Origin of the sequence: Xanthomonas sp. LMG 12462, from assembly GCF_009192885.1 — a bacterium.
In the GTDB taxonomy this organism is placed as follows: Bacteria; Pseudomonadota; Gammaproteobacteria; order Xanthomonadales; family Xanthomonadaceae; genus Xanthomonas_A; species Xanthomonas_A sontii.
In genome coordinates, this window is the sequence record NZ_NMPP01000032.1 from 1 (window position 1) to 54,818 (window position 54,818).

Here is a 54,818-nt window from a genome sequence, read left to right on the forward strand (position 1 = left end):
CTGGGCCAGCTGGCCGAACTGGCGCTCCCAGATCGCCGGCATGTTGGCCGGGAAGCTGCTGTCGCCGAAGTAGGGCTGCCAGTTCACGTCCGGGCCGTACACGTGCGGCGACAGCAGCAGGCGATTGGCCGGCACGTTGAGCTTGGTGCAGGTCAGCGGTTCCAGATTGCCGCCCCACCAGTAGCCGTAGCTGCTGGAGCAGGTGGGGTTGTCGGTGATGCCCTCGACCACGATCAGCCACTTCGGCGCCACCTTCAGCACCGCCGCCGAGGCGCGCTCGACCGCCTTGTTCCAGTCGGTCTTGAGGTTGCCGGTGCCCCAGGTGTTGCGGCCGTTCGGCTCGTTCTTCAGGTCGATGCCGATCACGCCCGGCACCGACGCGTAGCGCTTGGCCACGAACGTCAGATCGCTGAGCCACTGCTGCTCGCTGTAGGAGTCGGTGTACCAGAGCTCGGAGATGCCCTGGCAATCGGGCGAGTGGTGGTCCAGCAGCACGTACATGCCACGGCTGCTCAACTCGTTGACCACCTTGTCCAGCACCTGCAGCGAATTCAGGCCCTGCAGGTCCGGGTTGCGGCCGTAGTCGATGCTGGTCGGCGCGACGCCGCGCAGGGTCTGCGGGCAGAACGGCAGGCGCACGGCGTTGAAGCCCAGGCCCTGCATCTGCGTGATCATGTCCTTCCAGTTGCGCGCCCACAGGCCATGCACGGTGTGCGCGCTGCCTTCAAAGCCGAACCAGTTGACGCCACGCAGCTGCACCGCGTTGCCGCGGTCGTCCACCACCGTGCCTTTGCTGACGGCGTAACTCCAGGCCGAACCGCTGGCGGCCAGCAGCGCGGCGGCCAGCACGCAACGGGTGATGCGGGTGAGAGGGGACATCGACATCTCTGCAGGTCTCCGGAAGCGGGCCGGCCCCGCGGTCGGAGCGGCCCAGATGAGGGTAGGGGCAATGGGCGCCGCCCGGCTCGGGTGGAAGCCGGGAGGGGCACGCGGATCGGCGTGGCCACCGGATCGGCGCGGCCCCGTGATGCGCGAGCGCGGCATTAGAGCATGTTCAGGTTCGTATTTGAGCGGTTTATCACAATAAATTTTTGCGACAGCGCACGTCTGGCGGGTGCCCGGCCCTCGCCGGTCCTGCGGCCGCCTCGCTACACTCGGCCGCTCATGCCTGCCGAGAGGGATCTTCGTGCAACGTCCAAACCTGTCCTTCGCGGTGCAGTGGCCCCATTGGCGCCCCGATTCCGCCTTCCGCGCGCGCCGCGTCGCCGGCGCAGCGCGGCGCGCGTGAGTCGGGATCCGCTACCGCCGTCGGCAGCGCCGGCGCCTGCCCCGGCGGTTGCCGCCGCGGCCGCTGCGCGCGCGCAGCCCGATGGCGTGCCCCCGGGCAATGGGGCGCCGCGCTGGCTGGTCCGCAGCGGCGTGGTGCTGGCGTTCGCGATCGTCGGGCCGCTCCTGGGCACGCTGGTCGTCGGTCTGCCGTTGGCGTTTTCCTGGACGTGGGGGCAGCCCGGCGGCTTCGGCGATGCGCTGCCGCTTCTCCTGCTCATGGCGTTGGTGTCCTGCATCTTCGGCGCGTTGCCGGGGCTGTTGACCGGCCTGTTCGCCGCCTATGCCTGGCCCCGCCTGCGTGGCTGGCGCGCGCATCTGCTGGTGGGGGTGATCGGTGCCGCCATGTCGGCCGTCTGCGTCGGTGCGCTCATCGCCTGGATCAACAGCCATCGCGACGCGTTCCGCGAGCCCGGCAGCTGGCTGGGATCTTGCGTGCTTGCCGGGGGCGTCGGCGCCATGCTGCTCTCGCTGGCGCTGGATCGGCTGCGCGGACGCTGAGCGCTGCCGCGGCCCGGCCGGTGCTGGCCTGCGGCCACAGGGCGCCAGCCGGCCCGCGGGCTCCAGCCACGGAAGTCCCGGGCGAGCGTCCATTTCCTCGCGCGTCCCTGCCGCACCCGCAGCCGCACGCGGCGTGCGCGCGGATGATGGCGCGCCCCACGACATCAGCGCTCGAACGACCGCGCGCGCCCAAACCGCCCCGGCCCCTGCCGATCGCCTGGCCGCGCCGCTACACTCGAGGTTCTTTGTGTCTGCCGAGGGAACTCCGTGAAACGACCGATCGTGAGCCTGCTGGCGCTTGCGCTGTCCGGCGCCAGCCTGGCGGCACCGCCGCCCGCACCGACCTTCGACACCAAGCGCTTGTCCGCCGACGTCAAGACACTGGCCTCCGACGCCTACGAGGGCCGCGCCCCGGGCTCGGCGGGCGAGGAGAAGACCGTGGCCTATCTGAGCGCGCAGTTCCAGGCGGCCGGCCTGCAGCCCGGCGGCGACCTGCGCGACGGCAAGCGCCTGTGGACCCAGGCGGTGCCGCTGCGCCGCGCCGACATCGTCGGTACCCCGCAGCTGGCCATCGCCAGCGGCGACCAGCGCCAGGCCCTGACCCAGGGCCAGCAGATCGCCGTGCGCGCCGCGCTCGACGGCAGCAGCCAGGTGACCCTGGACGGCGCGCCGCTGGTGTTCGTCGGCTACGGCGTCAAGGCGCCCGAGCGCGGCTGGGACGACTTCAAGGGCGTGGACCTGAAGGGCAAGATCGCGGTGGTGCTGATCAACGACCCCGATTTCGAGACCGGCAAGGGCGCGTTCGACGGCAAGGGCATGACCTACTACGGCCGCTGGACCTACAAGTTCGAGGAAGGCGCACGGCAGGGCGCGGCCGGCGTGCTGATCGTGCACGAGACCGCACCGGCGTCCTACGGCTGGGCCACCGTCGCCAACTCCAACACCAACAGCATGTTCGACGTGGTCCGCGACGATCCCAAGTCGGTGCACCCGGAGCTGGAGGGCTGGATCCAGCGCGATCTGGCGGTGGACCTGTTCAAGCGCGCCGGGCTGGATTTCGATGCGCTGAAGAAGCAGGCGCAATCGCGCGACTTCAAGCCGGTGGAGCTGAAGGGCGAGCGCCTGTACGCCGACTACGCGGTGAAGTCGGAGGTGATCACCTCGCACAACGTGGTCGCGCGCCTGCCCGGCAAGACCCGGCCGGACGACACCCTCATCTACACCGCGCACTGGGATCACCTGGGCGTGGGCGCACCCGACGCCAAGGGCGACCGCATCTTCAACGGCGCGCTGGACAACGCCAGCGGCGTCGCCGCGCTGCTGGAACTGGCCCGCGCCTTCGCCAAGGGCCCGGCGCCGCAGCGCTCGGTGGTGTTCATGGCGGTCACGGCCGAGGAAAAGGGCCTGCTCGGCTCGGAGTACTACGCCTCCAAGCCGCTGTATCCGCTGGCGCGCACGGTGGCGGTGATCAACATGGACGGCATGAGCCCGTTCGGGCCCTCGCGCGATTTCGGCATCTACGGCACCGCCAAGCTGGAACTGCTCGACGACCTCAAGCGCGTGGCCAAGGGCTGGGACCTGCGCTACACGCCTGATCCGAAGCCGGAAGCCGGCTACTTCTTCCGCTCGGATCATTTCTCCTTCGCCAAGCGCGGCGTGCCGGCGCTGTCCTTCGCCGCCGGCCAGGACTGGGTGGACGGCGGCGTGGCGGCCGGCAAGGCCGCCTCGGACGACTACACCGCCAAGCGCTACCACCAGCCCGGCGACGAATGGCAGCCGAACTGGACCTTCGCCGGCGCCGCGCGCGATATGCAGGTGCTGTACACGCTGGGCGAGGAACTGGCCAATTCGACGCAGTGGCCGAACTGGAGCCGCGACTCCGAGTTCCGCGCCACCCGCGACGCCAGCGCCGCACAGCGCCAAGCCGCGCCCGCCAAGTGAGTCACGCCCCAGTGCCGCCTGCGCCGCAGGCGGCTGCGGATCCGCCGCCGGGTGCGGGCGCGGAAGGCGCCGATCCGATGGGCGCCGACGCGGGGAGCGATCCGCTGCCGCGCTGGCTGGTCTACCTCGGCGTGGCCGTGGCGTTCCCATTGGTAGGGCCGCCGCTGGGGACTGCGGCGGTCTTGCTGCCGGTGATGGCGGTCGCGTGGCTCTGGGGCGGCGCTCACCTCGGTGACATCGGCGGCGGGCTGCTGATGCTGCTGGGGATCGCGCTGTATTCCTACCTGTTCGGCGTCTTGCCGGCCTTGCTGACCGGCCTGGTCGCAGTACGCGCCTGGCCGCATCTGCGCGGCTGGCGCGCGCATCTGCGCATCGGTCTGGTCGGCGCCGGGTTCTCGGCAGCGTGCATCGGCTCGGCGATCGCGCTGTTCGGCGATCACGCCGAGATCGGTGCGCTGGCCGCCGCGGCAGGATTGTGCGCGCTGGCCGGCTTCAGCGGCGCCACGTTGCTGTCGCGCGCGCTGCAAACTTTGCGCGGCGGCTGAGCGCCGCCGCGGCTCAGCCGCCGCTGGCCTGTTGCAGCGAGGGGGTGCGCCAGCCGGCGCGCACGCCCCAGAAGTAAAAGCCCAGCGCGACCACGCCGACCACCACCAGGTCCGGCCCGTAGGACAGGTAGCCGTGGCCGCCGAAGGTGGTGCTGCCGGCCCACGACAGCAGGGCGATGGTCGGCAGATAGGCGATCAGCCAGCTGGCGCCGCGCAGGTGCCGACGGAAATCCTTCCAGCCGTCGCGCTGCTGGTAGTAGGCGTACACCGGCAGGGCCACCAGCATCAGCAGGATGATCTCGCCGGTCAGCGGCCAGCGCGCCCAGTACAGCAGTTCGGTGGCCAGCACGAAGGCGGCGGCGGCCAGCACCGGCAGGCCGGCGATGCGCAGCGGTCGGTGCATCTCCGGCGCGTGCTTGCGCAGCGCCATGGCGCTGATCGGGCCTGTCAGGTAGGAAATGATCGTCGCCACCGAGATCACCGCCGCCAGCGTGCCCCAGCCGCGGAAGAAGAACAGGAACAGGTAGGACACCAGCAGGTTGAAGAACATCGCCGGGCGCGGCACGCCCCAGGTCGGATGGATCCGGCCCAGTACCTTGGGCATGGTGCCGTTGCGCTCCATGCCGTAGATCATCCGCGCGGTGGTGGCGGTGTAGGTGATGCCGGTGCCGCTGGGGCTGACGAAGGCGTCCACGTACAGCAGCATCGCCAGCCAGTGCAGGTTGACGATGATCGCCAGCTGCGCGAACGGCGAGCGGAAGTCGATGCCGTGCCAGCCGGCCTTGGCCAGCAGGTCCGGCGGCACGGCGCCCAGATAGGCGACCTGCAGCAGCACGTAGACCACCGTGGCCAGCGCGATCGAGCCGAGCACGGCGAACGGGATGCTGCGCCCGGGATTGCGCGCCTCGCCGGCCAGGTTCACCGGACTCTGGAAGCCGTTGAAGCTGAACACGATGCCGGCGGTGGCCACCGCGGTGAGCACCGCGGCGAAGTCGATGGTGTGGCTGCCGCCGTGCAGGCCGACGCTGAAGTTCTCGCTGTGGAAGCCGCTGGCGATCAACGCCACACCGGTCAGCGCCGGCACCACCAGCTTGAACACGGTGATCAGGCTGTTGGAGCGCGCGAACAGCTTGACGCTCCAGAAGTTCAGCAGGAAATACACCAGCACCAGCACCGCGGCGATGCACAGGCCGGGCACCGACAGCTCGCCAGCGCCGCCGGGCTGCTGCACGTACAGATCCTGCGCCCACTGCCAGGGCCAGGAGGCCATGTACTGCACCGAGGCCTCGGCCTCCACCGGGATCACCGACACGATCGCGATCCAGTTGGCCCAGCCGGCGATGAAGCCGACCAGCGAACCGTGCGAATAGTGGCTGTAGCGGACCATGCCGCCGGACTCGGGGAACATCGCGCCCAGCTCGGCATAGGCCAGGGCGATGGTGGTGACGATCGCCGCGCCCAGCACCCAGGCCCAGATCGCACCGGGGCCGGCCAGCCCGGCGGCGCGCCAGGCGCCGAACAGCCAACCGGAACCGATGATCGAACCGAGGCCGGTCAGCATCAGGGCGAACGGGCCGACATCGCGGCGCAGGGCGGTTTGGGTCATGGCGGGTCCGGCGGCGGCGGGAAGCGGGGGATGATCGCATAAAGCCGGGAATGGGGATTGGGGAATGGGGAATCGGAAAAGCGGCGTGTCGTTGGCTGAACGTTCCCGGCTTGCGCTCAACGATTCTCCATTCTCCATTCCCGATTCCCGGCTTACGCAAGCTTTACGCCCCACGCCCTCCATCGGCATGGAACGCTTACGCGGCGCGCGCGCAGACTGCGCCACGTCCTTTCCGTTGGATGTGTTCCATGTCGATTCTGCTGATCCAGGGCCCGCATCGCGATGCGTCGGCCATCGCCGCGGCGCAGTGTCTGGCCGCTTCCCATGCCGCGCAGGTGGTGCCGGTGGCCTGTGCCGATGCCGCGCAGATCGTGGCGCGGCTGCAGCAAGGCGCGTGCGACGACACCGAGCTGGTGCTGCTGGATTCCGGTGAGTTGCCGGCGTCGGAGCTGGCCGACCATGGCGCGCAGCTGTGCGCGGCGCTGGATGCGCTGGGCCATCCGTACATCGAGGTGCACGATGCCAGCGCGCAGGCGCTGGAACCGCTGCTGCATCCGCGGCACATGCCGTTGCTGACGGTGATCGCCAACGGTGCGCTCGCCGACAGCTACGCGATCGCCCTGGGCGTGGCGCAGCGCCGGCTCGGCGCGCGCGCGGCGCTGGCCAACTGAGGGCGCCGCCATGTCGATCCTGTTGCTCCGTGGCCCGGACTGCGTGGCCGGCCATCGCGGCCGCCCGGCCCGCATCGCCCCACCGGTGATGCGGCAATTGCTCGCCCATGCCGGCCGCGCCGGCAAGACCCTGGCCGTGCGCGGCTGCGCCAGCGAGCGCGAACTGCTGCAGGCACTGGCCCAGGCCGACCAGGCCGGGGTGGAGATGCTGCTGCTGGATCCGGGCGCGTGCTCGGACAGCGCCATCACCGCCGACGCGGTCGCGCACCTGCGCCGGCCCTACGTGGAAGTGCACGACGATGCCAGCGATCGCCGCGAAGCCTGCCTGTGCGCGGCGTCGGGGCAGCGGCTGGGCCAGGTTGGCGGCTACTGCGCGCAGGGCTACGCGCTGGCGCTGTCGATCGCGCTCGAACACCTGGGCTGCAACGGCTACGAAGGCGATGTCCACGTCGGCACCTGAGCGCGCGCGCCACTACCTGGCCGACTACGAGGCCTACAGTTTCGGCCAGCGCGTGGCCTGGGGCACCCTGGCGCACACCTGGGCCGAGCCGGCGCCGCTGGATCCGGAGCGGCTGCTGTGTCACATGCGGGCGCAGGCGGCGCAACGCCACGGCGTGGACAGCAGCGAGATCCGCATCCGCAGCGTGAGCCGGCTGTAGGGCGCGCTGTCGCCTGGAATGGCGCCGCCGCCTCGGCGTGCGGCTGGGCTGCGGTTTCGTCCTGCCAAGGCCAGGTCCCATCCTCGCCAGCGGCGGTTTCGTCGCACGCCGCTGGCGCCGTGCGACGCCGCGGCTATCCTCGCCGGAACTTCCCAGTCCCCGGCCGCCATGCTCGCCAGCCTGTTCTTCCTCGTTCGCCTGTTGTGCGCCTGGGCAGTGGCGGTGGTTGTCGCCGCCTTCGTCTGGGCCGGGTTGTTCTACGGTATGAATTCCGGACCGGGCTGGCTGTTCGGCCTGTTGGCGATGCTGTTGATGCTGTCGGCGCTGATCGCCGGCATCACCCACCTGCGCAAGGTCTGGCTGATCGCCGGGCGCCTTGACTGGGGCACCCTGGCCAGCCGCCAGCGGCGCCAGATCGAGATCCCGCTGGACACCCATGAGGCGTTCGCACTGCTGGATGCGGCGGTGCGCGAGCTGCCACGGGTGGAAGAGGTGGAAAGCACGCTGGACAGCCTGCAGGTGCGCGCCAAGGTGCGTCGCATCGATCCCTACAACGGCCGCCCGCCGTCGCGCTGGAACCTGGCCGCGCGCTTCGCGGTCAAGCGCAACCAGGTGGTGGCGACGGTGACCCCGGGCACCGGCACCAGCAGCCTGACCCTGCTGCTGGAGCCGGATGCCAGCGCCTGGATCGACCTGTTCGCGGTCGACGAGGGCAGCAACTACGAGAACGCCGAAGCCCTGGGGCGTGCGCTGGCGCGGCGCGTGGCCGAGCTGCGCCGCGACGAGCAGGCCGCCGCGGCGCAGGCCGCCACCGAGCAGGAGCTGACCGTGGCGCGGCTGAACCTGTTGCACGCGCAGGTCGAGCCGCATTTTCTCTACAACACGCTGGCCAGCGCACAGGTGCTGGCGCGGACCGATCCGCCGCGCGCCGACCTGATGCTGGGCTATCTGATCCAGTACCTGCGGCGTTCGCTGCCCAGCACCGAGGACGCGATGAGCTCGCTCGGCGACGAACTCGAGCGGACCCAGGCCTACCTGGAGATCCTGCGCATCCGCATGGGCGCACGCCTGCAACTGCAGGTGCAGGTGCCGGAGACGATGAAGACGCTGCCGCTGCCGTCGATGATGCTGCAGACGCTGGTGGAGAACGCGATCAAGCACGGTCTGGAACCCAAGCCCGGCGGCGGCACCATCTGGATCCTGGCGCGCGCGGTCGACGACCACGTCACCTTGACCGTGGCCGACGACGGCCTGGGCTTCAACACCCAGTCCAGCGGCACGGGCATCGGCCTGAAGAATCTGCGCGAGCGCTTGCGCCTCACCTATGCCGGCGCGGCGAGCTTCGCCATCGTCTCCAACTTCCCCAGCGGTGTGGCCGCCACCCTCACCCTGCCGTGGCCGGCGGGGACGACGCCGCCACCGCCGCCGGCGCCGGTGGCGACGCACACGGGAGCGCACCATGACTGACGCGATCGTCGCCGAGGACGAAACCCTGTTGCGCGATGCGCTGGTCGCGCTGCTGGGCGAGGTGTGGCCGGAGTTGCGCATCGTCGCCGAGTGCGAGGACGGCGCCAGCGCGCTGGAACGGCTGGCCGAGTTGCGCCCGCAGGTGGCGTTCCTGGACATCCGCATGCCCGGGCTGAGCGGCATCGAGGTGGCGCGTGCGCTGGGCGAACTGAGCCCGCACACGCAGGTGGTGTTCGTCACTGCCTACGACCAGTACGCCATCGACGCGTTCGAGCACGGCGCGGTGGACTACCTGCTCAAGCCGATCGTGCGCGAGCGCCTGCAGGCCACGGTGCAGCGGCTGCAGGCACGGGCGGCGCAGGGGCCGGATCCGGCGGTGCTCGACGCGCTGCTGCAGCGTCTGCAGCAGCGCCCGGTCGCCCCGTCGGCGCCGCCGCCGCTGGCCTGGGTCACCGCCAGCAGCGGCCGCGAGACGCGGCTGATCCTGCTCGACGACGTGCTGTATTTCCAGGCCGACAGCAAGTACACCACGGTGCTCACCCGCGACGGCGAGGCAGTGCTGCGCACCTCCTTGCGGGAGCTGCTGGACGTGCTCGATCCGGCGGCGTTCCGGCAGATCCACCGCTCCACCATCGTCAACCTCAAGGCGGTGGCCTCGGTGGTGCGCGACGACACCGGCAAGGGCCGGCTGAAGCTGCGCCACCGCGACGAGGTCCTGACCGTCAGCCAGCCGTACATGAGCCTGTTCCGCGGCATGTAGCCGCGCATTCCCTCGCTTCGCACTGGAACAAGGAATCTCCGCCATGCGTCTGCTCTCCGTGCTGTGGTCGTGCCTGCTCGGCCTGTTCGGCTGCCAGGGACATGCCGATCTCGACCTGTCCATGGGCGCCCGCCGCGAGACCGTGGTGCAGGCCAGCGAACGCGGCGTGCCGCTGCTCTTCAGCCGCACCACGTATCGCGGTGGCCTGGCCACGTTCCGTTGCATCGACAGCCGCAGCGGGCGCTGCCACTACCAGGTCTACGCCGCCTGCACGGCATCGCCGCAGGCCAGCGGCGGCGATGGCGCTGCCTGCAATCCGCGCGTGCTGCAGGCCTTCGATCTGGCGGTCGGTCAGCGCCGCGAGATCGCCGGGCTGCCACGCGACTTCCGCCAGTGCGTGGTGTCTGATGCACCGGCCTCGGCCTGCGGGCGCGAGTGAGAGGCGATAGCGAACGCTGGTCGATACGATCTTCCGACACAACCAGCGATGCACGATGGTCGCGGTTGTTGTGGGAGGGACTGCAGTCCCGACGCGTCTGCAATGGAACTGCCGGATGGCGTCTTGCGTCGCGACCGAAGTCGCCCCCACGCGGGCATTGCCGCGGAGCTGTCGGACGTCGCGCGTCGCGGCTGAAGCCGTTGAGAGGCATTGCCGCAGAGCCGTCGGACGACGTCATGCGTCGCGGCTGACGCCGCTCCTGCGCGATGCCTCGTTGCGGTCCGAAGATCGGCACCGTCGGAGCGGCTTCAGCCGCGACCCGGATGCGAGGTCGACCGACGCATCGCGTCGCCGTATCCGCCTTGCATCCGACTGTCGCAATCGGATCGCTGCCTTTGTGGGAGGGACTTCAGTCCCGACGCATCGGCAACGGAACTGCCGGATGACGTCTCGCGTCGCGACTGAAGTCGCTCCCACAGGTGTTCCCCGCGATCCGGCATCCGCGCTTTCAGCTACGGCGTCCGTCGTGGCAGCGACGCGCACCCACTCAGTAATCCACGCCCACCGAGAACAGCAGCGTGCGTGGATCGCCCAGGGCCACGGCGCGCTGCAGGCCGCCGGTGAAGTAGTCGCGGTCGAAGGCGTTCTTCAGGTTCAGCGCGTAGCGCCAATGGCCCTGGCGGTAGCCCAGGCCGGCATCGAACACCAGGTAGCCGGGAATGCGATGGCCGTAAGCGGTCTTCTCGCCTTCGGCGCGGGCGCCGCCGCTGACGCTCCAGCCGTCGGCCGCGCCGTGGGCGGTGTACTGCAGCCACACAGAACCGCTATGCCGCGGCACGTTGTTCAGGCGGCTGCCGACGCTGCTGACACGCTGGCCACCGTCGTCGGTGACCACCGCATCGGTGTAGGCGTAGCCGCCGAACAGGCTCAACCCGTTGCCCAGGTCGGCGGCGGCGTTGAGCTCCAGGCCGCGGCTGCGCTGTTCGCCCACGGCGATGCTGTAGCCGTCGTTGAACGGATCGCTCTGCAGCACGTTGCGCCGGCGCAGGTCGTACAGCGCCATGCTCAGGCTGGTACCGCTGCCGACTTCCATCTTGACGCCCAGTTCCACCTGGCGCCCGCGCTCGGGATCGAACTGCGCGCCCTGCGCATCGACGCCGACATTGGGATAGAACGAGGTGGCGACGCTGACATACGGGCGCAGCCCGCCACCGGCGTCGAACATCAGCGCCGCCGAACCCGTCGTGGCACTGTTGTCGGTGCGCGTGTCGCTGCCGGCCAGCCGGTCCTCGCTGCGGTTGCGGCTGCGGTCGTGGCGCAGGCCCAGCAGCAGTTGCCAGTCCGTTGCGAACTGGATGCGGTCGCGCAGGTACAGGCCGCCCGAGGTCACCACGCTGAGGTTGTCGCGGGTGGGGCGGGCCGGGCAGGTCACGGCGCTGCCGTAGACCGGCGCGTACACGTCGAGATTGCCGACGCGGCAGGTCGACTGCACGTTCCATTCCCAGGTCTTGAACGCGTCCAGGCCGGCGGTGACGGTGTGCTGCCAGGTGCCGGTGGCGAAGCCGCCCTGCAGGTAGGTGTCCTGTACCCAGGTGCGTCCGTCGAACTGTTGCTGGGTGGCGGTACGGCGCAGCGTGCGCAGGTTGGCGGCCAGGCCGTTGTTGGCGATCAGGAAACCGTCCAGACCGAAGCTCTGCCAGCGCGCGGCATGGTGCAGGCTCCAGCCGTTGTGGAAGCGGTGATCGAGCACGTAGCCGATCCGGCTCTGATGGCTGTGGTACGGCCGCTGCCCGGGTTCGCCGGTGAACAGCGCGCGGTCGATCCTGCCGTTGCGGTTGGGTTCGGCGCTGCCTTCCCAGGGCAGGCCCTGCTGGCGGATGTAGTCGCGTTCCTGGTAGCTGGTCAGCAGCACGAAATCGGTGCGCGGGCCCAGGTCCAGCGACAGCGAGGGGGCGATCCAGCGGCTGCGGAAGTACACGTGGTCGGTCGGGTCGTCGCTGTTCATCGCCAGCGCATTGAGGCGCAGTGCGACCTTGCCATCGGCCGACAGCGGCTGGTTGAGATCGACGCTGCCCTGGCGCAGGCCGTCGCTGCCCACGCCCAGGTCGACCCGCCGCATCGGCTCGGCGCCGGGACGCTTGCTGATCAGGTTGACCAGGCCGCCCGGCAGCACCTGTCCGTACAGCAGCGAGGCCGGGCCCTTCAGCACCTCCACCTGCTGCACGCCGAACAGTTGCTCGGCCACGCGGTTGCTGTCGGCGGTGCGCAGGCCGTCGACGAACAGCGCGTCGGAGGCGGTCTGGCCGCGGATGATCAGGTCGTCCCAGCCGCGCCGGCCGTAGGTGTTGGCGACGACCCCGGAGACGTTGTGCAGGGCATCGGACAGGGTGCGCGCCTGCTGGCTGTCCAGCAGCGCGCGCGGCACCACGGTGATCGAGAACGGCGTCTGCGCCAGCGGCGCATCCGACTTGTCGGCCTGCACCGGTCCGGTGGCGCGGAAGCCGCTCTGCGCATCGGCGCGCACCTGCACCGTGGGCAGGGCGGTCGCCTGTGCGGCATCGGCGCCGCTGTCGGCGTCCGAGATGGTGGCGGCGTGCGCAGGCAGGGACAGCGCCATGCCCAGCAGGCAGGCGCACGAAAGGGGATGCAGTGTCATCGAGACCGTGGGGCGAAAGTTCTAATCGAGAATGATTATATTTCGCGAAACGGGCGTTGGGAATGCCCTGTGTCACCGCGGTCGGCCGACGCCGGTTGCGTCGGGTGGGTGCGGTTTGACTGGGGGCTGGCATCGCCGTGGCGTTGCGCCCTTGCGGCGATCGCGGGGACTTGAGCGAACACGCTATCGGGCGCTCGGATCGCGACCGACTGCGCGCGTGTTGCGCCCGAGTCGCGCCCGCGCGTGATGTCGGATCGGCGGGCGCGCCGTCTATCGCAGACGGCGCGCGTGAGAAGCGTGTGGCGGACTCAGCCGGCGACGCGGAACACGCCGGGCTGGCCGCCGGGCGGCGTGCCTTCGAACTGGATCAGCGAGGCGACCAGTTCGGCATGCAGGCGGATGCGGCCCATCTCGCGCATGATCCGGATGTCCTCGTGGCGCAGTTCGCGGTTGGCCACCACCTCGCGCTTGTAGGCGAGGATCTCCGGATACTTGCGCGCCATGTTCAGCGCGTCGGCCACGCACTCCACGGTGTCGGCATCGGCCGACAGCGGTTCGCGGCTGTTGAACGCGGTGAGCCAGCGCTCGAAGCCGGCGGTGCGGTCGAACATGTTGGCGATGAACCAGATCACGAACAGGATCGCTACCCACGAGGTGACCACGATGACGATGCGCGAGAACGTCAGGTGGTAGTCGTGCTGCCACAACTGCGCGGTGATCACGCCGAGCAGGATCAGCGAGATCGCCTGCCAGCCGATGATCGACGCCACCAGCCACTGCTGCTTGGCCTTGGCCAGCAACGCGACCTCTTCGCGGATCTGCGCCTCGCTCTTGTGCTGCCAGTGCGCGACCTGTTCGGGAAACGAGCGCTGGTGCAGCGCGTTGTCCTCGAGCAGCAATCCCAAGCCTTTGAACAGAGCGAGCATGACGGGCTCCTTGCAGATGCGGTGACGGACGCGAAACGTCGGTTGGCGATCTTGAGGCAGCTTCTTTCTAGCACAGCGGCCGCAAAGTGCATGCTGCGGTCGCACATGCAGCTCGGCCGCGGCGCGCCATACGCCATCGCACGGCGCTCGCGCCGCTTTCGCTACCATCGGCGCATGCCCCCGCTGCTACGCACCCTCTCCGCTCCGGCCACCGCGCAGATCCGCCGCTGGGTGCTGGGCGCCTTCCCGCGCGAGCGCGACGCCATCGACTACGACCAGCCGCTCGGCGATGTGGGCCTGTTCGGTCCGGACAGCGTCACCTGGCGCATCCATGCCGAGTTTCCCGGGATGCTGGCCGGCGGGCTGTGTGCGCTGCTGCTGCAGACCCTGCATCCGCTGGCGCTGGCCGGGGTCTACGACCATTCCAACTTTCGCGAGGATCTGGTCGGGCGCCTGCGCCGCACCACCCAGTTCGTCGCCGCCACCAGCTACGCGCCCACCGACGCGGCGCAGCGCCAGATCGCCCGTGTGCGTGCGATCCACACGCGGGTGCGCGGCCACACGCCCGACGGGCGTGCCTACGCCGCCGACGATCCGGCGCTGCTGACCTGGGTCCACGTGACCGAGGCCTACGGCTTCCTGCAGGGCTACCGCCGCTACTGCCGCGCGGTGCCGGCGGCGATCGCCGACCGCTATTACGACGAAGGCCGTCGCGTCGCCGAAGCGCTGGGCGCGCGCGACGTCCCGGCCAGCGAGGCGGCGGTGCTGGACTATTTCGCGCGGCAGCGGCCGCTGCTGCGGGTGGATGCGCGCTCGCGCGAGGTGCTGGCGGTGCTGTCCGGCCTGCGCCTGCCGGTGCCGGCGCCGGGGCTGTCGCGCGAACTGTTCCTGGGCGCCGGCGCAGCGCTGTTGCCGCCGTGGGCCAGCGCCCTGCTGCGGCAGGCACGGCTGCAGCGCACCGGCCCGACGGTGCCGGCCTGGTTGCTGCAGCAGGTGGCGCCGCTGTTCCGGGTGGCACTGCACGATGGCATCGCCGCGCGGGCGTGCCGACGGGTGGGGCTGACGACACAGGCACTGGCGCAGTGGCCACAGCGGACTTAATGATTTATCCGCATCGCTGAACGCAGCATCGCGTCACGGACGGTCAAGATCGCCGGTCCCAGGCCGCTGTATCCAGCATCTACGCCGCACTCCCGACCCTCGATGCCGCCGAACCCGCTCGCCGACAGGAAGCGTGACCGTCGCTTTCGGCACAGCCTGCGTCGCGTCACGCGCGCGCCGTTGCGGGCGATCGCGACCTGGGGCGTGGCGCTGGCGGTGCTGCTGGCCGCCGGCCTGGTGCTGGTGCTGGCGCAGGACCGCCACAACCGCCTGGCCGCAGCGCAGCGGCAGAGCCTGGCCCTGGCCACCGGCAGCGACCGCCTGCTGCAGTTGCAACTGGACAATCTCGGCCAGGCGCTGCATGGCGAGGGCCTGAGCGCGCAGGCGCTGCTGGCGGAGACGCCGGTGCGGGCGCCCGAACTGATCGCCGCTTCGCTGCACGGCCTGCAGGCGCGGCACCCGGAACTGCGCGACGTGGCCCTGCTGGATGTGCAGGGCCAACGCCGCTTCGGCGGCACGGGCGATCCGCAACTGCGCGCATGGATGCCGCGCGCGCGCTGCGGCGACCGGGTCTGCGTGAGTCCGACAGTGCGCCTGGCCGATGGCGAGGCGGTGGTGCGCGTGGCGGTCCCGTGGGGCACCGATGGCTGGGTCGAGGCGCAATGGCGGGTGGCCGCGTTGCAACGCATCGTGCAGGGCACCGACAGCGGGCGCGACGGCATCGTCGCGCTGACCGACGCGCAGGGCGTGCTGCTGGCCGCCAGCCGTCCGCTCGCGGCCGGCCAGCCACGTCTGCCGATCGCGCTGGCGCAGCCGATGCCGCACGGCGGCGCCCTGGGGGTACGCCGCGATGTCTTCGACGGGACACCGCGGATCCTGGCGCTGAGCGGCGGCGGTGCGTATCCGTTGCTGGCGGTGGCTGGCGTGGGGCTGCGCGAGACGCTGTCCGGCTGGTGGTGGTTCGCCGCGGCGGCGGCGCTGGTGTACGTGCTGTACCTGCTCGGCCTGGCCTATCTGCTGGTCAGCCTGCGCCGTGCCGAGCGTCGCCAGCGCCACCTGCTGCAGCGCCTGCGCCGCGGCGACGAGGATCTGCGCCTGGCGCACGGCATGGGCGGCATCGGCACCTGGCGCGTCGACATCGCGCAGCGTGTGCTGCGCCTGTCCGAACCGACCGGCGCGATGTTCGGCCTGCAGCGCATGCAACTGCCCATCGAGGCGTTCCTGGCGCGGATCCACGACGAGGATCGCGCACGGGTGACGCAGCTGTACGAGGACGCTGCGCAAGGGCGCGCGGACTACAACACCGTCTATCGCATGCACCTGCCCGATGGACGCCTGCGCTGGCTGGCCGCGCGCGGCGCGCTGGTGCGCACGCGCGAGGGCGTGTGCATGACCGGCGCGGTGCAGGATGTCAGCGACCGGGTGGCCGCGCACGCGCGCCTGCTCGATGCCGAGCGCCAGTTCCGCCTGGTGTTCGATCGCAATCCGTTGCCGTACTGGGTGTTCGCCGTGGACAGCCTGCGCTTCCTGGAAGTGAACCAGGCCGCGGTGCGCCAGTACGGCTACAGCCGCGAGGAATTCCTGGCGATGGACCTGCGCGATCTGCGCCCGTCGGAGGATGCCGAGCGCTTGCTGCAGGACGTGCGCAAACCGCGCGAGGGCTTCGACGCGCCGAGCGTGTGGACGCATCGGCGCAAGGACGGCAGCCTGCTGTCGGTGTGCATCCACAGCGCCGACCTGGAGTTCGGCGGCGTGCCGGCGCGGCTGATCCTGGCCGAGGACGTCACCGAGCGCCTGGCCCACGAACGCGAACTGGCCTATCTCGCACGCCACGAATTCAGCACCGGCCTGCTCAAGCCGCGGGCGCTGGCCGAAGCCCTGCGCGCGCAGCGTGGCGGCTACGCCATCGCCTACGTGCAGGTGCGTGGCCTGGCCCTGATCGGCGACACCCTCGGCCGCGCCGTCGGCGATGCAGTGCGTTGCGCAGTGGCCGAGCGCATCCGCGCGCTCGGCGAGCGCTTCGGGCTGAGCGCGCACCAGCCGGCGCAGGACTTCGTGCTGGCGATCCTGGACCCGCAGGCCCTGCCGCTAGCTTTGCAGGCGCTGCAGGAGGCGCTGTACGCACCGGTGCAGGGCGGCGAATTCGCTCAGCAGCTGCAGGCGCACATCGGCGTGGCGCTGTGTCCGGACGATGCCGCCGATGCCGACGAGGCGATCGGCAGCGCCGCGCAGGCCGCGCATGCGGCGCAGGCAGAGGGCCGCAGCCTGGTGCGCTTCGACCGCGCCATGGCCGCGCGCACCGGCGAACGCCTGCGCCTGGCCGGGCGCATCCAGCAGGCGATCGAGCGCCAGGAGTTCGAGCTGTATTTCCAGCCGATCATGGATGCCGTCAGCGGCGCGCCGCGCGAACTGGAAGCCCTGATCCGCTGGCCGCAGGCCGATGGCAGTTTCATCGCGCCGGATGCGTTCATCCAGTTGTGCGAGGACACCGGGCTGATCCTGCCGCTGGGGCGCTGGGTGATGCGCGCGGCGGCGCGGGCGCGTCGCGCCCTGGTCGACCACGGATGGCCGGACCTGCCGGTGGCGGTGAACGTGTCGGCGCTGCAGTTCTTCGACGGCGATCTGGTCGCCGACCTGGTGCAGGCCTGCGCCGAGGCCGGGCTGGCCGCCAACGGCCTGCAGTTGGAGCTGACCGAGAGCAGCCTGATGCGGCAGCCGCAGCAAGCCGGCGACGTGCTGCGGCAACTGCGCGCGCTGGGCGTGCGCGTGGCCCTGGACGACGTCGGCACCGGCTTCTCCAGCATGGCGTATCTGCGCGACCTGCCGCTGGACACGCTGAAGATCGATCGCAGCTTCGTCGCCGAGGTGGACCGCGATCCCCGCAACGCCTCGATCTGCCAGGCGCTGCTGACCCTGGGGCATTGCCTGGGGCTGGACGTGGTCGCCGAGGGCGTGGAAACCGAGGCGCAGCTGCGCTGGTTGCGCGCGCACGGCTGCGGCGGCGTGCAGGGCTACCTGCTCGGGCGTCCGGCTCCGCTGGCGGACGTGCTGCAGCGGCTCGGCGCGGTCACAGCATGAGTTCCACGTCGTGGCCGCTGCCCGGTGCCGGCAGCGGCTCGCCGTCCCAGTAACGCTGCAGCGGTTCGCGCACCAGGTCCAGCGCGGTGGAGGCACCGCGCGCGCCCGGATAGCGCTGCAGGTTGCGCGACTGCAGCGCGAGCATGCGTCGGTCCTGTTCGCCGACCCGGCGCAGCAGCGGCCACACCAGCAGCCGCACCGCCCACGCCGGCGCCCAGCGCCCCTCCACGTGCAGGCTGGCGAAGACGTCGGTGCTGCGCGCGTCGAGCGGGGTGAAGTGCAGGCTGATCCGCACGCGGCCGCCGCGCGCGTAGCGGTACTCGATCTGCGCGCTGCCGGGGCCGGCGAAATGCGCGCGTTCCAGGATGCGCGGCGACTCGAACAACCGGTACAGCCAGCCGCTCTGCGCCGCGGCGCCGCGGTAGTCGACGTGGAAGCCTTCGTCGGTGTGGCGCAGCTCGGCGCGCATGGCGGTGCGCGCGCCGCCGCGCCGCACCAGCCCCGGATGCAGCAGATGGGTGTGCAGCGGGTCCAGGAAGTTCTCCAGCGCATCGACCACGTGCGCATCCCAGCGCGTGCGCCACAGGAAGCGCCGCGCCGACGGCTGCAGCGCCTGCACCAGTTGCGAGGGCGCGTCCGCGCCTTCCGGATCGGGACGCAGCCAGATCAGGCCGTCGTGCTCGCGCGCGGCGAAGGCGCGGACCCGCACCGCCGGCGGCGCCTGCCCCGGCGGCAGGCCGGGGATCTCGCGCAGGGCGCCGGCGCGGTCGAAGCGCCAGCCGTGATAGGGGCAGGACAGGCCGTCGCCGGTGGCGCAGCCGGCCGACAGCGGCGCGTGCCGGTGCGGGCAGCGGTCTTCCAGCGCCAGCAGGCCGCCATCGGCGCAACGCGCGATCGCCGCATGCCGGTCCATCACCGACACCGCCAGCGGCTGGCGCCGCAACGCCGTGGCGGGGGCGACGGCGAACCACTGCCGGTACAGGGACGGATGCCAGGCGCTCATGCCGCCGGCGCCACGCGCGTGGTGTGCCGCGCGCTGCGCGCGTTCATGTGATGGTGGTGCCGGCGACCCGGTTGCGGCCGGCGCGCTTGGCCGCGTACAGCGCCTGGTCGGCGGCCAGCACCAGGGTCTGCCAGGACGCCTGCGCCCCGGGCGACAGGCAGTAGCCGATGCTCACCGTGCACACCAGCGGCGCCTCCGGCGCGGCATCGATCTGTTGCTGCTCGATGCGCCGCCGCAGGCGTTCGGCGAGATCGCGCACCGACGCCTCGTCGCCCTGCGGAATCAGCACCATGAACTCCTCGCCGCCGATGCGCGCCAGCAGGTCCGGTATGCGGATGTGCTGCGTCAGGGTCTGCGCGATGGCGACCAGCACCTGGTCGCCGACCGCATGGCCGAAGCGGTCGTTGATCGCCTTGAAATGGTCCACGTCGATCATCAGCACCGCGATCGACGCCCGCTTGCGTGCGGCATCGAGGGTCGCCGCCTCGCCGCGCTCCCACATCACCCGGCGGTTGGTGACCCCGGTGAGCGGATCCTGCGAGGCGTGCCGCCGCAGTTCCGCGTTCATTTCGCGGGTCAGCATCCACAGGAAGCCGGGGGTGATGCTGGCGGTCAGCACGATGCGCGAGAGCAGGCCGAAGTTGGTGGTCGGGTCGTAGCTGGTATCGACGTCGGGATGGACGGCCCACCAGACCACCCGCAGCCCGACCATGCCGGCCCACAGGAAATGGAAGACGGCCGTGAAGCGTGCCGGCGTGCGCACGGTGCTGTCGGCATGGCGCCACAGCGCCACCGCGGTGGCCAGGGTCAGCATGCCGCGCACCAGGCCGCCGAAGATCACCATGATGCGGTGATCGAGGCCTGTGTAGTGCAGGCTGTAGAGTTCCAGCACGCAGAGCAGCGTGATCGGGACCAGCAATGTCCACTGCAGCAGCGGGCGTCGCAGGTAGGCGTTTACCGCCACCAGCGTCAGTGCGGTGGCCACGTCGAGGGTGACGTTGCCGGCGGGCGCGACCCAGACGTCCATGTAGTGCCAGGCCGGCGCCAGCAGGGTGCCGAAGCCCAGGGTGAACACGGCGTAGCTCAGCGTCAGCAGCAACAGACTGCGGGCGTGCCGTTCCTTGCGGCCGGTGACGTACAGCGCCAGGAACATCGCCGAGGACACCGCCGCGAGCAATGCGTTGACGATCAGCAAGGTGCCGGCATGGGCCAGATGCGCAATCCATTCCACAGATGTTCCGGGCCGCAGCGGCGATGAGGTGTTGCAGATGCAGCAAAGTATATGCCAGTGCCAGTGTCGGGCAGCCGACGCGGCATGCGCGATCGACGCTGAAAACGATTACGGCCCGCCTTCGGGCGTGGCGCTGCCTGGCCTCACAGCCGGTACTGGCGCATCAGCGGGACACCGATGCGCCGGGTCAGGGCGCCGAGCGCGGCGATCGGCTGGCGTCGCCGCAGCGGCAGGTGGCGCGCATCGACCGCGCTGTACTCGATGACCGGCATGCCGCCGCGCTGGCGCTTGAAACTGGCCGCGCCGGCGCTCTGGTTGAGGCGCTGGCCATACCGTCGCGCATGGTCGATGCCGCAGGCGGTGAGGGTGCGGTACAGCGCCAGCCGCTGCGGCAGGTGCAGGTCGTAGCCGACGATCGGTGCGGTGACGGTGCCGCCGACGCCGAACAGGCCGGTGATGCAGACCAGTTGCCCGTCGCCATCGCGGAAGCCGTCGAAGCGCAGCAGCCCGGCGCGGTGCCAGGCGCGCAGGAAGCCGGCGTGGTAGGCCGGATTGCAGTGCGAATATTTCTCCAGATACAGCTGCGCATACAGCGCGGCGATGCGCAGATAGTCGGCCTCGCCGATGGCGTCGTTGCCGCAGCGCTGCAGGTCGCGGCGGTCGACCAGCTTGAGGTCGCGGGCCAGGTCGCGATGGCGCAACAGTTGCGGCCAGTCCTCGTACAGGTAGACCTGGCGGCTGCCGATCAGGGTGAAGCCTTCGGCCTGCAGCGCGTGCAGCCACTGCGGCGTATCCACCGCGTTGAGCGAGCGGAACCACAGCGCGTGGTCGGGCCAGCGCGCGCGTGCGACATCCAGCAACGCGCGCAAGCCGCTCGGCGGCAGCGGCGGGTACAGGTTGGTGGACAGCAGCCAGTTGTTGAGGGTGACCGCGCGGTCGATCCGTGCCCAGTCCAGCCAGGCACCGATGCCGCCGCACAGGCCGCGTACGGGCGCGGCCAGCGTGCCCGGCAGCAGCCGTGCGGCTTCCTCGGCGGCGTAGTCGGTGTAGGTGGTGCGCGGCGAGCACACCCAGGCGTTGCCGGGGTGGCGTTCGCCGACCGTCACCGGCAGCGCCAGGTCGCCCGCCTGCAATACCTCGATGCGCGCATGTGCGTTGTCGGCCAGCTGCTGCGCGTCGCCGCCGGCGTGCAGCGCGGCGAAGCGTTGCAGCTGCGCGGCGTAGTCGGCGGCTGCGGCGGCGGCGTCGCCATGGCTCATGGCGGCGGCAGTGCCTCGCCGTCCCACTCGGTATCGCGGGTGGCGGCTTCGCGCACGCTGCAGCGTTGTGCCAGCGCCAGGCGCGCGTGGCTGCCCAGGTCGCACAGCGTGCCGGCCAACGGCCAGCGGTCGCCGCGCGGCGCCAGTACGTCCTCGGCGCGCGCGTAGTCGTGGCGCCACTGTCGCAGCCGGCCCTGGCCCAGCGCCGCCGGCAACGCTACGCCCAGCATCAGCATGCCCAGCATCGCCGCGCGGTCGTCGGCCGGGCGCAGCGGCGCCTGCGCTTCGCCCGCGTCGCCGCTCAGCAAGGCCACCAGCGGATCGGTCGCGGCGAACAGGTGCAGGCCGCTGGTCGCGCGCGGATTGCATTCGATCACGCTGCAGCGCCCTTGCGCGGAGACCATCCAGTCGAAGGAAATCTGCCCAGTGAAGCGCAGCGCCTGCACCAGTTGCGCGGTGAAGCGCTCGATCTGCGGGTTCGGTGCGGCATCGAAGTAGTAGCTGGAACTGCGCCGCAAGCGGTAGCGCGGACGGTACACCGCATGCGCCAGCAGCACGCCGTCGCGCGCCAGCGCATACGAGCAGCGCTCCTCGCCGGCGCAGTAGCGCTGTGCGACCCAGTCGCCCTGCGCGGGCAGCGGCGTGGCATCGGCGGTCACACCGTCCGGATAGAGCCGGACATGCACGCCGAATCGCGAGAATTCTGGTTTCAACACCAGCGGCGCGTCGCCGGCCCATTCGCGCGCCTGCGCCAGGCTGCGCACGCGCACGCTGGCGGGTACGTCGATGGCGCTGTCCAGGCTGCGCGCCAGTTCCATGAAGGCGTACTTGCTGTGCAGCGTGCGCAGCGTGTCGAAGTCCTGCAGTGGCAGGTGCATCTGCGCCGGCAGTGCGCGGCGGTAGCGGGCCAGGTAGAACACTTCCTCGCAGGTCGGCACCAGCACGTCGATGCGCTGGCGGGCGAGCACGCCATTGAGATCGGCCAGCCAGGCGCGCGGCGCATCGCGTGCCGGGGCGACGCGGTGATGCGCGGTCACCGCGCGCGACCAGCCGGAGATGCGGCTGGCGACGCTGTCGGCCAGGTGCACCCGCCAGCCCTGCGCGGCGAAGCGGCGCGCCAGGTCCAGCGCGACCGGCGCGCGTGCGCCGGTGATCAGCACGCCGGGGGCCTCAGCCATGCGGGTGCTCCGCCGGTGCCGGCCGCCATTGCCGACAATGCGAGGGCACCAGGCGCAAGCCCGGCTCGGCCTGGCGCAGCGCATGCAGCCGCGCCAGGGTGTCGCGATACACGCGGTGCTCGCCGAGCAGACGGGTGACCAGGGCCGGCGGCGGCGTGCCGTCGGCGAGCGCGGCGCTGGACCAGGCCGCATCGGCGATCAGGAACACCGGGCCGTGCGGGTCCTCGAACCACAGGCCGTAGTGGCCGGGCGCATGCCCGGGCAGCGGCACCAGCAGCACGCTGCCGTCGCCGAACAGGTCGCGTGGCGTGCCGAAGTCGCGCAGTGCGGCGGGCGGCAGCGTCGCGGGCAGCGCCTCGATCCAGTGCATGCGCGGACGCGCGCCGCGCAGCAGCGCGGGCAGGAAGCCTTCGCGCAGCGCGGCCAGCCGGCCGCGGCGCTGCAGATCGTCCCAGGCCTGTTGCGCGCAGGCCAGGCGCGCCTGCGGGAAATCGGCGACGCCGCCGACGTGGTCGCCATGGAAATGCGACAGCACGATCCAGCCGATGCGGTCCGCATCCACGCCGTCGCGGGCGAGTTGTTCGCGCAGCGATTGCCCGGGTGCCAATTGCACGGGCGTCAGCCAGCGGTACAGGCGTTCGGGAAAGCGCGCGGTGGCATCGAAGAAATGACGGGCGTAGCCGGTGTCGAACAACAGGTCGCCCTGCTGTGGATGCTGCAGCAGGGCCGCCAGCGCCGGGAACGGGCACGGCGCCAGCGGCGCGCCGCGGCGCGTGGCGCGTTCGGGGTGCGTGCAGTGGCCGGCCTCGTACAGCCGCCAGCGCAGCCGGGGCGCGCTCATGGCCGCCCCAGCGCGGCCAGCCCGGCCTCGGTCGACAGCACCGGCGCATAGCCGAGTTCGCGGCGGGCGCGGCCGATGTCCAGCGTCTGCGAATAGCCGAGCACGCCGATACCGTAGCGGCTGAGCCGCGGCTCCGGCTGCCCGCGACGGCGCAGCGCGATCTGCTCGCCGAGCGTGGCCAGCGCCAACGCCGGTCCGCGCGGCACCGTCAGCAGCCGCACGCGCAGGCGCAGCACCGCGAACAGCTCGGTCAGCAGGTCGCGCACCGCGATCGGCACACCGTTGCTGATGTTGTAGGCGCGGCCATCGCCGATGTGCTCGGCGCGCAGCGCAGCCAGCGCCGCGGCCACCGCGTTCTCCACGCAGCACACATCGATCATCGCGCGGCCGCCGTTGATCAGCGGGAACCAGCCGCGCTGCGCCACCGCGAGCAAGCGCGGCACGATCGCGTTGTCGCCCTGGCCGAACACCGCGCGCGGACGCAGCACCACTGCCGGCAGCCCGGCCGCCGCCGCCGCGCGCACCTTCTCCTCGGCTTCCCACTTGGTCTGCGGGTAGCCGCCGATCCAGCGTGCCGGCGGGGTGAACGCCTCACGCACCTGGTATTGGTCGGCGAAACGAAAGTAGATGCTCGGCGAACTGAAATGCACGAAGCGGCGCACACGCGTGGCCAGCGCGGCGGCGAGCAAACGCTCGGTGGCGACCACGTTGGCCAGGCGGAAGGTCTCGGCGCTGGCCCACGGCGCCGACAGCGCCGCGCAGTGGATCACCGCATCGCAGCCGTGCAGCAACGGCGCCAGGTCGTCCCGGCACAGGTCAGCGCGCTGCACCTCGATGCGCGGATCGCCGGCGAAGGCCGCCAGCTTGGTGGTGTCGCGGCCGCTGGCACGCACCGGTACGCCGGCCGCGGCCAGGGCGCGCACGATGTAGGCGCCGATGAAGCCGGACGCGCCGGTGACCAGGACGCGGGCCATGTCAGTAGCGCAACACCGCGCCGCCGAACGCCAGCCCGGCGCCGGAGCCGACCAGGCCGATCAGGTCGCCGCGCACGATCTGGCCGCTGTGGATCGCCTGGTGCAGCGCACTGGGAATCGACGCGGCCATCTGGTTGCCGCGGTGGCCGATCACCTCGATCAGCGCATCCGGCGCCAGCCCCAGCGCCACGCGCAGATGGCGCAGCGCCTTGGCGCTGGCCTGGTGCGGCACGATCCGCCGCAACTGCGCCAGCTCGACCCCGGCCTGCGCCAGCAGCCGCTGCAGGAAACCGGGCAGCTTCGCCGCGGCCAACCGGTAGGTGGCGCGCCCGTTCATTTCGAACTGCGAGCCGGCGCGCAGCGCGTCGACGCCGTGATCGAGGCGCAGGCGAGTGCCGCCGGCGCGCACGCGGCAGTGGTCGATGCCTTCGGAATAGGTTTCCAGGCGCGCGGTCAGCAATTGCGAGCCGCTGTCGCCGGTGTCGGCGCCGAGCACCACCGCCGCGGCGCCATCGCCGAACAGCGGCGCGGTATCCGCATCGTCCGGATTGAGGCCGACGCTGGCGATCTCGCTGGCGACGATCAGCACGCGGCGATGGCGGCCGGCGGCGATCGCGCAGGCGGCCAGGTCGAGCGCGGCGATGAAGCTCAGGCAGGTGGCGTTGATGTCGAAGGCCGGGATGCCGCTGCCCTGCAGGCCCAGCCGCGCGTGCAGCAGCGCTGCGCTGCACGGGATCGCCTGTTCCATCAGGCTGCAGGCGCTGATCACGCAATCGATCTCGTGCGCCTGCAGCTGCGCCGCGTCCAGCGCCGCGCGCGCGGCGCGTTCGCCCATGAAGGTGGCCGGCTCGTCGGCGCCCGCATAGTGGCGCGTGGCGACCCCGGTATGCCGCAGGGTCCAGCCGGCGGGCTTGCCCCAGCGCCGGTCGAAGGCCTCCGCCGGCACCTGCTGCGCGGGCAGATACTCGCCCGTGCCGAGGATGCGCAGCGCGATGGGCCTGCTGGTGTGGACGCTCATCCGTAAAGCTCGCACAAGGGGCGCGCAGCGTACTGCCAGCGGCTCGGCGCCGGCAACCGCCCTTATGAAGATCGCGCCGCTGTCTGCGGCTGGCGACCTCAGACAATCCTCAATCGCGCAGCGACTTGGCGAAATACTTGGGCGCTTCCACAAAGCCTTCCCGCCGATAGAAGGCGTGCGCCCGTTCCCGCCGGCTGTGGCAGTGCACCTCCAGGCGGTCGCAGCCGCGCTGCCGCGCCAGCGCCTCGCCCTCTGCCAGCAAACGCTGTCCCACCCCGGCGCCGCGCGCACGATCGTCGACGCAGAAATAGCTGATGCGGCAGATGTCGCCGGCCAATGCCAACTGCGGCAGAAAGTGCAGCGACAACACCCCCAGGACGTCGTCCCCTGCGGCGGCCACCAGCAAGGCCGCGTCCGGATGTGCCAGGAGCTGCGCCAGGCGGGCCTCGATGAAGTCCTCGGTTCCGGCGTAGTCCAGTGCCGCCATCAGCGTCACGATCGCCTGCCGGTCCGCCATTGCCGCGTTCCTGATGTCCAGGGTGCCGTTCTCGCGCATGTGCAGAGCGTAGGAAGTCGCCCGCGTCGGGCGCAACCGCTTTGTCGATCCGACGCAATCTGTTGTGCGGAAATGGGCGGCGCGCTAGCGCCCGCGGCGCTGCCCGTACCAGAAGCCGAGGCCGTCGCGCGAGCGCAGCAGGCTGCGGCCGCGGCGCAGCAGGCGCAACAGCAGCCCCAGGTGCTCGCGCTTGCTGAAGCTGCGCAGCTTGCGGTCGGAGGTGTGCACCGGCTCGCGCAGGATCACGAAGCGGCCCTGCCGCGCCAGTGCGCGGCTCAGCGCCACGTCCTCGCCGGCGTAGTAGCGCTCGTCGAAGCCGCCGGCGGCGACGAAGGCGCTGCGCGTGCAGAACAGGAAGCAGCCGGGGGCGATGCCGGTGCAGCGGAACAGCCAGCCGAACAGCGTCTGCGCCAGGCGCTCGTGCCAGGCGATGTCGCCGAGCAGGCGCACCTGCGCGCCGCCGCCGACCGCGCCGGTGCCCAGCGCGCGCAGCGCCGCGGCCAGCAGCGGGGTGTTGACCCGGGTGTCGGCATCGACGAACAGCAGATGGCGGCCGCGGCTGGCGGCGGCGCCGGCATTGCGCACGGCGGCGATGTGCCGCAGTTCCACCTCCAGCACCTGCGCGCCGTGCCGGCGCGCGATCTCGGCGGTGGCGTCGCGGCAGGCATCGGCCACCACCAGCGTCTCGCAGTCCAGCCGCAGCGCCTGGGCGGCGACATGCAGCGAGGCCAGCGTGTCGCCGATCAGGGCGGCTTCGTCGTGCGCGGGGACGATGAAGGAGATCACCCCCGCATCATGCGGGGCCGGCGCGGCGCGGGCAATCGACCCGCGCCGCGGCCGGGGGCGCGGTTCAGCCCTGCAGCGCGCCGCGCGAGGCGGCCGGGTAGCGATGGCCGGCGGCGGCGTCGGCCGGGAAGATCGCCTCGATCTGCGCCAGTTCCTCGGTGCTCAGCTTCACCTGCAGCGCGCCCAGGTTCTCTTCCAGGTAGGCCAGGCGCTTGGTGCCCGGGATCGGCACCAGGTCCTCGCCCTGCGCCAGCACCCAGGCCAGCGCCAGTTGCCCCGGGGTCACGCCCTTGGCCTGCGCCAGCTCACGTACCCGCTCCACCAGCTGCAGGTTGCGGTCGAAGTTCTCGCCCTGGAAGCGCGGCGAATGGCGCCGATAGTCGTCGGCCTCGAAGTCCTCCGGCGAACGGATCGCCCCGGTCAGGAAGCCGCGGCCCAGCGGCGAGTACGGCACGAAGCCGATGCCCAGCTCGCGCACCGTCTCCAGCACGCCGTCGTGTTCCGGATCGCGCGACCACAGCGAGTACTCGCTCTGCAGCGCGGTGATCGGATGCACCGCGTGCGCGCGGCGGATGGTGGCCGCGGCGGCTTCGGACAGGCCGAGGAAGCGCACCTTGCCCTGTTCCACCAGCCGCGCCATCGCCCCGACCGTGTCCTCGATCGGCACGTTCGGATCCACCCGATGCTGGTAGTACAGGTCGATATGGTCCACGCCGAGCCGGCGCAGGCTGTCCTCGCAGGCCGACTGTACGTATTCCGGACGGCCGTCGATGCCGCGTGCGGCCGGGTCGTTGGGGTCGAGCTTGATGCCGAACTTGGTCGCCAGCACGACCTGGTCGCGGCGCCCGGCCAGCGCCTTGCCCACCAGCACTTCGTTGGTGTGCGGGCCATACATGTCGGCGGTGTCGATGAGGCTGACGCCGTGCTCGATCGCGGCATGGATGACCGCGATCGAGGCGGCGTCGTCGCTGCGGCCGCCGTAGAACGCGCTCATGCCCATGCAGCCGAGGCCGAGGGCGGAGACGCGGGGGCCGTTGCGGCCGAGGATGCGGGTTTGCATGGAGGATGCTCCTGAGGGGGAGGGGAGGGAAAGCGTGGCCGCCGGGCGGTTCGCGCAGGGTGAGGACGGGCCCAGCGCGTCGCGGGCGACGGCCAGGGCATTGAGCGCGGTGGGGAAGCCGACGTAGGCGTACAACTGGTCGAGCACGGCGAAGATCTCCGCACGGCTGGCGCCTGCCGCCTGCGCGGCGCGCAGATGCAGGCGCAACTGCGGTGCGGCGTGGCCGAGGCTGGCCAGCACCGCCACCGTGACCAGTTCGCGGGTCTTCAGGTCCAGCGCGCTGTCGGCGCGGTAGATCTCGGCGAAGGCGATGGCGGCGCCGCGGCCGCTCAGCGCGGTGTCCGCGTCGTCGGCCAGGGCGCGGATCGCCGCGCCCTGCTGCGGGCCCATCAGCGCGGCGATCTGCGCGATGCCGGCCGCTTCGGCCTCGGCCAGGGTCATGTTGCTCGGCAACGCGTTCGCGATGGATGCCATGGAATGGTGCTCGTGTACGAAGGGGCAGGACGCCGCGCTCAGCGCGGCTGGATGCGGGTGCCGCCGCTCAGCAGCGCCTGCGGGTTGGGCGAGGCCAGGAAGTCGTGCGGGAAGCCCAGTTCGATCGCGCTGGTGGCATCCAGCCGCTGCAGCGCCTCGGCATCCAGGTGCAGGCTGAGTGCGCCCAGGTTGTCCTGCAGTTGCGCCACGCTGCGCGCGCCGACGATCGGCATCGCCCCGCGCGCCAGCAGCCAGGCCAGCGCCACCTGCGCCGGCGAGCGCTGCAGCTCGGTGGCCAGCGCCACCACAGCCTCGGCGACCGCCAGCGCGTGTTCGTTGAAGGTGCGTTGCGAATGCGCGACCTCGGCGCGGCCCACGCCACCGACCTGCGCGCCGCCGGAGGCGGCCGCGCGCACCCGCGCCAGATCGGCGGCGCCGTACTTGCCGGTCAGCACGCCCATCGCCAGCGGCGACCAGGCCAGCACCGACATGCCCAGCGCCTCGGCCATCGGCACCAGTTCGCGCTCGACGGTGCGCTGCGCCAGCGAGTACTCGATCTGCAGGGCGACGAACGGCGTCCAGCCGCGCAGGTCGGCCAGGGTCTGCATGCGCGCGACCTGCCAGGCGGGGGTGTCGGAGATGCCGGCGTAGAGGATCTTGCCGGCGCGCACCAAGTCGTCGAAGCCGCGCATCACCTCGTCGATGCCGGTGGTGCCGTCCCAGGCGTGCAGGTACAGCAGGTCCAGGTAATCGGTGCCCAGCCGCGCCAGGCTGGCGTCGACCGAGCGCAGCAGCGCCTTGCGGTGGTTGCCGCCGCCGTTGGGGTCGCCGGGGAAGGGATTGAGCGCGAACTTGCTGGCGATCACCAGGCGGTCGCGGCGGCCGGCAGCGAAGCGGCCGAGCAGGGTCTCGGCGCTGCCGTTGGTGTAGATGTTGGCGGTATCGAGGAAGTTGCCGCCGGCATCGACGTACAGGTCGAACAGGCGGCGCGCCTCGGCTTCGTCCGCGCCCCAGCCCCAGTCGGCGCCGAAGGTCATGGTGCCCAGGCACAGCGGGCTGACGCGCAGGCCGGAACGGCCGAGCAGGCGGTAGTGATCGAGGGCCATCGCGGCGGTCTCCGGAGTGAGGGTGCGGGCACTGTAGGCGCCATGTCGCAACGGATAAATCCAGGTAATCCACATGTGCTTTGAAGGTGTGCTAAACAATGGCTGGTTCGCCCGCCGCGTTCGTCCTTCCATTGCCGCCCGTTCGCCATGCACCGTCCACCGCCGCTGTCCGCCGTCGTCGCCTTCGTCCGCGTCGCCCACCATGGCAGCTTCACCCGCGCTGCCGCCGAGCTGGGCGTCTCGCCCTCGGCGCTGTCGCAGACGCTACGCGCGCTGGAGGCGCAGCTGGGCGCACGCCTGCTCAACCGCACCACCCGCCGGGTCGGCCTGAGCGAGCATGGCGAGCGCTTCCTGCAGCGGGTGGCGCCGGGCCTGGCGCAGATCGACGCGGCCTTCGCCGACCTGGATTTCCTGCGCGACCGCCCGGCCGGCACGCTGCGCATCAACCTGCCGCTGGTGGCCGCCGAGCAACTGGTGTGCCCGCAGCTGCCGGCGTTCCTGGCCCGCTATCCGGAGGTCAGCGTGGAGCTGTATTCGGACCGGACCCTGGCCGACATCGTCGCCGGCGGCTTCGACGCCGGCATCCGCCTGGGCGAGAGCCTGGCGCGCGACATGATCGCGGTGCCGCTGGGACCGCCGCAGCGGCAGACGGTGGTGGCCGCGCCGGCGTATTTCGCTGCGCATGGAGTGCCGCGCACGCCGGCCGAACTGGCCGCGCACGACTGCATCCGCTGGCGCCGCACCGATGGCCGCCTGCAGGCCTGGGAGTTCACCCGCGACGGCCATGATTTCCTGGTCGAAGTCAGCGGACGGCTGGTGGTCAACGACACCGCGGTCGGCCTGGACGCCGCGCGCCGTGGGCTGGGCCTGGGCCAGGCGTTCGAATGGCAGGTGGCCGCCGACGTCGCCGCCGGCCGCTTGCAGCGGGTGCTGGACGACTGGCACGCGCCGTTCGCCGGCTGGCACATCTACTACCCGGCGCGCGAACACCTGCCGCCGAAGCTGCGCGTGTTCATCGACCATCTGCGCGCGGCGCATGCGGCGGGTGGCCCGGCGTAGCGCGACCGCGCTGGTCGACGCCGGCGCGTTGCCAAGTGGGGAGGGAGCGAACACGCGTCGTTGTCGCAGCCACGATCGCGCTGTGGTTCGAGGAAGCGCCCGACCCGCAAGGCCGGGCGCCGAAGGGGCATCGCCTCGCCCGGAGACCGCTGCGATCGCGATGCAGGGTGCCGCCCTTTGCGGGCGGCACCGCCAGACTCAGCCCTTGAGCTTGGCCGCGAACTCGGCCACACGCTTGCCGAGCAGGCGCGCGGTCTCCAGGTCGCCGCTGCGCGGCGCCTCGTCCGGCGAGGCGTCGGACGGCGAGATCGCCAGCGCGCCGCCGGAGCCGGCGGTCCAGTTCACGTCGTTCGGGCCGTGCGCCTTGGTGTTGGACGGCAGCAGGCCGGTGCCGACCCAGATCTGGCCGTGCTGCTGGGCCAGGGTCCAGAAGTATTCGATGGTGGCGAACTTGTCGCCGTTGACCGAGGCCGAGTTGGTGAAGCCGGCGGCGATCTTGTCCTTCCAGGCCTGCGCGAACCACGGCTTGGAGCTGGCGTCGGCGAATTTCTTGAACTGCCAGGCCGGGCCGCCCATGTAGGTCGGGCTGCCGTAGACGATGGCGTCGGCCTGGCCGATGGCCTCCCAGGCGCCGTCGGGCAGGTTGCCGTCCTGGTCGATGCGGTACAGCGTGGCTTCGCCGACGCTGGCGGCGCCGGCGTGCACGGCCTCGGCCTGCTTGACGGTGTGGCCGTAGCCGCTGAAGTAGACGATCGCGATCTTGCTCATGCGCGGACTCCTGAAGGTGAGGGGAAAAGCGCGGGCATTGTGCGCATGCGCGGCCGCCGCGATCAGCGCCATCGGCGGGATGTTGTGTCCGGTCCGCGCGCCGCGGTTCAGCTCTCGGCCGGGGAGCGCATCGTGCGATCGATGCCCACTTCGACCAGGTAGTCGATGAAGCTGCGCACCTTCGGCGCCAGGTGGCTGCGGCTGGCGTAGACCGCGTAGACGCCGATCGGCCCGATCTCATGGTCGGGCAGCACCCGCACCAGGCGGCCGTCCTCCAGCGCCGCTTCGGCCATGAAGTCCGGTTGCACGGTGACGCCCATGCCGGCGATGGCCGCCTCGCGCAGCACGTCGCCGCAGTTGGCGCGCAGGGTGCCGGCCACCCGCACCTGGGTCGCGCCGTCGGGGCCGTGCAGGGTCAGGTCGTCCTGCACGTAGCTGTAACTGAGGAAGGCGTGGCCGGCGAGGTCGGCGGCCAGCTGCGGGGTGCCGGCACGCGCTAGGTAGTCCGGCGACGCGCACAGGAACGCCTGCACTTCGCCGAGCTTGCGCGCGATCAAGGTGGGCGCCACCTGGCGGGTGATGCGGATCGCCAGGTCGTAGCCTTCCTCGACGATGTCCACCAGGCGGTCGGACAGCGACAGATCGAGGGCGACCTGCGGATAGCGCGCGCTGTAGCCGGCCAGGCGCGGGCCCAGCCGGGCGACGCTGAAACTGAACGGTGCGTTGATCCGCAGCGTGCCGGAGGGCGTCAGCGCCTGCTCGCCGACCGCCGCCTCCATGTCGTCGAACTCGGCCAGCAGCAACTGGCAGCGCTGGTAATACGCCGCGCCGACACTGCTCGGGCTGACCCGGCGGGTGGTGCGGTTGAGCAGGCGCGAGCCCAGGCGCTGTTCCAGCCACGCCACCTGGCGGGTGACGCTGGCGGTGGAAATGCCCAGCGCGTCGGCGGCGGCGTTGAAGCCGTTGCGGTCGACCACGGCGACAAAGACCCGCATCGCCTCCAGCGTGTCCATTGTTTCGGTTCCTGAAATGGATCGTCGGCGGCAGGGTAATTTATTCCCGCAGATGGCGGAAATACCCTGGTCGCCTGCACGAACGCCCGGCGCTGGCCGCGCGCGCCACCGTGCCGCCCCCCACTGTGGAGACCTGCCATGGCGCGTTTGCCTTCCCTGTACATCTCGCACGGTTCGCCGATGACCGCGCTGCAGCCCGGCCTGGTCGGCACGCGGCTGGCCGAACTGGCGGCGACGCTGCCGCGACCGCGCGCCATCGTGCTGGCCTCGGCGCACTGGCTGGGCCGGCGGCCGCTGGTCGGCGCCGCGGCGCAGCCGCAGACCATCCACGACTTCGGCGGCTTCCCGCAGGCGCTGTACGCGATGCAGTACCCGGCGCCGGGTGCGCCGGCCGTGGCCCAGCAGGTCGCCGAGCTGCTGGCGCAGGCCGGGCTGGCGCCGGTGCTGGACGAGCGTCGCGGGCTGGACCACGGTGTGTGGGTGCCGCTGTCGCTGCTGTACCCGCAGGCCGACATCCCGGTGGTGCCGCTGTCGATCCAGCCGGAACTCGGGCCGGAGCACCACCTGGCGCTGGGCCGCGCACTGGCGCCGCTGCGCGAGGACGGCGTGCTGGTGATCGGCTCGGGCAGCATCACCCACAACCTGCACGACTTCGGCCGCTACGCCGAGGGCAAGGAAGTGCCCTACGTGCGTCCGTTCATCGAATGGACCGAGCAGGCGTTGCGCCGCGACGACGTGCCGGCGATGCTCGACTACCGACGGCAGGCGCCGTTCGCCGAGCGCGCGCATCCCACCGACGAGCACTGGCTGCCGATCTATGTGGCGATGGGTGCGGCCGGCGCGGGCGGGCTGGGCGCGCAGCGCATCGATGCGGGGATCGACGCCGGCCTGCTGGCGATGGACATCTACCGCTTCGACGGCGCCGCGGTGCGCGTGGCGGCCTGAACGCCAGGAGATCGACCTGAGCGATTCATCGCCGTGAAGGCCGCAGCGCATCCGCGTCTCACCGTTTGAGACGCGGACCCGGCATCGTCGGCCGGTGAATACCCTCGAGAAACTCGCCGTGCTCGCCGACGCGGCCAAGTACGACGCGTCCTGCGCCTCCAGCGGCGCCGACAAGCGCCATTCGCTGCGCAGCGGCGGCATCGGCAGCACCGAGGGCATGGGCATCTGCCATTCGTACACGCCCGACGGGCGCTGCGTGTCGCTGCTGAAGATCCTGCTGACCAACTTCTGCGTCTTCGACTGCGCGTACTGCGTCAACCGCGTGTCCAGCAACGTGCGCCGCGCGCGCTTCACCCCGGCCGAAGTGGTCAAGCTGACCCTGGATTTCTACAAGCGCAACTACATCGAAGGCCTGTTCCTCTCCAGCGGCATCATCCGCAACAGCGACTACACCATGGAGCAACTGGTGGAAGTGGCGCGGCAACTGCGCGAGGAGCACCGCTTCGCCGGCTACATCCATCTCAAGACCATTCCCGACGCGGCGCCGGAGCTGCTCGCCGCCGCCGGCCGTTACGCCGACCGGCTCAGCATCAACGTGGAACTGCCAACCGAGCGCGGCCTGGCGCAACTGGCGCCGGAGAAGAACGTCGGCGGCATCCGTGCGGCGATGGGCGAGCTGCGCTGGCGCATCGAGGAGAGCAAGGAGGCGCGCAAGGCCGAGGCGCGGGTGCGCGCCAAGCCGCCGCGTTTCGCCCCGGCCGGACAGAGCACGCAGATGATCGTCGGCGCCGACGGCGCGGACGATCGCGCGATCCTGCACACCAGCCACAATCTCTACGGCAACTATCGCCTGCGCCGGGTCTACTACTCCGCGTTCAGCCCGATTCCCGACGCCTCCAGCAAGCTGCCGCTGCAGGCGCCGCCGTTGCAGCGCGAGCACCGCCTGTACCAGGCCGACTGGCTGCTGCGGTTCTACGACTTCTCGGTGGAGGAGATTGCCCCGCCCACCACCAGCGGCATGCTCGATCTGGACGTGGACCCCAAGCTGGCGTGGGCGCTGCGCAACCCGGAGCGATTCCCGGTGGATCTCAATACCGCCGCGCGCGAACTGTTGTTGCGCGTGCCGGGGCTGGGCACCCGCAACGTCGAGCGCTTGCTGCTGGCGCGGCGGCATGCGCGGCTGCGGGTCGAGGATCTGGCGCGGCTGCGGGTGCCGCTGAAGAAGTTGCTGCCGTTCGTCAGTGTGCTCGATCACCATCCGCGGCAGCGGCTGGACGATCCGCAGCGGCTGCGTGCGCAACTGGCGCCGGCACCGCGGCAGGGGGGCTTGTTTGATTGACGCGGTGGGGTGGGGTGTTGCCATGCTTGCGGCAACGGCAACGGCAACGGCAACGGCAACGGCAACTGCAAATGCAACATCAAAGGCTTTCGCGCCTACGGGCGCGAGTGACTTTTGTCTTGGCAAAAGTCACCAAAACCGCTCCCGCCTGACACGAGCCGGTGCGATACGGCCGCACCGGTCCCCTGCGCTCCTCGCGGCGAGCGGCACGGCGCCCAAACTCGCTTCGCTCAAACAAGGGCGCCTCTTCGGCCGCTCGCCACTCCGGTGCTCGGCTCGCTTTAAGGCGGGAAGTTTTAAAAGCAACATCACGAGCAACAGCAACAGCAACAGCAACAGCAACAGCAACAGAAACAGCAACAGAAACAGCAACATCTGCACGCGCGGCGATGGTTGCGGATGCTGTGTTGGCGGTTGTGTTGCTGTGTTCTGCATTCGTTTCGGTGAGCTGATGCGTGGAGCGGGGCATGTTCCAGGCTGAGGTGGCGCCGCCGTGGAGCCTGGAGGCGTGGCGGGCGGTGGCGCGGGCGGCGTGGTGCGCGCAGGTGGCGCCGGAGACGCTGGCCTGGGACGGCGATGCGCAGGGCGGGCTGCTCGCCGGGACCGACGTCGCCACGCTGCCGGCGCAGGTGCCACCGCCGCGGGTGTCGGCCGAGTTCCTGGCGCTGGCCGGTGCGGTGCTGTGCCATCGCGATCCGCAGCGGCACGCGCTGCTGTACCGCCTCCTGTGGCGCATCGCCGGCGGCGAGCGCGCGCTGCTGCAGCGGGTCACCGATGCCGACGTGCACCGCGCCCAGCAATGGGCGCAGGCGGTGCGCCGCGACAGCCACAAGATGAAGGCGTTCGTGCGCTTCCGCGAGGTGCCGGGCGAGCAGGAGGCCTACATCGCCTGGTTCGAGCCGGAACATCACATCGTCGATCGGGTGGCGCCGTTCTTCGCGCGGCGCTTCGCCGGCATGCGCTGGGCGATCCTCACCCCGTACCGCAGCGTGCGCTGGGACGGCGAGACGCTGCAGTTCGGCGCCGGTGCGCAGCGTGCCGATGCGCCGGCCGACGACGCGCAGGACACGCTGTGGCGCACCTACTACGCCAACATCTTCAACCCGGCGCGGCTCAATCCGACGATGATGCGCCAGGAGATGCCGCAGAAATACTGGAAGCATCTGCCGGAAGCGCAACTGCTGCCCACGCTGATCCGCGACGCCGGGCAGCGCGTGCGCGAGATGGCCGAGCGCGCGCCCGAGCCGGTGCGGCGGCGCATTCCCGCGCCGGCACCGGCGCCGGTGGTGGCCGCCGACGACAGCCTCGACGCGCTGCGCGCGGCGGCGCGCGACTGCCGCCGCTGTCCGCTGTGGCAGCCGGCCACCCAGACCGTGTTCGGCGAAGGGCCGCAGGATGCCGCGGTGATGGTGGTGGGCGAGCAGCCCGGCGACGAGGAGGACCTGAGCGGGCGTCCCTTCGTCGGTCCGGCCGGGCGCCTGTTCGATCGCGCGCTGCAGGAACTGGGGGTCGAGCGTGCAGGTATGTACGTCACCAACGCGGTCAAGCATTTTCGCTTCGAGCAGCGCGGCAAGGCGCGGCTGCACCGCAATCCCGAGCGCGCGCATGTCGAGGCCTGCCGGATGTGGCTGGCCGGCGAACTGGCGCGGGTGCGCCCGCGCATCGTGCTGTGCCTGGGCGCGACCGCGGCGCACGCGGTGCTGGGCAGCGGCTTCAAGCTGATGGCCCAGCGCGGGCAATGGCAGATGCTGGACGACGGCACCCGCGCGCTGGCCACCGTGCATCCGTCGTGGGTGCTGCGCCAGCGCGGCGGCGAGGCAGGCGAGGCCGCCTATCACGGCTTCGTGCGCGACTTGCGCGTGTTGGCGGAGCAGGTGCCGATGCCGCACGCGGGGAATTCCGGCAACTGACCGTTGGTGCGCGTGCTGCCGTTGCCGCCATCGGGGCGCGGCGGCGCGGTTGCAGGCGTGGACGTGCAAAACGGGGACGGCCGCAGCCGTCCCCGCGATGCCAATGCACCCCCGATGTGCTTACGGCATCAAAACCTTGTCCACCACATGGATCACGCCGTTGCTCTGCATCACGTCGGCGGTGGTGACATGCGCGGTGTTTCCCTTGCTGTCGGTGAGGGTGACCTTGCCGCCGCGGGTCTTGGCGATCAGCGTTTCGCCCTGCACGGTGGTCAGCTTGGCGCTGCCGCCGCCGGCCTTGATCTGCGCCAGCAGCGCCGCCGCATCGAGCTTGCCGGGGACCACGTGGTAGGTCAGCACCTGGGTCAGCTTTTCCTTGTTCTCCGGCTTGAGCAACGTGTCCACCGTGCCGGCCGGCAGCGCGGCGAAGGCGGCATTGGTCGGTGCGAACACGGTGAACGGACCGGCGCCCTTCAACGTGTCCACCAGGCCGGCGGCCTTGACCGCGGCGACCAGGGTGGTGTGATCCTTGGAGTTGACCGCGTTGTCGATGATGTCCTTGGTGGCGTACATCGGCGCGCCGCCGACCATCGGATTCGGCTTGGCTTCGCTCATCGCGGCGTGGTCGTGCATCGCGGCCTGGCTGGGGGCGGCCATGGCGGGCAGGGAGACGAGGCCGGCGAGGGCCAGGGACAGCAAGTGGATCTTCATGGGCTTGCTCCTTGAAAGGGATGCGCGGCCAGTTGGCCGTGCACCTGTCTTTACGCGGCCTGCGCCGACGCGGTTGCATCACGCCATCCAGATAATGATGAACAGGGTGAGTTGGTGGGTACCGTCGCTCGCATCCAGGGCGGTTCAGGCGAGCGCACTGTCGCGCGGTGGTGCAGACGCAAGGCCGGGCAGCGCTCCGGCGAACGGTCTATACGAATGCAGGCAGGCCTCATCTTCGGCCTGCGCCGACGAGATCACCGACACTGAGAAGGGATGTCCATATCCTCGAATTGGGCTGCCAGTGGCAGAACGCCAGCCTCAAACCTGGCGCCACGCAAGTCGCATTTCCTGAATTTCGCATCGGCAAAGATGCAGTTGATGAATGTCGATGCTCTGAATTCGACTCTGTCAAAGACAGCACCGGTAAAATCGCAGTCCATGAATTTTACCCGGCGGCCGCCGTACTCCACTCCGCAAGATCCACCGGAAAACCTGGCTTTGACGAAATCGGTTTTTTCGCAGATCGCATCATCCATGTTGATCACAAGCTTGCTTTTTGAAAAGTTGCAGTTTTTTATTTCCGATCTGCACAAAAGGGCTCCGTTCAAGCTGGCACTTTCGAAGCTGACATTCATGAAGGAACTATCGTTCGCACTTCCCGATATTTTCGAGTAAGACAGGTCGGTGTTGCTGATCCTCGATTCGAAGAGATTTGCGGCTTTTAACTGCTCCAGGATGGCGGATGGGCCGATGCTGATGCCGGAAAGATCAGCGTCGCGAATGATCGGCCGTCCAGCCGCGATCGAATCGATGCTGTCGATGATGCTCGCCAGATAGTCATGGTTTCGCCATTTGGCGGTTGTGTTTTTCATGGGCAGGCCGCCTCGGGGATGAATTGGCGGCATGCTATCTGCCATGCCGTTATGGTTGAGCGCGGCTGCAGCTTCGGACGCGCCGCGACGTTCGCACCCTGAGTGGCTGTCGGGCTCAGGGTCCAGGATCGATGATCGATGTGTCGGAAATGCTTGTCCTGTTGCTTGGGCGGGATCATCCCGGCGATGCCGTTCTCGGAACGCCGCTTTGCGCTGCCGGCACGCGCTGGAGGACCAAGGCGCGTCGGCTCATCGGCGCTGCAGCACGTAGCTGTTCTCGAAGCCGTGGGCGCAGCCGAGCACATGGAAGTCGCCGAAGTAGCCGGCGGCGCGCAGCAGGTCCACCGCGGGACCGACCTCCGGCGAGGATTCCCAGTCGCCGTAGTCGTCGAACACCACGAACCCCCCCGAGACGACGCTGGGCGCGTACAGCAGGAAATCCAGCAGCACGTTGCGCCCGGTGTGGCCACCGTCGATGTGCAACAGCGCCACCTTCGGCTCCATGGCGTAGAAATGTTCGGCGCAGAATTCGGAATAGCCGCGGATGAAGCGCGCATTGGGCAGCAACTGCTGCCGATAGTGGTTGAACTCCTCGAACTGGTTCGGCAGCGCGAACGGATCCATGCCGATCACCCGGCGCTGGCGGCCAGACACCTCGTTCATCAGCACCAGCGACTTGCCCTTCCACACTCCGATCTCCACCAGATCGCCCGGCACGCCCTCCAGCAGCAGGCACAGATAGCCCAGCAGCCGCACGTGATCGTGGAAGGACAGCTCGCGCCGCTCCATCGCGTGTTCGGCCGGCAGGACGGCCTGGGCCTGCACGAAGTGCTCGCCGATCAGCTCCCAGATCCGCGGAATGCTGCCTTCGGCCGCGTGTTCGTCGATGAAGCGGTTGAGTTCCTGGATGGTGAGCATGCGGTCTCCGGCCGAATGCGCCGGTCCGTCACCGGCGCTGCAGTCGGATAGTAGCTCCAGCGCTGCCCCGGACGCCGCCATTTTGCATACGTCATGCCGGCGAGTGCGCCAAGTGCTGCCGGAGCATCCTGTAGGCGACGCACCCTCATGCCCGGCAGGGCCGTCGCGAGCCGTCGCCGTTCACACTGACTGGCAGCGCGCTCCCCTACGCCGGAAGGGATCAATAGGGTGGGTATTGGCCACAAATCAGGTTTTGCCCGGCATCCCTTGCCTTGGCCACGGCCGATTCTGTGGGTGCATGGCCTTCGCCAACCGCGATCCGGTCCTAGTCGATCAACTGGAAGCCGCTGGTTTCGCCAGTGCAACGCGATCGGCATCTGCCGTCGACCGGGATGCAAGGACATGCCACATCAACCGCACGATCACATGTAAAGAGAGGATGGCATGAAGTACTACCACTACGGCCCGGTGTCGATTCTGAGCAAGGTGAAGCGACTGGGCGGCAGCAAGGGATGGGAGTTCATCGAAAGCGCGCAGGATCAGTCGGAAGGAAAGCCGAAAGCGTGCTATGTCACACGCCTTTCGCCGGCGCAACTTGCCGACAACAGTAACCCGGTGGCGCGGGTGCTGGGCCTGAAGGCGACGCCGGGCGATCGCTGGCTGTGCTTTGAGATGGACTTGCCCGATGCCTGGGAAGAAAAAGGGGCTGCCGTGCTGGTCACGCCCATCAAGGGGGACAGAGGCAAGCAGGGAATCGCCCTGTTTCTTACCAAGCAAAACGGCTACGACGCGAGTATCGATGAAGGCGTGGACCCACGTAGCGACTACATCTATATCAATCGTGCGTACTGCACGCAAATATGGACCATCAGTACTGGCACGGGGAAAGGCAAGGCATTCGAACCCTACAAGCCGTAGTCGATCCGGTTCTGCGCCTGCTCGCTGCGCACGTTTTCGGCACGATGCGTGCGTGCGCGCATTTTGCGGACGCAGGGAGCGATGTGCCGTCGTTCCGCACCAGTGTTGCGTCAGGGAGCATGGACGGATCGTGCGCCGCTGGGCGCGATGCAGCCAGCGAGACAATGCGGCCGTGCGGCCACCATCGGTCGGTGACACACCGGGGGCGTCCATATCCGGACGGGATGGACGCTGCTTGGTCTGGGGCGAGCGCTGCTTACCTGGCGCGCCAGGTGGCGGCCACCCGTCCGGGCTGCAACATTGCGACATCAGCGTCCGGCTGCGCCGCCCCACTGGACATCGCCGCCGCGGTGCGCTTTGCTTGCAGGCTCCCCCATTCATGGGCGGCGCCGCCGGCGTGGCGCCGCCGTTCGGACGAGCATGCATTCGATCGAAGTGGTCTTGGCGATGTTGCTGGCCGTGGTGGCCAGCGGCTACCTGGTGCGCGTACTGCCGTTTTCGCTGCCGTTGCCGCTGGTGCAGATCGGCCTGGGCGCGATCATCGCCGGCGTGTTCAAGAAGGGTTATGCGCTGGAGCCGGAGTTGTTCTTCCTGCTGTTCCTGCCGCCGCTGCTGTTCCTGGATGGCTGGCGCATCCCCAAGCAGGGCCTGTTCCGCGACAAGGGCGTGATCCTGGAGCTGGCGCTGGGCCTGGTGGTTTTCACCGTCATCGGCGCCGGCTTCCTGATCCACTGGATGATCCCGACCATGCCGCTGGCGGTGGCGTTCGCGCTGGCCGCGGTGGTGTCGCCGACCGATCCGATCGCGGTGTCCTCGATCGCCGCGCGCGCGCCGATCCCCAAGCGGCTGATGCACATCCTGGAAGGCGAGTCGCTGCTCAACGACGCCTCCGGCCTGGTCTGCTTCCAGTTCGCGGTGGCCGCGGCGATCACCGGCACGTTCTCGCTGGCCGATGCCTCGCTGACCTTCCTGTGGGTGGCGCTGGTCGGCGTGGCCGCCGGCATCGCGGTGGTGGTCGGCACCAGCCTGGCGCAGCGCTGGGTGTGGCGCCAGGTCGGCGAGGAGCCGGGCGCGGCGATCCTGGTCAACCTGCTGCTGCCGTTCGCCGCCTACCTGCTGGCCGAGGCGATCAACGCCTCGGGCATCCTCGCCGCGGTCGCCGCCGGCATCGCCATGAGCTACGTGGAACTGAGCGGCCGCGCCCCGGGCAGCATGCGCGTGCAGCGCTCGGCGGTGTGGGACATGGTGCAGTTCACCCTCAACGGCATCATGTTCGTGCTGCTCGGCGAGCAGTTGCCGGGCATCGTGCAGGGCGCCATGCACAACATGGACGAAGCCGGCCACCTGGACCCGTGGTGGCTGCCCGCCTATGCGCTGGCGATCTACGTCGGCCTGCTGTTGCTGCGCTTCCTGTGGGTGTGGCTGTCGCTGCGCTGGACCCTGCTCAAGGCGCGCCGTCGCGGCGAGGACCGGCAGAGCCCGCCGTGGCGGATCGTGGTGGCGACCTCGCTGGCCGGCGTGCGCGGCGCGATCACCCTGGCCGGCGTGCTGACCCTGCCGCTGGCCCTGCCCGGCGGCGCCGCGTTCCCGGCGCGCGACCTGGCGATCTTCCTGGCCAGCGCGGTGATCGTCACCTCGCTGCTGGTCGCCAGCATCGGCCTGCCGCGGTTGCTGCGCGGCCTGGAGCTACCGGAAGAGCCGACCGACCGCCTGGAGGAAGACCTGGCCCGCCGCGAGTCTTCGCGCGCGGCGCTGGCGGCGGTGGAGAAGCTGCGCCAGCGGCTGGTGCAGGACAGCGAGCACGCCGATCTCTACAACGAGGCCGCCAACCGGGTCAGCGCGCTGTACCAGCGCCATCTCGACCATGGCGAGGCGATGGAGAGCGATCCGGAGGAGGCGCGGCGCCTGGACGCGGTGCTGCGCCAGCTGCGGCACGCCGGCCTGCAGGCCGAACGCCAGGAACTGTTCAAGCTGACCCGCCAGCGCAAGATCTCCGATGAGATCGCGCGCCGGCTGATCCGCAATCTGGATCTGCTTGAGGCGCGGCGCAAGAGTTGATCGACGGCCGGGAATGGGGAGTCGGGAATGGGGATTCGTGAAAGCGGCTTCCTGGCGTCGTTTTGGGCTCGCCGCGATGCCACTTTCGGCGCGCCGGTTCACTGCTCGTCGCTTTCTACCCGCCAGGGGCGCACGCCGGCCTGCGCCCCTGGCGCTGTGTGGTCTGTTGCAAGCCGCGCGACTAGCGCATTGCGCTAGGCGTCCTCGGCCAGCGGCGGCAGCCGTCGCGGCACCGGGGTCGACTTCACGATGGCGGAGTTGGTTTCGGCGCGATCGGTGACTTTTGCCAGGATGTTGTCCAGGTGCGCGATGTTGCGCAGGTACAGCCGGCAGATGAAGCAGTCCTCGCCGGTCACCTTGTCGCACTCGACGAATTCCGGGATGCGCTGCAGCAGTTCCTCCACCAGGTGCAACTGCCCCGGCAGCGGCTTGACCCGCACGATCGCCTGCAAGGTGTAGCCCAGCGCGCGCGGATCGAGCTCGACCGTGAATCCGGCGATCACGCCCTGGTGCTGCAGCCGGCGCACGCGGTCGGCGGTCGCCGGGGCCGACAGGCCGATCTGCCGGGCCAGTTCGCTGGTCGCCATGCGCGCGTCTTGCGCCAATGCAGCCAGGATGGCGCGGTCGATCGCGTCGAGTGGGGCGATGGCGGGAGGGGAAAGGCGGGTTTGCATGGTGACCTTCCTTTTTTAGGTAAATTCCGTAGTTGGCCTAAATTTAAGCATATTTTCGCGGAATTGCGGTTTCTACAATGACGGCTGTTCGCAGCATTGAAAGGAACCGGGATGGCCTCGAACGAGATTCGCCGTGGTGCGGCCGAGATGGTCGTGGCCATGCTCATGTCCGGCACGATCGGCTGGCTGGTGGTGTCGTCGGGGCAGTCGCCGTTCAACGTGGTGTTCTTCCGCTGCCTGTTCGGCGCGGCCACGCTGCTCATCGTCTGCGCGGCGCTGGGCCTGTTGCGGCGCAAGGCGTTCTCGCCGCGGATGCTGGCGCTGGTGCTGCTCGGCGGGATCGCGATCGTGGGCAACTGGCTGCTGCTGTTCGCCGCCTACGGCCGCGCGTCGATTTCGATGGCCACCGCCGTCTACAACACGCAGCCGTTCATGCTGGTCGGGCTCGGCGCGCTCGTGTTCCGCGAGCGCATCAGTGCCTCGACCGTGGGGTGGCTGGCTGTGGCGTTCGTCGGCCTGGTGGGCGTGGTGCGCATCGCGCCTGCGGTGCTTGCGGTGCCGGGCGAGTACCTGCAGGGCGTCGCCCTGGCGCTCGGTGCCGCGTTTCTGTACGCGGTATCGTCGATCGTCACCAAGCACCTGAAAGGCACGCCGCCGCATCTGCTCGCGCTGCTGCAACTGGGCATCGGCATCGTGTTGCTGGCGCCGTTCGTGCATTTCGATGCCTTGCCTGCCCGTCCCGGCCAATGGCTGGATCTGGTCGTGCTCGGCGTGGTCAACACCGGGGTGATGTACGTGCTGCTGTACGGCGCCATCCAGAAACTGCCCACAGCAATGATCGGCGCGCTGTCATTCATCTATCCGGTGGTGGCGATCGCGGTCGATCGCATCGCCTTCGGGCAATCGCTTGCATGGACGCAGGTGCTCGGGGCGTTGCTGATCCTGCTGGCGGCGGCCGGGGTCAACTTCGGCTGGCGCGTGTGGCCGTGGCCGCGCGCAGCGCGACCGGCCGTCGTCGACGTCGACACCGGACAAAGCTAACCAGGCGTCGCCACGGCCAAGACGGTCACGTTGCCCTGCGTGTGCAGGCACTGGCCGACGCACTGTCCCGCATCCGGGAGAGTGCTTCCGCCGGATCGGGATTTATCCATCACGAGCCGGCTTCTACCCTGGGGGCCGTTTCCGCAGCCGCCGCGCGCCCAGGGAGTTCCCGTGTCGCCGATCATTTCCGTACAACACCTGACCAAGACCTACGCCGGGGGTTTCCAGGCACTGAAGGGCATCGACCTGGAGATCCATCGCGGCGAGATCTTCGCCCTGCTCGGCCCCAACGGTGCCGGCAAGACCACGCTGATCAGCATCATCTGCGGGCTGGTCAATCCCAGCAGCGGCCGGGTGCTGGCCGATGGCCACGACATCGTGCGCGACTACCGCGCCGCGCGCGGCAAGATCGGCCTGGTGCCGCAGGAACTGGCCACCGATGCGTTCGAGACGGTGTGGGCGACGGTGCGCTTCAGCCGCGGCCTGTTCGGCAAGCCGCGCGACGACGCCCATCTGGAGCGGGTGCTGCGCGAGCTGTCGCTGTGGGACAAGCGCGGCAGCCGCATCTCCACCCTGTCCGGCGGCATGAAGCGGCGCGTGCTGATCGCCAAGGCGCTGGCGCACGAGCCGTCCATCCTGTTCCTGGACGAACCCACCGCCGGGGTCGACGTGGAGCTGCGCCACGACATGTGGCAGATGGTGCGGCGCCTGCGCGAGCAGGGCACCACCATCATCCTGACCACGCACTACATCGAGGAAGCCGAGGACATGGCCGACCGCGTGGGCGTGGTCAATCGCGGCGAACTGGTGCTGGTGGAGGACAAGCGCACGCTGATGCGCAAGCTCGGCAAGAAGCAACTGGCGCTGACCCTGCAGGCACCGCTGCACGTGTTGCCGCCGGCGCTGGCGGCGCAGCCATTGGAGCTGTCCGCCGACGGCACGACACTGACCTACACCTACGACGCGCAGGCCGCGCAGACCGGCATCGGCCCGCTGCTGCGGCAACTGGAGGCGCAGGGCGTGGAGATCAAGGATCTGCAGTCCAGCGAGAGTTCGCTGGAGGAGATCTTCGTCAACCTGGTGCGGCCGGCGTCGGCCGCGGCGGAGGTGCGCGCATGAACCTGCACGCGATCGCCGCGATCTACCGCTTCGAGATGGCGCGCACCTTCCGCACGCTGACCCAGTCCATCGCCTCGCCGGTGCTGTCGACCTCGCTGTACTTCGTGGTGTTCGGCGCGGCGATCGGTTCGCGCATGGGCGCCATCGACGGCATCAGCTACGGCGCCTACATCATCCCCGGGCTGGTGATGCTGTCGCTGCTCAGCGAAAGCATCTCCAACGCCTCCTTCGGCATCTACATGCCGCGTTGGGCCGGCACCATCTACGAGGTGCTGTCGGCGCCGGTGGCGTGGTGGGAGGTGGTGATCGGCTACGTCGGCGCGGCGGCCAGCAAGTCGGTGCTGCTGGGCCTGCTGATCCTGCTCACCGCACGCGCCTTCGTGCCGTACGAGATCGCGCATCCGCTGTGGATGTTCGGCTTCCTGGTGCTGACCGCGCTGACCTTCAGCCTGTTCGGCTTCATCATCGGCGTGTGGGCCGACGGCTTCGAGAAGCTGCAGGTGATCCCGCTGATGGTGATCACGCCGCTGACCTTCCTCGGCGGCAGTTTCTACTCGATCAACATGCTGCCGCCGCTGTGGCAGAAGATCAGCCTGTTCAACCCGGTGGTGTACCTGGTCAGCGGCTTCCGCTGGGCGTTCTACGGCAAGGCCGACGTGCACATCGCGGTCAGCCTGGGCATGACCCTGGCGTTCCTGGCGCTGTGCCTGGGCGTGGTGTGGGCGATCTTCCGCAGCGGCTATCGGCTCAAGCCCTGAGGTGCGGCGCCGGGGCTGCAGCATGCCGGCAGGCGCGGCGCCTGCCGGCGGTCGCGCTTACTTGGCGTCGAGCCAGAAGGCTTCGACCGTGCCCTTGACCTTCATGGTCATCGGATTGCCGCGGCGGTCGCGCGCCTTGCCGACCTGGACGCGGATCCAGCCTTCGCTGATCGAGTACTCCTCGACGTTGTCGCGCTCCACGCCGTTGAAGCGGATGCCGACGCCGCGCGACAGCGTCTCGGCATCGTGGAAGGGGCTCTGCGGGCTGACCGCCAGGCGGTCGGGGGGCGTGTCGGACATCGTGGTGGCTTCGCGTGGCGGCGGACAGCGCCGTCTTCCGGGCTGCGAAGGATAAACGCCTGCGGCGCCGTTGCCGAGTTCCGTGCGCTTCCGTCGCCGCGGCGGGCACGGCACACTTGCACCTTCCCTTCCATCCGCCGGCTCACGCCATGCCCGACAACAGCACCGATTACGACGATCCCGACGATCTGCACGACGAGCTCGACGACGATCCGGACACCCAGCAAGGGCTGATCTGGAACCTGCTACTGTTGATCAATCCCGGCGACGAGGAAAGTGCGCTGCGTCAGTTCAACGCGTTCCGCGAAGCGCGCGCCGAGCACGAGGGCGAAGAGGACGACGGCTGGTTGTGGACGCTGAAGGATGCCATCGACTGGAGTGCCGGCTTCTACGTGGACTGGAAGGACACCGAGTCGCTGATCGGCGCGATCGACGAACTGGCGACGCGCTGGAACCTGCGCATCGATTGGGGCGGCGACGTGGACGACGAGGACTTCCTCGACAGCCATGACGTGCCGGCGCTGCTGAACGTGGCCTACGACCGCCTGCGCGAACACGGCTACACCCTCTGGTGCTGGGACACCGAGGGCGATGCGTACGCCGGGTGGATGGCGCTCAGTCGCGACGACGAGGACATGCGGCGCCTGGCGGCGCTGCTGGACATCGAACTGCGCCCGGGCAGCGATCCGTTCTAGGCGGACGTGGCGCCGCCGTTCACCGCGCCTCGCCGCGCGCCTGCGCACGTGCATTGCGGATCAATGCTTTCAGCAGCTCGCGGTCGCTGTGCCGCGAGACCGGCACCGCACCCAGGCGGATCGCGTCGTCGCGCAGGGCGGCGGGCACGTCGTAGTGCGCGCCGCTGAGCTTGTTCTGGAAGGCGCGGCGGGGAATGCCCAGCCGCGCCGCCATGGCGTGCAGTTCGTCCAGCGTGTCGGCGAGCAGGTGGCCCCAGCGCTGGCCGCGCCAGGGATGCACCGCATCGTCGATGTAGACCGCCACGCGCCAGGTCAGGCCGGCTTGTGCGTGCCGTCGGCGTCCGCCGCGGCGTCGGTCGCCGCGCTGCCGTCGGCCTCCACCGGGTCGGTATCGCTAGTCTCCGCCGCGGCGTCAGCATCCGCACCCGCGTCGGTCTCGTCCTCGGCGCCATCCTCCGCCGCGCCGTCGCCCGCGGCGAACTCGGCAACCAGCGCGTCCAGGTACTCGGTCGGGGTCTGGCCGGCCTCGACCGCCAGCGCGTCGATCATCTGCTGCAACTGCGCGGAGTAGTCCAGGGTGATGGTGTTGCCTTCCTGCTCCTGCAGGTTGGCCAGGTGCTTGAGCATCGCCAGCATCGGCACCGGATTGTCGGCATTGCCCATGGTCTGGCCACCGACCGACAGCAACCACTGGCGACCCTGCAGGCCGATCGCGGCCAGCACGCGGCCGCTCTCGTTCTGCAGCACGGCGTGGTTGGCGATGGGCTGCTCGCGGCCCAGGCGGGCGAAGGGGCGCGGCGACTGCTGCTTCTTGCGCTTGTCGCGCTTGGCTTTGGATTGCTTGGACACGGCGGTCTCGTTGGCGAAGTGGCGGCCATTGTAAGCGCCGCGCCGTGTGCGGTCCCGCCGGGACGGTGCGGCGCGGTCGTCGCCCGCGCCTGCGCGGCCGCTGGCGGCGCGCGCCGTGGCGTCGCGGTCAGCGCGTGTTGGTCGCTGCCGGGGTCCCGCCCGGGGCGGCGGTGCTCGCCACCGGTGCGCTGCCGTTGATGCTGCGCAAGGCATCGCGCGCGGCCGCGGCCGCGGCCTCCGGCGAGGTCGTGCGCGGCTCGGCGATCTGCACCGAGGCCTTGCCCGGCGTCGCGGCCGGCGCCGTCGGGGCAGCGCCGTTGCTGGCGGCAGGCGCCGCCGCGGGCGCGCCCTTGCCGGCGGCCGGCGCGGCGGCCGCGTCCGTCGCCGCGGCGCTCAGGTCCGGCACCTTGGTGTCGGCGTCGGGCTGCACCGTGCCCAGAGCGACGCTGTGGTCGCCGTCGGCGGTGGCGGCGTCCTCGGCATCCTTGGTCATCACCACGATGCTGATGCGGCGGTTGATCGGATTGTTCGGCACCTGCTTGTCGAACAGCACCGAGGAGGACAGCCCGACCACGCGCGAGACCTTGTCCTCGCCCATGCCGCCGGCGACCAGCTCGCGGCGCGCGGCGTTGGCGCGGTCCGCGCTCAGCTCCCAGTTGCTGTAGCCGTTCTTGCCGCTGTACTGGGTGACGTCGGTGTGGCCGGTGATGCTGATGTGGTTGGGCACCTGGTTGATGAAGCCGGACAGCTCGTGGAGGATGCCGCGGGTATAGGGCTTGAGCACCGCGCTGCCGAGGTCGAACATCGGCCGGTTTTCCTTGTCCACGATCTGGATGCGCAGGCCGTCCGGGGTCAGGTCCAGCAGCAGCTGGTCCTTGAACGGTTCCAGCGCCTGGCTCTTGTCGATGGCTTCCTTCAGCTCCTGCATCAGCGTTTCCAGGCGCTGCTTCTCCTTCTCGCGCTGCGTGGTCTTGCTGTCGTCGCCCTTCAGGCTCTTGCTGCCGAACGGATCCTTGTTGTTGCCGCGCTGCATCTCGCCGGCGCCGCCGAGCTTGATCATCGAGGTGCTGGCGCCGCCGGGGCCGGCCATGCCGGGGCTCGGCGCCGGGCTCTTGCCGGCCAGCGGGCTGGGATTGCGGAAGTATTCGGCGATCGCCGCGCGCTGTTCCTTGGTGGTGGCCGCCACCAGCCACAGCACCAGGAAGAACGCCATCATCGCGGTCACGAAGTCGGCATAGGCCACCTTCCACGCGCCGCCGTGGTGGCCGCCGCCCTGGACCTTCTTGACCCGGCGGATGACGACGGTGGATTTGGTCTCGGCCATGACCGCGTTACTTGATCGTCTTCAGATGCGATTCGAAGTCGGCGAAGCTCGGCCGCACGTCGGTCGGCAGGGTCTTGCGCGCGAATTCGAGGGCGATCTTCGGGTTGTAGCCGCGCAGGCAGGCCAGCAGCGCGGTCTTCACCGATTCGAAGATGCGGCTGTCCTGCTCGGCGCGCGCTTCCATCGCCGCCGACAGCGGCGCGACGAAGCCGTAGGCCAGCAGGATGCCGAGGAAGGTGCCGACCAGCGCCGCGCCGACGTGGTGACCGATCTCCTCGATCGGGCCGCCGATCGAGCCCATGGTGATGACGATGCCCAGCACCGCGGCGACGATGCCGAAGCCGGGCAGGCCGTCGGACACCTTGCTCAGCGCATGCGCCGGCGCCATCGCCTCGTGGTGGTGCTTCTCCAGCTCCAGCTCCAGCAGCGGTTCCAGTTCGTGCGGCTCGATGTTGCTGCCGATCATCAGGCGCAGGCAGTCGGTGATGAAGTCGAGCAGGTGGTGGTCGGCCAGCACCTTCGGGTAGTTGCCGAAGATCGCGCTGTCGGCCGGACGCTCGACGTGGTCTTCCAGGGCCATGAAGCCGTCGCGGCGCGCCTTGTTCAGCAGTTCGTAGATCAGGGTCAGGGTGCTGCGGTAGTCGTCGGCCTTGTACTGCGGGCCCTTGAACACGCCCAGCACGCCGGAGAGCGTCGCCTTGACGATCTTGCCCGGGGTGCTGACCAGGAACGCGCCCAGCGCCGCGCCACCGATGATCATCAGCTCGTAGGGCTGCCACAGCGCGCCGAGTTTGCCGTGCGACAGCACGTAGCCGCCGACCACGCTGATGATGACGACGATGAAGCCAACGATGATGAGCATGGCGGGGCAGCCTGCGGGCCGGAGCGGGGACGCTCTAGATGTCGGCCCCGCCGCGCCATTCTGAAGGTGTGAACTGTGCCGGGTTTTTGGCGGCGGCCGCGCCAGCGCCGGTCTTCAGCCGGTCATGCCGCTGTCGTGGCGGACGCATTTGAGGGTCTCGCCCAGGCCGGCCAGGGTCAGCGTGGCCTGGTCCGGCTGCGACTGCCAGAAGGTATTGCCCAGGGCGTCGGTGTAGCGCGCGCCGGTGGCGCCGCCGGCATCGGTGCGCTGCATGTCCAGGCGGGTGCCGCGCACCTGCAGGGCCAGGCGCTCGCGCGCCGGATCGGCGGCCGCCTGCACCAGTTCCTCGCCGCAGCGCCACTGCATGGGCAGGGCATCGGCCTGCAGGCCGGGCGCGGCGGCCGGTGAGACCGCCGCCGCGGGGGCGGTCTGCGCGGGCGGGGTGGGGCTACGCTGGCAGGCGGCCAGGGCCAGTGGCAGGAGCAAAAGGGGAAGCAACGGAGTTCGACGCATACCGGTGGTCTCCCTGTGGCGGCGCGGCTGCGCCGGAATCAGGCCGGTTCGGTCTCGCCGCCGCCGCGGTGCAGCGGGTTGGGCAGCGCCTGGCCCTGTTCGGTGAACTGCAGCGACACCGAATTCAGGCAGTGGCGCTCGCCGCTCGGCGGCGGGCCGTCCGGAAACACATGGCCGAGATGGCTGTCGCAGCGGGCGCAGACGATCTCGGTGCGGATCATGCCGTGGCTGGTGTCGCGTAGTTCGCGCACGTGGTCGGGGTGGTAGGGCGCGAAGAAGCTCGGCCAGCCGGTGCCGGAATCGAACTTGGCGCTGGAGCGGAACAGCGGCAGCCCGCACATCCGGCAGGTGTAGACGCCCTCCAGCTTGTTGTCCAGGAATACGCCGCAGAACGGCGCTTCGGTGCCGTGCTGCAGCAGCACCCGGCGTTCCTCCGCGTTCAGTCCGCCGATCAACTGCTCGCGCTCGGCAGCGGTAGGAGGCGTGAGGTCGAATCGGCTCATGGCGGGGCCCGTGGCTGGAGGAGGGGAAAACAACATGAGGGCTGTACGGGGTGGATCAAGCGCGCCGCGCCGCGTCGACGCGGCGTTGGCGATGCGCTAGCGTGGAATGCTCCGCCCCGGCCCGTCGATGGAGCCACCGTGAAGCGCCTGCTGCCCTGCGTTGCAATCGCCCTGCTCCTGCCGGCACTCGCCGCCGCGCAGAGTCTCCAGCCGGTCCCCGGCGCACCGGCCGGCAATCGCGACGCCAACACCCTGCAGTCCGCGCCGCCGCCGGCGCCCTCGGTGGCCAGCCGCCTCGACGAGCGTCCGCCGGCCTCAACGTCCGCCCCCAAGGCCGCGCCTTTGCCTTCCAGCCTGGACGACCGGCCGCAAGGAAAGGCCCGGCACACGCGTCCGGCCAGTCCGGCGGTACCGGCCGCCGCGCTCGCCGACCCGTCCGCACGCCGCCCGGTCCGCCTCTACGACCGCCGCGGCCAGCTGGTGCCGGGGGCGATGCAGGTGGGGCCGAACCGCGCGCTGGATACCCGCACCGGCCGTTACTACGACACCGTGCCCAGCGGCGACGGGGTCCGCATCCAGGACTGAGCGCCTGCGCCCCGGCGGCGAACGCGCGGCGAACGCCGCGTGGCCGCCATCCTCACAAATCGGTTCCTAGACTGGCGAACCGGCCGCGACTGCCGCGGCGCCATGTTTTCGCAGGAGAACCGATGAGCAAGCTTCCCGACAACACCCTGATCGTCGTCGCCGACCGCACCGCTGCGCGCCTGTTCCGGGTCAACCTGGCCGGCGAGACCGCGCTGCTGGAGCAGACCGAAGTGCTGAACCCGACGCCGATCGAGGGCGTGGAGGACGGCGACCGGCCGATGACCATGGATGAAGCCGGGTTCGTGCGTCAGATCGCCGAGCGCCTGTACCAGGACGCGTTGCGCGGCGATGTCGAGCATCTGATGCTGGTCGCCGACCCGCACACGCTGGGGCAGTTGCGGCCGCTGCTGCACAAGGAGGTCCAGAAGCGGGTGGTGGCCGAACTGGCCAAGAACCACGCCAATTCCTCGCGCGACGACCTCGAGAAGCTGCTGGTCTCCTGACCCGCCCCTCGCGCGGAACGCTCAGTCGGCGATCGGCAGGCTGAGCGTTTCCTTCACTTCCTCCATCACGATGTAGCTCTTGGACTCGCGCACGTGCGGCAGGGTCAGCAGGGTGCTGCCCAGCAGCTTGCGGTAGGACGCCATCTCGCTGATGCGGGCCTTGAGCAGGTAATCGAAGTCGCCCGAGACCAGGTGGCACTCGAGCACGTTGGGCAGCTTCAGCGCGGCGCGGCGGAACTCCTCGAAGATGTCGCCGGACTTGTAGGCCAGGCTGATCTCCACGAATACCAGCAGGCTGGCCTTGAGGTAATGCGGGTCCAGCCGCGCGTAGTAGCCGGTGATGGCGCCGTCGCGTTCCAGTCGGCGCACCCGCTCGGTGCACGGGGTGGTGGACAGGCCCACCCGCTCGCCCAGTTCGGTGAAGGAGATGCGCCCTTCCTGCTGCAGGATGCGCAGGATCTTGCGGTCGATCTTGTCCAGTTCGCGAAGGCGTGCGGCCATGCGGGGCGGTCTCAGGGGTTTGGCCTGCCAAGCCGGCAGAAGTCAGGGGAAAATCCTGGGTTGTGCTGCCTATACTGCACCGAACTTCTGCCCTGGCGCCATCCAGCCAGGGATTTGATCCGAACGGAGTAGGCGCATGCGGGTTCTGGTTCTCGGCAGCGGAGTGATCGGCACGGCCACGGCGTGGTATCTGGCCCGCAGCGGCTGCGAGGTGACGGTGGTCGACCGCCAGCCTGCGGCCGGGCTGGAGACCAGTTATGCCAATGCCGGCCAGGTCTCGCCCGGCTACGCCTCGCCGTGGGCGGCGCCCGGGGTGCCGCTGAAGGCGCTGAAATGGCTGTTCCAGCGCCATGCGCCGCTGGCGATCACGCCGACCGCCGATCTGCAGCAGTACCTGTGGCTGGCGCAGATGCTGCGCAACTGCACCGCCGAGCGCTACGCCATCAACAAGGCGCGGATGGTGCGCCTGTCCGAGTACAGCCGCGACTGCCTGGACCAGCTGCGTGCCGAGACCGGCATCGCCTACGAAGGCCGCCAGCTCGGGACCACCCAGTTGTTCCGCACCCAGCAGCAACTGGACGGTGCGGCCAAGGACATCGAGGTGCTGCGCGAGTACGGCGTGCCCTACGAGCTGCTGGACCGTGCCGGCATCGCCCGGGTCGAGCCGGCCCTGGCCAGCGCACCGGCGACCCTGGTCGGCGCGCTGCGCCTGCCCAACGACCAGACCGGCGACTGCCGCCTGTTCACCCAGCGCCTGGCCGCGATGGCCGCCGCGGCCGGCGTGCAGTTCCGCCAGGGCGAGACCATCGAGGCGCTGCAGGCCGATGGCGACCGCATCGATGGCGTGCGCATCGGCGGACGGGTGGAGCGCGCCGACCGCTATGTGGTCGCGCTGGGCAGCTATTCGCCGGGCCTGCTGGCGCCGCTGGGCATCCGCCTGCCGGTGTACCCGCTGAAGGGTTATTCGCTGACCCTGCCGATCCGCGACGCGGCGCTGGCGCCCACCTCCACCATCCTCGACGAGAGCTACAAGGTGGCAATCACCCGCTTCGACGATCGCATCCGCGTCGGCGGCATGGCCGAACTGGCCGGCTTCGACCTGTCGCGGCCGGCACGGCGCCGCGCCACGCTGGAGAAGGTGGTCAACGACCTGTACCCGCGCGGCGGCGACCTGGCCGCGGCCGAGTTCTGGACCGGGCTGCGCCCGGCCACCCCGGACGGCACCCCAGTGGTCGGCGCCACCGGCTACCGCAACCTGTTCCTCAACACCGGCCACGGCACGCTGGGCTGGACCATGGCCTGCGGCTCCGGTCGCTACCTGGCCGACCTGATGGTCTCGCGGCAGCCGCAGATCAGCGGCGAGGGCCTGGACATCTTCCGTTATTCCCGCGGTTCCGCCGCGTCCGTCGCCGAGGCCGTCGCGTGCGCCCAGCCCGTGCATTGATCGATCTCGCCGCGCTGCGCCACAACTACCGCCTGGCCCGCCGGCTGAGCGGCGGCAAGGCGCTGGCGGTGGTCAAGGCCGATGCCTACGGGCACGGCGCGGTGGCCTGTGCGCGCGCGCTGGACGGCGAGGCCGACGGTTTCGCGGTGGCCTGCATCGAGGAGGCGCTGGAATTGCGCCAGGCCGGCATCGCCGCGCCGATCCTGCTGCTGGAAGGCATCTTCGACGCCGACGAACTGCCGCTGGTCGCCGAACACCGGCTGTGGTGCGCGGTGGCCTCGCCCTGGCAGGTGGAGGCGATCGCCGCCTTCGCCGCACCGCAGCCGCTGTGCCTGTGGCTGAAGCTGGACAGCGGCATGCACCGGCTGGGCCTGGCGCCGGAGGAATTCCGCGCCGCGCACGCGCGGCTGAGCGCGCTGCCGCAGGTCGAGCGACTGGTGCTGATGAGCCACTTCGCCCGCGCCGACGAACTCGATAGCGCGCGCACCCGCGAGCAGGTGGAGGTGTTCCGTCAGGCCACCGCCGGCCTGGCCGGCGAGACCAGCCTGTGCAACTCGCCAGCCCTGCTCGGCTGGCCGGAGCTGCGCAACGACTGGGGACGGCCGGGACTGATGCTGTACGGTGCCGACCCGTTCGCCGCCGCGGCCGCGCTGCCCGGCGAACTGCGTCCGGTGATGACCCTGCAGTCCAGGATCATTTCCGTGCGCACTATCGCGCCGGGCGAGCCGGTCGGCTACGGCGCGCGCTTCGTCGCGGCGCGGCCGACCCGGGTCGGGGTGGTGGCGATCGGCTATGCCGACGGCTATCCGCAGTTCGCGCCCAACGGTACGCCGGTGCTGATCGATGGCGCGCCCGGCGCACTGATCGGGCGCGTGTCGATGGACATGCTGACCGTGGACCTGACCGACCACCCGCAGGCCGGGCTCGGCAGCGAGGTGCAGTTGTGGGGCGAACAGCCGCGCATCGATGCGCTGGCCGGGCGCTGCAGTTCCAGCGCCTACCGCTTGCTGTGCGGCCTCAAGCGCGCGCCGCGCACCTATCTCGGCGGTTGATCCATGCCTGACGGCGCCGGCGCGATGCCGGCGCCGCGCGTGCGGCCTCAGCGCTCGGCGACCGTGCTGTCCTTGCGCAACTGCCGGCGCAGCCAGTCGTCGAGCATGCGCTTTTCGTAGCGCAGCGGATCGGTGCTCAGGCCGACCGAGCTGTTGTACAGATAGCTGGGGTCCATCAGTTTCGGCTGGCCCTGCGCGATCACTTGGCCGTCGGCGCCGTACAGGGTGAAGTCGAGGCTGATCCGCGGCGGGTACAGGTCGCGCATCACCCGCACGTCGTTCCAGTTCGGGCCGTGCCACGGCTCGAAGTCGCCGGCGCGCTTGATGTCGGTCAGCTTGATGTCCAGGCGCTGCCCGGGCTGCAGTTGCTTGGCGGCCTGCTTCTGCAGGTAGGCGGCCAGGTCCTGTACCCAGTCGCCGCG

At 70.2% G+C, this 54,818-nt stretch carries 56 protein-coding genes and 1 pseudogene (1 of these 57 running past the window's edge); 25 read left to right on the plus strand and 32 right to left on the minus strand.

What is annotated here, in order from left to right; all coding sequences use genetic code 11:
• The coding region (locus tag CEK69_RS09115) for a glycoside hydrolase family 5 protein (protein WP_152245167.1) at positions 1-885 on the minus strand (885 nt) is incomplete at its 3' end.
• Between the two features lie 534 nt (positions 886-1,419).
• On the opposite strand from CEK69_RS09115, the gene CEK69_RS09120 reads away from it, so the two are divergent.
• From CEK69_RS09120 to CEK69_RS09130, 3 genes are all read left to right on the plus strand, one after another.
• Positions 1,420-1,827 carry a hypothetical protein gene (locus CEK69_RS09120; protein WP_223875724.1) on the plus strand — a complete coding sequence of 136 codons (408 nt, stop codon included), beginning with the start codon at positions 1,420-1,422 and terminating at the stop codon, positions 1,825-1,827.
• A 267-nt stretch (positions 1,828-2,094) separates the two neighbouring features.
• On the plus strand, positions 2,095-3,768 hold the full coding sequence (locus tag CEK69_RS09125) for a M28 family metallopeptidase (RefSeq protein WP_026143885.1): 1,674 nt from the start codon (positions 2,095-2,097) through the stop codon (positions 3,766-3,768).
• A 77-nt stretch (positions 3,769-3,845) separates the two neighbouring features.
• Positions 3,846-4,313, plus strand: a complete 468-nt coding sequence (locus CEK69_RS09130) for a hypothetical protein (RefSeq protein WP_152182478.1) — start codon at positions 3,846-3,848, stop codon at positions 4,311-4,313.
• A 13-nt stretch (positions 4,314-4,326) separates the two neighbouring features.
• Here the strand turns inward: CEK69_RS09130 and CEK69_RS09135 are convergent, their stop codons facing one another.
• Positions 4,327-5,919, minus strand: coding sequence for an APC family permease (locus tag CEK69_RS09135; protein ID WP_017908520.1), 1,593 nt, complete (start codon positions 5,917-5,919; stop codon positions 4,327-4,329).
• Between the two features lie 248 nt (positions 5,920-6,167).
• On the opposite strand from CEK69_RS09135, the gene CEK69_RS09140 reads away from it, so the two are divergent.
• From CEK69_RS09140 to CEK69_RS09165, 6 genes are all read left to right on the plus strand, one after another.
• A complete protein-coding gene (locus CEK69_RS09140) occupies positions 6,168-6,590 on the plus strand; it encodes a hypothetical protein (RefSeq protein ID WP_017908519.1) in 423 nt (140 codons plus the stop codon).
• A 10-nt stretch (positions 6,591-6,600) separates the two neighbouring features.
• Positions 6,601-7,050 (plus strand): type II 3-dehydroquinate dehydratase, encoded by a 450-nt coding sequence (locus CEK69_RS09145; protein ID WP_152182479.1) that lies wholly within the window; start codon positions 6,601-6,603, stop codon positions 7,048-7,050.
• Positions 7,031-7,249 (plus strand): hypothetical protein, encoded by a 219-nt coding sequence (locus CEK69_RS09150; protein ID WP_017913865.1) that lies wholly within the window; start codon positions 7,031-7,033, stop codon positions 7,247-7,249. Before CEK69_RS09145 ends, CEK69_RS09150 begins: the two co-directional genes overlap by 20 nt.
• A 168-nt stretch (positions 7,250-7,417) precedes the next feature.
• On the plus strand, positions 7,418-8,716 hold the full coding sequence (locus CEK69_RS09155) for a histidine kinase (RefSeq protein WP_152245169.1): 1,299 nt from the start codon (positions 7,418-7,420) through the stop codon (positions 8,714-8,716).
• Positions 8,709-9,476, plus strand: a complete 768-nt coding sequence (locus tag CEK69_RS09160) for a LytTR family DNA-binding domain-containing protein (protein WP_017908516.1) — start codon at positions 8,709-8,711, stop codon at positions 9,474-9,476. The genes CEK69_RS09155 and CEK69_RS09160 overlap by 8 nt, the downstream gene beginning before the upstream one ends.
• Before the next feature lie 43 nt (positions 9,477-9,519).
• Complete coding sequence (locus CEK69_RS09165) at positions 9,520-9,915, plus strand: hypothetical protein (RefSeq protein WP_017908515.1); 396 nt, start codon at positions 9,520-9,522, stop codon at positions 9,913-9,915.
• 547 nt (positions 9,916-10,462) lie between these two features.
• On the opposite strand, the gene CEK69_RS09170 is transcribed toward CEK69_RS09165, so the two are convergent.
• On the minus strand, positions 10,463-12,571 hold the full coding sequence (locus CEK69_RS09170) for a TonB-dependent siderophore receptor (protein WP_152245171.1): 2,109 nt from the start codon (positions 12,569-12,571) through the stop codon (positions 10,463-10,465).
• 308 nt (positions 12,572-12,879) lie between these two features.
• Positions 12,880-13,665: a hypothetical protein gene (locus CEK69_RS09175; protein ID WP_226975107.1), complete on the minus strand. Its 786-nt coding sequence runs from the start codon at positions 13,663-13,665 to the stop codon at positions 12,880-12,882.
• A 6-nt stretch (positions 13,666-13,671) separates the two neighbouring features.
• On the opposite strand from CEK69_RS09175, the gene CEK69_RS09180 reads away from it, so the two are divergent.
• Entirely contained in the window at positions 13,672-14,598 is a 927-nt protein-coding gene (locus CEK69_RS09180; RefSeq protein WP_152245173.1) for an oxygenase MpaB family protein, read from the plus strand.
• Positions 14,599-14,778: 180 nt separating this feature from the next.
• Entirely contained in the window at positions 14,779-17,676 is a 2,898-nt protein-coding gene (locus tag CEK69_RS09185; protein WP_152245175.1) for an EAL domain-containing protein, read from the plus strand.
• On the opposite strand, the gene CEK69_RS09190 is transcribed toward CEK69_RS09185, so the two are convergent.
• From CEK69_RS09190 to CEK69_RS09240, 12 genes and pseudogenes are all read right to left on the minus strand, one after another.
• On the minus strand, positions 17,666-18,679 hold the full coding sequence (locus tag CEK69_RS09190; RefSeq protein WP_152245177.1) for a Rieske 2Fe-2S domain-containing protein: 1,014 nt from the start codon (positions 18,677-18,679) through the stop codon (positions 17,666-17,668). The two genes, CEK69_RS09185 and CEK69_RS09190, sit on opposite strands and share 11 nt — an antisense overlap.
• 43 nt (positions 18,680-18,722) lie before the next feature.
• The gene (locus tag CEK69_RS09195) at positions 18,723-19,910 is read right to left on the minus strand and encodes a GGDEF domain-containing protein (protein ID WP_152245179.1); all 1,188 of its coding nucleotides are present in this window, start codon (positions 19,908-19,910) and stop codon (positions 18,723-18,725) included.
• A 143-nt stretch (positions 19,911-20,053) separates the two neighbouring features.
• A complete protein-coding gene (locus tag CEK69_RS09200; protein WP_152245181.1) occupies positions 20,054-21,169 on the minus strand; it encodes a hypothetical protein in 1,116 nt (371 codons plus the stop codon).
• Entirely contained in the window at positions 21,166-22,347 is a 1,182-nt protein-coding gene (locus tag CEK69_RS09205) for an ATP-grasp domain-containing protein (protein ID WP_152245183.1), read from the minus strand. The genes CEK69_RS09200 and CEK69_RS09205 overlap by 4 nt, the downstream gene beginning before the upstream one ends.
• On the minus strand, positions 22,340-23,188 hold the full coding sequence (locus tag CEK69_RS09210; protein WP_152245185.1) for an MBL fold metallo-hydrolase: 849 nt from the start codon (positions 23,186-23,188) through the stop codon (positions 22,340-22,342). The genes CEK69_RS09205 and CEK69_RS09210 overlap by 8 nt, the downstream gene beginning before the upstream one ends.
• Positions 23,185-24,162 (minus strand): NAD-dependent epimerase/dehydratase family protein, encoded by a 978-nt coding sequence (locus CEK69_RS09215; RefSeq protein ID WP_152245187.1) that lies wholly within the window; start codon positions 24,160-24,162, stop codon positions 23,185-23,187. The genes CEK69_RS09210 and CEK69_RS09215 overlap by 4 nt, the downstream gene beginning before the upstream one ends.
• A gap of 1 nt (position 24,163) precedes the next feature.
• Positions 24,164-25,180 carry a 3-oxoacyl-[acyl-carrier-protein] synthase III C-terminal domain-containing protein gene (locus tag CEK69_RS09220; protein ID WP_152245189.1) on the minus strand — a complete coding sequence of 339 codons (1,017 nt, stop codon included), beginning with the start codon at positions 25,178-25,180 and terminating at the stop codon, positions 24,164-24,166.
• A 109-nt stretch (positions 25,181-25,289) separates the two neighbouring features.
• Positions 25,290-25,736: a GNAT family N-acetyltransferase gene (locus CEK69_RS09225; protein ID WP_226975108.1), complete on the minus strand. Its 447-nt coding sequence runs from the start codon at positions 25,734-25,736 to the stop codon at positions 25,290-25,292.
• Positions 25,737-25,820: 84 nt separating this feature from the next.
• Complete coding sequence (locus CEK69_RS09230; protein ID WP_152245191.1) at positions 25,821-26,522, minus strand: glycosyltransferase; 702 nt, start codon at positions 26,520-26,522, stop codon at positions 25,821-25,823.
• Between the two features lie 64 nt (positions 26,523-26,586).
• Complete coding sequence (locus tag CEK69_RS09235) at positions 26,587-27,582, minus strand: aldo/keto reductase (protein WP_226975110.1); 996 nt, start codon at positions 27,580-27,582, stop codon at positions 26,587-26,589.
• A 90-nt stretch (positions 27,583-27,672) separates the two neighbouring features.
• A pseudogene (locus CEK69_RS21255) lies at positions 27,673-28,056 on the minus strand (carboxymuconolactone decarboxylase family protein); the annotation flags it as partial.
• A 38-nt stretch (positions 28,057-28,094) separates the two neighbouring features.
• On the minus strand, positions 28,095-29,162 hold the full coding sequence (locus CEK69_RS09240) for an aldo/keto reductase (RefSeq protein WP_152245195.1): 1,068 nt from the start codon (positions 29,160-29,162) through the stop codon (positions 28,095-28,097).
• Between the two features lie 147 nt (positions 29,163-29,309).
• Between CEK69_RS09240 and CEK69_RS09245 the strand changes: the two genes are divergently transcribed.
• Positions 29,310-30,221: a LysR family transcriptional regulator gene (locus CEK69_RS09245; protein ID WP_152245197.1), complete on the plus strand. Its 912-nt coding sequence runs from the start codon at positions 29,310-29,312 to the stop codon at positions 30,219-30,221.
• Positions 30,222-30,419: 198 nt separating this feature from the next.
• Here the strand turns inward: CEK69_RS09245 and CEK69_RS09250 are convergent, their stop codons facing one another.
• Both CEK69_RS09250 and CEK69_RS09255 read right to left on the minus strand, forming a co-directional pair.
• A complete protein-coding gene (locus CEK69_RS09250) occupies positions 30,420-30,989 on the minus strand; it encodes a flavodoxin family protein (protein WP_010343649.1) in 570 nt (189 codons plus the stop codon).
• A 107-nt stretch (positions 30,990-31,096) separates the two neighbouring features.
• Positions 31,097-32,002, minus strand: a complete 906-nt coding sequence (locus tag CEK69_RS09255; RefSeq protein ID WP_017909607.1) for a LysR family transcriptional regulator — start codon at positions 32,000-32,002, stop codon at positions 31,097-31,099.
• 138 nt (positions 32,003-32,140) lie between these two features.
• Between CEK69_RS09255 and CEK69_RS09260 the strand changes: the two genes are divergently transcribed.
• On the plus strand, positions 32,141-32,947 hold the full coding sequence (locus CEK69_RS09260) for a class III extradiol ring-cleavage dioxygenase (RefSeq protein ID WP_152245199.1): 807 nt from the start codon (positions 32,141-32,143) through the stop codon (positions 32,945-32,947).
• A 94-nt stretch (positions 32,948-33,041) separates the two neighbouring features.
• Positions 33,042-34,286: a putative DNA modification/repair radical SAM protein gene (locus CEK69_RS09265; protein WP_043093429.1), complete on the plus strand. Its 1,245-nt coding sequence runs from the start codon at positions 33,042-33,044 to the stop codon at positions 34,284-34,286.
• 79 nt (positions 34,287-34,365) lie between these two features.
• On the opposite strand, the gene CEK69_RS21035 is transcribed toward CEK69_RS09265, so the two are convergent.
• Positions 34,366-34,755: a hypothetical protein gene (locus CEK69_RS21035; protein ID WP_193313946.1), complete on the minus strand. Its 390-nt coding sequence runs from the start codon at positions 34,753-34,755 to the stop codon at positions 34,366-34,368.
• Here CEK69_RS21035 and CEK69_RS09275 point away from each other — a divergent pair.
• On the plus strand, positions 34,754-36,196 hold the full coding sequence (locus tag CEK69_RS09275; RefSeq protein WP_152245203.1) for a UdgX family uracil-DNA binding protein: 1,443 nt from the start codon (positions 34,754-34,756) through the stop codon (positions 36,194-36,196). The genes CEK69_RS21035 and CEK69_RS09275 overlap by 2 nt on opposite strands.
• Positions 36,197-36,316: 120 nt before the next feature.
• On the opposite strand, the gene CEK69_RS09280 is transcribed toward CEK69_RS09275, so the two are convergent.
• From CEK69_RS09280 to CEK69_RS09290, 3 genes are all read right to left on the minus strand, one after another.
• Entirely contained in the window at positions 36,317-36,907 is a 591-nt protein-coding gene (locus CEK69_RS09280) for a fasciclin domain-containing protein (protein ID WP_017911977.1), read from the minus strand.
• Between the two features lie 254 nt (positions 36,908-37,161).
• A complete protein-coding gene (locus CEK69_RS21260; RefSeq protein WP_226975109.1) occupies positions 37,162-37,824 on the minus strand; it encodes a pentapeptide repeat-containing protein in 663 nt (220 codons plus the stop codon).
• Positions 37,825-38,028: 204 nt separating this feature from the next.
• Complete coding sequence (locus CEK69_RS09290) at positions 38,029-38,697, minus strand: class I SAM-dependent methyltransferase (protein ID WP_152245205.1); 669 nt, start codon at positions 38,695-38,697, stop codon at positions 38,029-38,031.
• Positions 38,698-39,141: 444 nt separating this feature from the next.
• Here CEK69_RS09290 and CEK69_RS09295 point away from each other — a divergent pair, with 444 nt between their 5' ends.
• Entirely contained in the window at positions 39,142-39,615 is a 474-nt protein-coding gene (locus CEK69_RS09295) for a hypothetical protein (protein WP_017911980.1), read from the plus strand.
• A 420-nt stretch (positions 39,616-40,035) separates the two neighbouring features.
• A complete protein-coding gene (locus CEK69_RS09300) occupies positions 40,036-41,673 on the plus strand; it encodes a Na+/H+ antiporter (RefSeq protein ID WP_017907651.1) in 1,638 nt (545 codons plus the stop codon).
• Between the two features lie 194 nt (positions 41,674-41,867).
• On the opposite strand, the gene CEK69_RS09305 is transcribed toward CEK69_RS09300, so the two are convergent.
• Positions 41,868-42,347: an Lrp/AsnC family transcriptional regulator gene (locus tag CEK69_RS09305; RefSeq protein WP_017914794.1), complete on the minus strand. Its 480-nt coding sequence runs from the start codon at positions 42,345-42,347 to the stop codon at positions 41,868-41,870.
• A gap of 111 nt (positions 42,348-42,458) precedes the next feature.
• On the opposite strand from CEK69_RS09305, the gene CEK69_RS09310 reads away from it, so the two are divergent.
• The 3 genes from CEK69_RS09310 to CEK69_RS09320 all read left to right on the plus strand — a co-directional run bounded on the left by CEK69_RS09310 (position 42,459) and on the right by CEK69_RS09320 (position 45,265).
• Positions 42,459-43,388: a DMT family transporter gene (locus tag CEK69_RS09310; RefSeq protein WP_017907653.1), complete on the plus strand. Its 930-nt coding sequence runs from the start codon at positions 42,459-42,461 to the stop codon at positions 43,386-43,388.
• Between the two features lie 171 nt (positions 43,389-43,559).
• Positions 43,560-44,507 (plus strand): ABC transporter ATP-binding protein, encoded by a 948-nt coding sequence (locus tag CEK69_RS09315; RefSeq protein WP_152245207.1) that lies wholly within the window; start codon positions 43,560-43,562, stop codon positions 44,505-44,507.
• The gene (locus tag CEK69_RS09320) at positions 44,504-45,265 is read left to right on the plus strand and encodes an ABC transporter permease (RefSeq protein WP_017907655.1); all 762 of its coding nucleotides are present in this window, start codon (positions 44,504-44,506) and stop codon (positions 45,263-45,265) included. Before CEK69_RS09315 ends, CEK69_RS09320 begins: the two co-directional genes overlap by 4 nt.
• A gap of 57 nt (positions 45,266-45,322) precedes the next feature.
• Here the strand turns inward: CEK69_RS09320 and CEK69_RS09325 are convergent, their stop codons facing one another.
• On the minus strand, positions 45,323-45,565 hold the full coding sequence (locus CEK69_RS09325; RefSeq protein WP_010343635.1) for a DUF3297 family protein: 243 nt from the start codon (positions 45,563-45,565) through the stop codon (positions 45,323-45,325).
• Between the two features lie 149 nt (positions 45,566-45,714).
• On the opposite strand from CEK69_RS09325, the gene CEK69_RS09330 reads away from it, so the two are divergent.
• Positions 45,715-46,260, plus strand: a complete 546-nt coding sequence (locus tag CEK69_RS09330) for a hypothetical protein (RefSeq protein WP_017907656.1) — start codon at positions 45,715-45,717, stop codon at positions 46,258-46,260.
• 19 nt (positions 46,261-46,279) lie between these two features.
• Here CEK69_RS09330 and CEK69_RS09335 read toward each other — a convergent pair whose 3' ends face one another.
• The 6 genes from CEK69_RS09335 to msrB form a co-directional block, all read right to left on the minus strand.
• The gene (locus tag CEK69_RS09335; RefSeq protein ID WP_017907657.1) at positions 46,280-46,564 is read right to left on the minus strand and encodes a DUF4031 domain-containing protein; all 285 of its coding nucleotides are present in this window, start codon (positions 46,562-46,564) and stop codon (positions 46,280-46,282) included.
• Positions 46,565-46,572: 8 nt separating this feature from the next.
• A complete protein-coding gene (locus CEK69_RS09340; RefSeq protein ID WP_152245209.1) occupies positions 46,573-47,109 on the minus strand; it encodes a hypothetical protein in 537 nt (178 codons plus the stop codon).
• Between the two features lie 127 nt (positions 47,110-47,236).
• Complete coding sequence (gene motB / locus CEK69_RS09345) at positions 47,237-48,433, minus strand: flagellar motor protein MotB (protein WP_152245211.1); 1,197 nt, start codon at positions 48,431-48,433, stop codon at positions 47,237-47,239.
• Positions 48,434-48,440: 7 nt separating this feature from the next.
• Positions 48,441-49,295 carry a flagellar motor stator protein MotA gene (gene motA / locus CEK69_RS09350; protein ID WP_017908926.1) on the minus strand — a complete coding sequence of 285 codons (855 nt, stop codon included), beginning with the start codon at positions 49,293-49,295 and terminating at the stop codon, positions 48,441-48,443.
• A gap of 114 nt (positions 49,296-49,409) precedes the next feature.
• Positions 49,410-49,781, minus strand: coding sequence for an MliC family protein (locus CEK69_RS09355; RefSeq protein ID WP_152245213.1), 372 nt, complete (start codon positions 49,779-49,781; stop codon positions 49,410-49,412).
• A 65-nt stretch (positions 49,782-49,846) separates the two neighbouring features.
• Positions 49,847-50,311 carry a peptide-methionine (R)-S-oxide reductase MsrB gene (msrB, locus tag CEK69_RS09360; protein ID WP_152182202.1) on the minus strand — a complete coding sequence of 155 codons (465 nt, stop codon included), beginning with the start codon at positions 50,309-50,311 and terminating at the stop codon, positions 49,847-49,849.
• 138 nt (positions 50,312-50,449) lie between these two features.
• Here msrB and CEK69_RS09365 point away from each other — a divergent pair, with 138 nt between their 5' ends.
• Entirely contained in the window at positions 50,450-50,896 is a 447-nt protein-coding gene (locus CEK69_RS09365) for a hypothetical protein (RefSeq protein WP_152245215.1), read from the plus strand.
• A 122-nt stretch (positions 50,897-51,018) separates the two neighbouring features.
• Positions 51,019-51,399, plus strand: coding sequence for a host attachment protein (locus tag CEK69_RS09370; RefSeq protein WP_152245217.1), 381 nt, complete (start codon positions 51,019-51,021; stop codon positions 51,397-51,399).
• A gap of 21 nt (positions 51,400-51,420) precedes the next feature.
• Here the strand turns inward: CEK69_RS09370 and CEK69_RS09375 are convergent, their stop codons facing one another.
• Positions 51,421-51,900: an Lrp/AsnC ligand binding domain-containing protein gene (locus CEK69_RS09375; protein WP_017908762.1), complete on the minus strand. Its 480-nt coding sequence runs from the start codon at positions 51,898-51,900 to the stop codon at positions 51,421-51,423.
• A 136-nt stretch (positions 51,901-52,036) separates the two neighbouring features.
• Between CEK69_RS09375 and CEK69_RS09380 the strand changes: the two genes are divergently transcribed.
• Both CEK69_RS09380 and alr read left to right on the plus strand, forming a co-directional pair.
• Positions 52,037-53,344, plus strand: a complete 1,308-nt coding sequence (locus CEK69_RS09380) for a D-amino acid dehydrogenase (protein ID WP_026143316.1) — start codon at positions 52,037-52,039, stop codon at positions 53,342-53,344.
• Entirely contained in the window at positions 53,323-54,396 is a 1,074-nt protein-coding gene (gene alr / locus CEK69_RS09385) for an alanine racemase (RefSeq protein WP_152245219.1), read from the plus strand. The genes CEK69_RS09380 and alr overlap by 22 nt, the downstream gene beginning before the upstream one ends.
• Before the next feature lie 47 nt (positions 54,397-54,443).
• Here alr and CEK69_RS09390 read toward each other — a convergent pair whose 3' ends face one another.
• Positions 54,444-54,818, minus strand: the 3' portion of a protein-coding gene (locus CEK69_RS09390; protein WP_148828012.1) for a DUF3016 domain-containing protein. The gene runs 195 nt beyond the window's last position; 375 of the gene's 570 nt are visible here — the last part of the coding sequence; its start codon lies off the right edge, out of view — the gene reads right to left on this strand; it ends in the stop codon at positions 54,444-54,446.

What these genes read in the sequence shown, in the direction of transcription:
- CEK69_RS09130 (WP_152182478.1), top strand. Translation starts at nt 3,846, where the DNA reads ATGGGCGCCGACGCGGGGAGCGATCCGCTGCCGCGCTGGCTGGTCTAC.
- CEK69_RS09135 (WP_017908520.1), bottom strand. Translation starts at nt 5,919, where the DNA reads ATGACCCAAACCGCCCTGCGCCGCGATGTCGGCCCGTTCGCCCTGATG.
- CEK69_RS09140 (WP_017908519.1), top strand. Translation starts at nt 6,168, where the DNA reads ATGTCGATTCTGCTGATCCAGGGCCCGCATCGCGATGCGTCGGCCATC.
- CEK69_RS09145 (WP_152182479.1), top strand. Translation starts at nt 6,601, where the DNA reads ATGTCGATCCTGTTGCTCCGTGGCCCGGACTGCGTGGCCGGCCATCGC.
- CEK69_RS09150 (WP_017913865.1), top strand. Translation starts at nt 7,031, where the DNA reads ATGTCCACGTCGGCACCTGAGCGCGCGCGCCACTACCTGGCCGACTAC.
- CEK69_RS09155 (WP_152245169.1), top strand. Translation starts at nt 7,418, where the DNA reads ATGCTCGCCAGCCTGTTCTTCCTCGTTCGCCTGTTGTGCGCCTGGGCA.
- CEK69_RS09160 (WP_017908516.1), top strand. Translation starts at nt 8,709, where the DNA reads ATGACTGACGCGATCGTCGCCGAGGACGAAACCCTGTTGCGCGATGCG.
- CEK69_RS09165 (WP_017908515.1), top strand. Translation starts at nt 9,520, where the DNA reads ATGCGTCTGCTCTCCGTGCTGTGGTCGTGCCTGCTCGGCCTGTTCGGC.
- CEK69_RS09170 (WP_152245171.1), bottom strand. Translation starts at nt 12,571, where the DNA reads ATGACACTGCATCCCCTTTCGTGCGCCTGCCTGCTGGGCATGGCGCTG.
- CEK69_RS09175 (WP_226975107.1), bottom strand. Translation starts at nt 13,665, where the DNA reads ATGGTAGCGAAAGCGGCGCGAGCGCCGTGCGATGGCGTATGGCGCGCC.
- CEK69_RS09180 (WP_152245173.1), top strand. Translation starts at nt 13,672, where the DNA reads ATGCCCCCGCTGCTACGCACCCTCTCCGCTCCGGCCACCGCGCAGATC.
- CEK69_RS09190 (WP_152245177.1), bottom strand. Translation starts at nt 18,679, where the DNA reads ATGAGCGCCTGGCATCCGTCCCTGTACCGGCAGTGGTTCGCCGTCGCC.
- CEK69_RS09200 (WP_152245181.1), bottom strand. Translation starts at nt 21,169, where the DNA reads ATGAGCCATGGCGACGCCGCCGCCGCAGCCGCCGACTACGCCGCGCAG.
- CEK69_RS09205 (WP_152245183.1), bottom strand. Translation starts at nt 22,347, where the DNA reads ATGGCTGAGGCCCCCGGCGTGCTGATCACCGGCGCACGCGCGCCGGTC.
- CEK69_RS09210 (WP_152245185.1), bottom strand. Translation starts at nt 23,188, where the DNA reads ATGAGCGCGCCCCGGCTGCGCTGGCGGCTGTACGAGGCCGGCCACTGC.
- CEK69_RS09215 (WP_152245187.1), bottom strand. Translation starts at nt 24,162, where the DNA reads ATGGCCCGCGTCCTGGTCACCGGCGCGTCCGGCTTCATCGGCGCCTAC.
- CEK69_RS09220 (WP_152245189.1), bottom strand. Translation starts at nt 25,180, where the DNA reads ATGAGCGTCCACACCAGCAGGCCCATCGCGCTGCGCATCCTCGGCACG.
- CEK69_RS09225 (WP_226975108.1), bottom strand. Translation starts at nt 25,736, where the DNA reads ATGCGCGAGAACGGCACCCTGGACATCAGGAACGCGGCAATGGCGGAC.
- CEK69_RS09235 (WP_226975110.1), bottom strand. Translation starts at nt 27,582, where the DNA reads ATGCAAACCCGCATCCTCGGCCGCAACGGCCCCCGCGTCTCCGCCCTC.
- CEK69_RS09240 (WP_152245195.1), bottom strand. Translation starts at nt 29,162, where the DNA reads ATGGCCCTCGATCACTACCGCCTGCTCGGCCGTTCCGGCCTGCGCGTC.
- CEK69_RS09245 (WP_152245197.1), top strand. Translation starts at nt 29,310, where the DNA reads ATGCACCGTCCACCGCCGCTGTCCGCCGTCGTCGCCTTCGTCCGCGTC.
- CEK69_RS09250 (WP_010343649.1), bottom strand. Translation starts at nt 30,989, where the DNA reads ATGAGCAAGATCGCGATCGTCTACTTCAGCGGCTACGGCCACACCGTC.
- CEK69_RS09255 (WP_017909607.1), bottom strand. Translation starts at nt 32,002, where the DNA reads ATGGACACGCTGGAGGCGATGCGGGTCTTTGTCGCCGTGGTCGACCGC.
- CEK69_RS09260 (WP_152245199.1), top strand. Translation starts at nt 32,141, where the DNA reads ATGGCGCGTTTGCCTTCCCTGTACATCTCGCACGGTTCGCCGATGACC.
- CEK69_RS09275 (WP_152245203.1), top strand. Translation starts at nt 34,754, where the DNA reads ATGTTCCAGGCTGAGGTGGCGCCGCCGTGGAGCCTGGAGGCGTGGCGG.
- CEK69_RS21035 (WP_193313946.1), bottom strand. Translation starts at nt 34,755, where the DNA reads ATGCCCCGCTCCACGCATCAGCTCACCGAAACGAATGCAGAACACAGC.
- CEK69_RS09280 (WP_017911977.1), bottom strand. Translation starts at nt 36,907, where the DNA reads ATGAAGATCCACTTGCTGTCCCTGGCCCTCGCCGGCCTCGTCTCCCTG.
- CEK69_RS21260 (WP_226975109.1), bottom strand. Translation starts at nt 37,824, where the DNA reads ATGGCAGATAGCATGCCGCCAATTCATCCCCGAGGCGGCCTGCCCATG.
- CEK69_RS09290 (WP_152245205.1), bottom strand. Translation starts at nt 38,697, where the DNA reads ATGCTCACCATCCAGGAACTCAACCGCTTCATCGACGAACACGCGGCC.
- CEK69_RS09295 (WP_017911980.1), top strand. Translation starts at nt 39,142, where the DNA reads ATGAAGTACTACCACTACGGCCCGGTGTCGATTCTGAGCAAGGTGAAG.
- CEK69_RS09300 (WP_017907651.1), top strand. Translation starts at nt 40,036, where the DNA reads ATGCATTCGATCGAAGTGGTCTTGGCGATGTTGCTGGCCGTGGTGGCC.
- CEK69_RS09305 (WP_017914794.1), bottom strand. Translation starts at nt 42,347, where the DNA reads ATGCAAACCCGCCTTTCCCCTCCCGCCATCGCCCCACTCGACGCGATC.
- CEK69_RS09310 (WP_017907653.1), top strand. Translation starts at nt 42,459, where the DNA reads ATGGCCTCGAACGAGATTCGCCGTGGTGCGGCCGAGATGGTCGTGGCC.
- CEK69_RS09320 (WP_017907655.1), top strand. Translation starts at nt 44,504, where the DNA reads ATGAACCTGCACGCGATCGCCGCGATCTACCGCTTCGAGATGGCGCGC.
- CEK69_RS09325 (WP_010343635.1), bottom strand. Translation starts at nt 45,565, where the DNA reads ATGTCCGACACGCCCCCCGACCGCCTGGCGGTCAGCCCGCAGAGCCCC.
- CEK69_RS09330 (WP_017907656.1), top strand. Translation starts at nt 45,715, where the DNA reads ATGCCCGACAACAGCACCGATTACGACGATCCCGACGATCTGCACGAC.
- motB (WP_152245211.1), bottom strand. Translation starts at nt 48,433, where the DNA reads ATGGCCGAGACCAAATCCACCGTCGTCATCCGCCGGGTCAAGAAGGTC.
- motA (WP_017908926.1), bottom strand. Translation starts at nt 49,295, where the DNA reads ATGCTCATCATCGTTGGCTTCATCGTCGTCATCATCAGCGTGGTCGGC.
- msrB (WP_152182202.1), bottom strand. Translation starts at nt 50,311, where the DNA reads ATGAGCCGATTCGACCTCACGCCTCCTACCGCTGCCGAGCGCGAGCAG.
- CEK69_RS09370 (WP_152245217.1), top strand. Translation starts at nt 51,019, where the DNA reads ATGAGCAAGCTTCCCGACAACACCCTGATCGTCGTCGCCGACCGCACC.
- CEK69_RS09375 (WP_017908762.1), bottom strand. Translation starts at nt 51,900, where the DNA reads ATGGCCGCACGCCTTCGCGAACTGGACAAGATCGACCGCAAGATCCTG.
- CEK69_RS09380 (WP_026143316.1), top strand. Translation starts at nt 52,037, where the DNA reads ATGCGGGTTCTGGTTCTCGGCAGCGGAGTGATCGGCACGGCCACGGCG.